The organism is Pseudonocardia sp. 73-21, from assembly GCF_001899645.1.
Taxonomy (GTDB): Bacteria; Actinomycetota; Actinomycetes; order Mycobacteriales; family Pseudonocardiaceae; genus Pseudonocardia.
Genome location: NZ_MKVV01000111.1, coordinates 115,535 through 172,384 on the forward strand (window position 1 = coordinate 115,535; position 56,850 = coordinate 172,384).

Annotated in this window: 56 protein-coding genes (1 of these 56 running past the window's edge); 39 read left to right on the forward strand and 17 right to left on the reverse strand. The window is 73.0% G+C overall.

All coding sequences use genetic code 11. The annotated features are described in order from the left end of the window. From BGP03_RS35355 to BGP03_RS35380, 6 genes are all read left to right on the forward strand, one after another. Positions 1-553: the 3' portion of a thioesterase family protein gene (locus BGP03_RS35355; RefSeq protein ID WP_296373142.1), read on the forward strand. It extends 266 nt beyond the left edge of the window; the window shows 553 of its 819 coding nt (coding positions 267-819); its start codon lies beyond the left edge, outside the window; it ends in the stop codon at positions 551-553. 10 nt (positions 554-563) lie between these two features. Beyond that, positions 564-1,376, forward strand: a complete 813-nt coding sequence (proC, locus tag BGP03_RS35360) for a pyrroline-5-carboxylate reductase (RefSeq protein ID WP_296373143.1) — start codon at positions 564-566, stop codon at positions 1,374-1,376. Between the two features lie 160 nt (positions 1,377-1,536). Then, entirely contained in the window at positions 1,537-1,755 is a 219-nt protein-coding gene (locus BGP03_RS35365) for a helix-turn-helix domain-containing protein (protein ID WP_296373145.1), read from the forward strand. A 135-nt stretch (positions 1,756-1,890) separates the two neighbouring features. Beyond that, positions 1,891-1,992 (forward strand): AURKAIP1/COX24 domain-containing protein, encoded by a 102-nt coding sequence (locus BGP03_RS35370; RefSeq protein ID WP_010241351.1) that lies wholly within the window; start codon positions 1,891-1,893, stop codon positions 1,990-1,992. 151 nt (positions 1,993-2,143) lie between these two features. Continuing rightward, positions 2,144-3,181 (forward strand): NAD-dependent epimerase/dehydratase family protein, encoded by a 1,038-nt coding sequence (locus BGP03_RS35375; RefSeq protein ID WP_296373147.1) that lies wholly within the window; start codon positions 2,144-2,146, stop codon positions 3,179-3,181. A gap of 35 nt (positions 3,182-3,216) precedes the next feature. Beyond that, positions 3,217-4,203 carry a lysophospholipid acyltransferase family protein gene (locus BGP03_RS35380; RefSeq protein WP_298801010.1) on the forward strand — a complete coding sequence of 329 codons (987 nt, stop codon included), beginning with the start codon at positions 3,217-3,219 and terminating at the stop codon, positions 4,201-4,203. A gap of 10 nt (positions 4,204-4,213) precedes the next feature. Here the strand turns inward: BGP03_RS35380 and BGP03_RS35385 are convergent, their stop codons facing one another. The 3 genes from BGP03_RS35385 to BGP03_RS35395 all read right to left on the reverse strand — a co-directional run bounded on the left by BGP03_RS35385 (position 4,214) and on the right by BGP03_RS35395 (position 7,438). Then, complete coding sequence (locus tag BGP03_RS35385) at positions 4,214-5,119, reverse strand: HAD-IB family hydrolase (RefSeq protein WP_298801009.1); 906 nt, start codon at positions 5,117-5,119, stop codon at positions 4,214-4,216. A gap of 101 nt (positions 5,120-5,220) precedes the next feature. Then, positions 5,221-6,552: a DUF5667 domain-containing protein gene (locus tag BGP03_RS35390; protein WP_296373152.1), complete on the reverse strand. Its 1,332-nt coding sequence runs from the start codon at positions 6,550-6,552 to the stop codon at positions 5,221-5,223. Between the two features lie 187 nt (positions 6,553-6,739). After that, positions 6,740-7,438, reverse strand: a complete 699-nt coding sequence (locus tag BGP03_RS35395; RefSeq protein WP_296373154.1) for a sigma-70 family RNA polymerase sigma factor — start codon at positions 7,436-7,438, stop codon at positions 6,740-6,742. Between the two features lie 449 nt (positions 7,439-7,887). Here BGP03_RS35395 and BGP03_RS35400 point away from each other — a divergent pair, with 449 nt between their 5' ends. From BGP03_RS35400 to BGP03_RS35485, 18 genes are all read left to right on the forward strand, one after another. Continuing rightward, positions 7,888-9,462: an AMP-binding protein gene (locus tag BGP03_RS35400; protein ID WP_298801008.1), complete on the forward strand. Its 1,575-nt coding sequence runs from the start codon at positions 7,888-7,890 to the stop codon at positions 9,460-9,462. Next, positions 9,459-9,695, forward strand: a complete 237-nt coding sequence (locus tag BGP03_RS35405; RefSeq protein ID WP_298801007.1) for a glutaredoxin family protein — start codon at positions 9,459-9,461, stop codon at positions 9,693-9,695. The genes BGP03_RS35400 and BGP03_RS35405 overlap by 4 nt, the downstream gene beginning before the upstream one ends. Positions 9,696-9,753: 58 nt before the next feature. After that, positions 9,754-11,337 carry a molybdopterin-dependent oxidoreductase gene (locus BGP03_RS35410; protein WP_296373160.1) on the forward strand — a complete coding sequence of 528 codons (1,584 nt, stop codon included), beginning with the start codon at positions 9,754-9,756 and terminating at the stop codon, positions 11,335-11,337. A gap of 193 nt (positions 11,338-11,530) precedes the next feature. Beyond that, on the forward strand, positions 11,531-12,208 hold the full coding sequence (locus BGP03_RS35415; RefSeq protein WP_296373161.1) for a fasciclin domain-containing protein: 678 nt from the start codon (positions 11,531-11,533) through the stop codon (positions 12,206-12,208). Positions 12,209-12,492: 284 nt separating this feature from the next. Beyond that, positions 12,493-13,269, forward strand: coding sequence for a redox-sensing transcriptional repressor Rex (locus BGP03_RS35420; RefSeq protein WP_296373163.1), 777 nt, complete (start codon positions 12,493-12,495; stop codon positions 13,267-13,269). Then, on the forward strand, positions 13,266-14,627 hold the full coding sequence (locus BGP03_RS35425; protein ID WP_296373165.1) for a glutamyl-tRNA reductase: 1,362 nt from the start codon (positions 13,266-13,268) through the stop codon (positions 14,625-14,627). The genes BGP03_RS35420 and BGP03_RS35425 overlap by 4 nt, the downstream gene beginning before the upstream one ends. Further along, positions 14,624-15,589: a hydroxymethylbilane synthase gene (gene hemC, locus BGP03_RS35430; protein ID WP_296373167.1), complete on the forward strand. Its 966-nt coding sequence runs from the start codon at positions 14,624-14,626 to the stop codon at positions 15,587-15,589. Before BGP03_RS35425 ends, hemC begins: the two co-directional genes overlap by 4 nt. Beyond that, positions 15,586-17,127: a bifunctional uroporphyrinogen-III C-methyltransferase/uroporphyrinogen-III synthase gene (locus BGP03_RS35435; protein ID WP_296373169.1), complete on the forward strand. Its 1,542-nt coding sequence runs from the start codon at positions 15,586-15,588 to the stop codon at positions 17,125-17,127. Before hemC ends, BGP03_RS35435 begins: the two co-directional genes overlap by 4 nt. 108 nt (positions 17,128-17,235) lie before the next feature. Continuing rightward, a complete protein-coding gene (gene hemB / locus BGP03_RS35440; protein ID WP_296373171.1) occupies positions 17,236-18,210 on the forward strand; it encodes a porphobilinogen synthase in 975 nt (324 codons plus the stop codon). Between the two features lie 69 nt (positions 18,211-18,279). After that, the gene (locus BGP03_RS35445; protein WP_296373173.1) at positions 18,280-19,092 is read left to right on the forward strand and encodes an RDD family protein; all 813 of its coding nucleotides are present in this window, start codon (positions 18,280-18,282) and stop codon (positions 19,090-19,092) included. 13 nt (positions 19,093-19,105) lie between these two features. Next, a complete protein-coding gene (locus BGP03_RS35450; RefSeq protein WP_298801006.1) occupies positions 19,106-19,783 on the forward strand; it encodes a hypothetical protein in 678 nt (225 codons plus the stop codon). 44 nt (positions 19,784-19,827) lie between these two features. Next, positions 19,828-21,144 (forward strand): glutamate-1-semialdehyde 2,1-aminomutase, encoded by a 1,317-nt coding sequence (hemL, locus tag BGP03_RS35455; protein ID WP_298801005.1) that lies wholly within the window; start codon positions 19,828-19,830, stop codon positions 21,142-21,144. Then, complete coding sequence (locus BGP03_RS35460; RefSeq protein WP_296373179.1) at positions 21,141-21,773, forward strand: histidine phosphatase family protein; 633 nt, start codon at positions 21,141-21,143, stop codon at positions 21,771-21,773. Before hemL ends, BGP03_RS35460 begins: the two co-directional genes overlap by 4 nt. Beyond that, positions 21,770-22,360, forward strand: a complete 591-nt coding sequence (locus BGP03_RS35465) for a TlpA disulfide reductase family protein (protein ID WP_298801004.1) — start codon at positions 21,770-21,772, stop codon at positions 22,358-22,360. The genes BGP03_RS35460 and BGP03_RS35465 overlap by 4 nt, the downstream gene beginning before the upstream one ends. 66 nt (positions 22,361-22,426) lie before the next feature. After that, complete coding sequence (locus BGP03_RS35470; RefSeq protein WP_296373183.1) at positions 22,427-23,203, forward strand: cytochrome c biogenesis CcdA family protein; 777 nt, start codon at positions 22,427-22,429, stop codon at positions 23,201-23,203. A gap of 107 nt (positions 23,204-23,310) precedes the next feature. Then, entirely contained in the window at positions 23,311-24,798 is a 1,488-nt protein-coding gene (locus BGP03_RS35475; protein WP_298801063.1) for a cytochrome c biogenesis protein ResB, read from the forward strand. A 1-nt stretch (position 24,799) separates the two neighbouring features. After that, the gene (gene ccsB / locus BGP03_RS35480) at positions 24,800-25,720 is read left to right on the forward strand and encodes a c-type cytochrome biogenesis protein CcsB (protein WP_296373238.1); all 921 of its coding nucleotides are present in this window, start codon (positions 24,800-24,802) and stop codon (positions 25,718-25,720) included. 106 nt (positions 25,721-25,826) lie between these two features. Beyond that, complete coding sequence (locus BGP03_RS35485) at positions 25,827-27,281, forward strand: MinD/ParA family protein (RefSeq protein ID WP_298801003.1); 1,455 nt, start codon at positions 25,827-25,829, stop codon at positions 27,279-27,281. A 15-nt stretch (positions 27,282-27,296) separates the two neighbouring features. Here the strand turns inward: BGP03_RS35485 and BGP03_RS35490 are convergent, their stop codons facing one another. Further along, positions 27,297-27,512 carry a hypothetical protein gene (locus tag BGP03_RS35490; protein WP_296373187.1) on the reverse strand — a complete coding sequence of 72 codons (216 nt, stop codon included), beginning with the start codon at positions 27,510-27,512 and terminating at the stop codon, positions 27,297-27,299. Between the two features lie 92 nt (positions 27,513-27,604). Further along, entirely contained in the window at positions 27,605-27,829 is a 225-nt protein-coding gene (locus tag BGP03_RS35495; RefSeq protein ID WP_296373189.1) for a BldC family transcriptional regulator, read from the reverse strand. 197 nt (positions 27,830-28,026) lie between these two features. Between BGP03_RS35495 and BGP03_RS35500 the strand changes: the two genes are divergently transcribed. Then, entirely contained in the window at positions 28,027-28,365 is a 339-nt protein-coding gene (locus tag BGP03_RS35500; protein ID WP_298801002.1) for a DUF4229 domain-containing protein, read from the forward strand. On the opposite strand, the gene BGP03_RS35505 is transcribed toward BGP03_RS35500, so the two are convergent. The 5 genes from BGP03_RS35505 to BGP03_RS35525 form a co-directional block, all read right to left on the reverse strand. After that, the gene (locus tag BGP03_RS35505; RefSeq protein ID WP_296373192.1) at positions 28,321-29,202 is read right to left on the reverse strand and encodes a 1,4-dihydroxy-2-naphthoate polyprenyltransferase; all 882 of its coding nucleotides are present in this window, start codon (positions 29,200-29,202) and stop codon (positions 28,321-28,323) included. The two genes, BGP03_RS35500 and BGP03_RS35505, sit on opposite strands and share 45 nt — an antisense overlap. A gap of 10 nt (positions 29,203-29,212) precedes the next feature. Then, on the reverse strand, positions 29,213-30,583 hold the full coding sequence (locus BGP03_RS35510; RefSeq protein ID WP_298801001.1) for a hypothetical protein: 1,371 nt from the start codon (positions 30,581-30,583) through the stop codon (positions 29,213-29,215). Positions 30,584-30,710: 127 nt separating this feature from the next. Further along, positions 30,711-31,862 carry an o-succinylbenzoate--CoA ligase gene (menE, locus tag BGP03_RS35515; protein WP_298801000.1) on the reverse strand — a complete coding sequence of 384 codons (1,152 nt, stop codon included), beginning with the start codon at positions 31,860-31,862 and terminating at the stop codon, positions 30,711-30,713. 110 nt (positions 31,863-31,972) lie between these two features. Next, the gene (locus BGP03_RS35520; protein ID WP_296373198.1) at positions 31,973-32,881 is read right to left on the reverse strand and encodes a 1,4-dihydroxy-2-naphthoyl-CoA synthase; all 909 of its coding nucleotides are present in this window, start codon (positions 32,879-32,881) and stop codon (positions 31,973-31,975) included. Positions 32,882-32,890: 9 nt separating this feature from the next. Further along, a complete protein-coding gene (locus BGP03_RS35525) occupies positions 32,891-33,097 on the reverse strand; it encodes a DUF4177 domain-containing protein (RefSeq protein WP_298800998.1) in 207 nt (68 codons plus the stop codon). Positions 33,098-33,123: 26 nt separating this feature from the next. Between BGP03_RS35525 and BGP03_RS35530 the strand changes: the two genes are divergently transcribed. The 9 genes from BGP03_RS35530 to BGP03_RS35570 all read left to right on the forward strand — a co-directional run bounded on the left by BGP03_RS35530 (position 33,124) and on the right by BGP03_RS35570 (position 42,857). Beyond that, a complete protein-coding gene (locus BGP03_RS35530) occupies positions 33,124-33,726 on the forward strand; it encodes a hypothetical protein (RefSeq protein WP_296373201.1) in 603 nt (200 codons plus the stop codon). Positions 33,727-33,746: 20 nt separating this feature from the next. Beyond that, positions 33,747-34,859 (forward strand): TerD family protein, encoded by a 1,113-nt coding sequence (locus BGP03_RS35535; RefSeq protein WP_298800997.1) that lies wholly within the window; start codon positions 33,747-33,749, stop codon positions 34,857-34,859. Between the two features lie 86 nt (positions 34,860-34,945). Then, complete coding sequence (locus BGP03_RS35540) at positions 34,946-35,758, forward strand: N-acyl homoserine lactonase family protein (protein WP_296373204.1); 813 nt, start codon at positions 34,946-34,948, stop codon at positions 35,756-35,758. Beyond that, a complete protein-coding gene (locus tag BGP03_RS35545) occupies positions 35,755-37,038 on the forward strand; it encodes a hydroxyacid-oxoacid transhydrogenase (RefSeq protein ID WP_296373206.1) in 1,284 nt (427 codons plus the stop codon). Before BGP03_RS35540 ends, BGP03_RS35545 begins: the two co-directional genes overlap by 4 nt. A gap of 62 nt (positions 37,039-37,100) precedes the next feature. Next, positions 37,101-37,562, forward strand: a complete 462-nt coding sequence (locus BGP03_RS35550; protein WP_298800996.1) for a zinc ribbon domain-containing protein — start codon at positions 37,101-37,103, stop codon at positions 37,560-37,562. 4 nt (positions 37,563-37,566) lie between these two features. Further along, complete coding sequence (locus BGP03_RS35555; RefSeq protein WP_298800994.1) at positions 37,567-40,410, forward strand: FAD-binding and (Fe-S)-binding domain-containing protein; 2,844 nt, start codon at positions 37,567-37,569, stop codon at positions 40,408-40,410. A 132-nt stretch (positions 40,411-40,542) separates the two neighbouring features. Next, positions 40,543-41,658, forward strand: coding sequence for a patatin-like phospholipase family protein (locus tag BGP03_RS35560; protein WP_298800993.1), 1,116 nt, complete (start codon positions 40,543-40,545; stop codon positions 41,656-41,658). Positions 41,659-41,677: 19 nt separating this feature from the next. Continuing rightward, on the forward strand, positions 41,678-42,508 hold the full coding sequence (locus tag BGP03_RS35565; RefSeq protein WP_298800992.1) for an aldo/keto reductase: 831 nt from the start codon (positions 41,678-41,680) through the stop codon (positions 42,506-42,508). A 52-nt stretch (positions 42,509-42,560) separates the two neighbouring features. After that, entirely contained in the window at positions 42,561-42,857 is a 297-nt protein-coding gene (locus BGP03_RS35570; RefSeq protein WP_296373215.1) for an adhesin, read from the forward strand. A gap of 29 nt (positions 42,858-42,886) precedes the next feature. Here the strand turns inward: BGP03_RS35570 and BGP03_RS35575 are convergent, their stop codons facing one another. From BGP03_RS35575 to BGP03_RS35590, 4 genes are all read right to left on the reverse strand, one after another. Next, a complete protein-coding gene (locus tag BGP03_RS35575) occupies positions 42,887-44,536 on the reverse strand; it encodes an ABC-F family ATP-binding cassette domain-containing protein (RefSeq protein WP_298800991.1) in 1,650 nt (549 codons plus the stop codon). A gap of 55 nt (positions 44,537-44,591) precedes the next feature. After that, entirely contained in the window at positions 44,592-45,389 is a 798-nt protein-coding gene (locus tag BGP03_RS35580) for a hypothetical protein (protein ID WP_296373218.1), read from the reverse strand. Positions 45,390-45,484: 95 nt separating this feature from the next. After that, positions 45,485-46,588, reverse strand: a complete 1,104-nt coding sequence (locus tag BGP03_RS35585; protein WP_296373220.1) for an acyl-CoA desaturase — start codon at positions 46,586-46,588, stop codon at positions 45,485-45,487. 12 nt (positions 46,589-46,600) lie between these two features. Then, positions 46,601-47,608, reverse strand: a complete 1,008-nt coding sequence (locus BGP03_RS35590) for a ferredoxin reductase (RefSeq protein WP_298800990.1) — start codon at positions 47,606-47,608, stop codon at positions 46,601-46,603. A gap of 63 nt (positions 47,609-47,671) precedes the next feature. Between BGP03_RS35590 and BGP03_RS35595 the strand changes: the two genes are divergently transcribed. Continuing rightward, positions 47,672-48,436 (forward strand): MerR family transcriptional regulator, encoded by a 765-nt coding sequence (locus BGP03_RS35595; protein ID WP_298800989.1) that lies wholly within the window; start codon positions 47,672-47,674, stop codon positions 48,434-48,436. Between the two features lie 109 nt (positions 48,437-48,545). Here the strand turns inward: BGP03_RS35595 and BGP03_RS35600 are convergent, their stop codons facing one another. Then, positions 48,546-49,631, reverse strand: a complete 1,086-nt coding sequence (locus BGP03_RS35600; protein ID WP_296373226.1) for an alkene reductase — start codon at positions 49,629-49,631, stop codon at positions 48,546-48,548. A 77-nt stretch (positions 49,632-49,708) separates the two neighbouring features. On the opposite strand from BGP03_RS35600, the gene menD reads away from it, so the two are divergent. After that, positions 49,709-51,286, forward strand: a complete 1,578-nt coding sequence (gene menD, locus BGP03_RS35605) for a 2-succinyl-5-enolpyruvyl-6-hydroxy-3-cyclohexene-1-carboxylic-acid synthase (RefSeq protein ID WP_296373228.1) — start codon at positions 49,709-49,711, stop codon at positions 51,284-51,286. Between the two features lie 66 nt (positions 51,287-51,352). On the opposite strand, the gene BGP03_RS35610 is transcribed toward menD, so the two are convergent. Further along, positions 51,353-52,591, reverse strand: a complete 1,239-nt coding sequence (locus BGP03_RS35610) for an isochorismate synthase (RefSeq protein WP_298800988.1) — start codon at positions 52,589-52,591, stop codon at positions 51,353-51,355. 81 nt (positions 52,592-52,672) lie between these two features. On the opposite strand from BGP03_RS35610, the gene BGP03_RS35615 reads away from it, so the two are divergent. Next, a complete protein-coding gene (locus tag BGP03_RS35615; protein WP_296373231.1) occupies positions 52,673-53,149 on the forward strand; it encodes a DUF3592 domain-containing protein in 477 nt (158 codons plus the stop codon). Positions 53,150-53,357: 208 nt separating this feature from the next. Here BGP03_RS35615 and BGP03_RS35620 read toward each other — a convergent pair whose 3' ends face one another. Then, positions 53,358-54,170, reverse strand: a complete 813-nt coding sequence (locus tag BGP03_RS35620; RefSeq protein WP_298800987.1) for an inositol monophosphatase family protein — start codon at positions 54,168-54,170, stop codon at positions 53,358-53,360. 166 nt (positions 54,171-54,336) lie between these two features. Between BGP03_RS35620 and BGP03_RS35625 the strand changes: the two genes are divergently transcribed. Both BGP03_RS35625 and BGP03_RS35630 read left to right on the forward strand, forming a co-directional pair. Beyond that, positions 54,337-55,491, forward strand: a complete 1,155-nt coding sequence (locus BGP03_RS35625; protein ID WP_296366888.1) for a glycosyltransferase family 1 protein — start codon at positions 54,337-54,339, stop codon at positions 55,489-55,491. After that, positions 55,491-56,594, forward strand: coding sequence for a glycosyltransferase (locus BGP03_RS35630; protein ID WP_296366886.1), 1,104 nt, complete (start codon positions 55,491-55,493; stop codon positions 56,592-56,594). Before BGP03_RS35625 ends, BGP03_RS35630 begins: the two co-directional genes overlap by 1 nt. The last annotated feature ends 256 nt before the right edge of the window (positions 56,595-56,850 follow it).

Below are 56,850 nucleotides of genomic sequence, written 5' to 3' on the forward strand. Positions count from 1 at the left end.
CGGACGCACGGCGTCGGTCGTGTCCGTGCGCATGACGCAGGGCGGGAAGCCGATGCTCACGGCGTCACTGACGGCCGGCCGGCTGCCCGACGACGAGCCCCGCTGGGCCGACCTGCCCGACATGCCCGCCGACCCGCCCGCCGACACCTTCGACCCGGGCACCCGGCGCGACCCGACCGGGCTGTCGTCGGCATGCGACATGCGGTTCGACACGTCCACCGTGCCGTTCATGCGGGGCGAGCAGGGCCCGCCGCTGATGCGCGGCTGGGCCCGTCCGCGCGACGAGCCGACCGACGTGCTGTTCGCCCTGCTCGCGGGCGACCTGCTGCCGCCCGCGGTGTTCAACGTCGGCGGCCGGTTCGGGTGGGCCCCCACCGTGCAGCTCACGGCGCTGCTGCGGGCGCGTCCGGCACCGGGGTGGCTGCGGCTGGAGTCGCGTGCGGCCACCGTGGCGGGCACGTGGTTCGACGAGGACGTCACGGTGGTGGACTCGGCCGGCCGGCTCGTGTGCCAGGCGAGGCAGCTGGCGCTCAGCCCCCTGGAGCGCAAGTAGGGTTCCGACCATGACACGGATCGCGGTGCTCGGAGCGGGGAAGATCGGGGAGGCGCTGCTGGCGGGCCTGCTGGCCGCCGGGACGGCCCCCGACGAGCTGGCGTTCACCGAGCGCCACCCGCAGCGCGCCGCGGAGCTGGCGGCCCGGCTGAAGGTGGCGGCGCTCGGCGTGGCGGAGGCCGCGGAGCGGTCCGACGTCGTGGTGGTGGCCGTCAAGCCGCAGGACATCGCCCCGGTGCTCGCCGAGCTCGCTCCGGCGCTGCGCCCGGGCACGCTGGTCGTCTCCCTGTGCGCGGGACTCCCGACGGCCCTGTTCGAGGGCGGGCTGCCCGAGGGCACCGCGGTGGTGCGGGTCATGCCCAACACCCCGATGCTGGTCGGCGAGGCCATGAGCGCTGTGTCGGCGGGTACCCACGCCACGGAGGACCATCTGGCCACCGTCGAGACGATGCTGGGCTCGGTCGGCCGCGTGGTGCGGGTGCCGGAGTCGCAGCAGGACGCCGTGACGGCGCTGTCGGGGTCGGGGCCCGCCTACTTCTTCTACCTGGTCGAGGCCATGATCGACGCCGGCATCCTGCTCGGCCTCCCGCGCGCCGTCGCGGCCGACCTCATCGTCCAGTCGGCGTTCGGGGCGGCGCAGATGATGCGCGACTCCGCCGACCACCCGGTGCTTCTCCGCGAGGCCGTCACGTCGCCGGCCGGCACCACCATCGCCGCGATCCGGGAGCTGGAGCGGCACGGCGTGCGGGCGGCGTTGATCGACGCGATCGAGGCGGCACGCGACCGATCGGTGGAGCTGGGTCGCGCGGCGCAGCAGTCATGACCCGATCGGACTACCACACATCACCCTGACGCGGAGCTGTACGACACACGTGTGTGGAGTGCGTGTCGGAGTCGTCACACCCGCACCGCTATCCTCAGCAGGAACACGGAGTCGGCGCGGAGCCGACACCGGTGCCGAGTACCCAGAAAGCGGTGATCGGATGGCGATCGAGCCCCGGGATTCGGATCTCGGCCACATCGGCCAGGTTCAGTTCCTGACCGTGGCCGAGGTCGCGGCGATGATGCGCGTGTCGAAGATGACGGTCTACCGGCTCGTGCACGGCGGTGACCTGCCCGCCGCCCGCGTCGGCCGGTCCTTCAGGGTGCCCAAGGGCGCGGTCGAGGAATACCTCCGCAGCGCCTACTTCGACGCGGGCTGAGCACCTCACACCGTCGCAGGTAGGATGGGCCACCGGTCATCGCCCGGCCCGTGTGCGCCCTGCGCCGCGTCCGGTCGGGCCTCTCCGTAGCACCCGCGATCGCACCGGTCGCGTCACGATCAGGAAGGTCCACGTATGGGCTCCGTCATCAAGAAGCGCCGCAAGCGGATGTCGAAGAAGAAGCACCGCAAGCTGCTTCGCAAGACCCGCGTGCAGCGTCGCAAGCTCGGCAAGTGACGGCAGCGGCCGGCCGGGGTCCTCCGAGAGGATCCCGGCCGGCCGCTTCTGTTTCCGGTGCGTCCGCTCACGACCCGACCCGCTGACCTCGTCCGGGGTCTAGCATCGGTCACCCGCCGCATCCACCCGCACACTCCGCAGGGGCCCCGCCGTGACGCCGTCCGTCGTTCTCGTCACCGGTGTCAGCCGTTTCCTGGGCGGTCACCTCGCCGCCCGGCTCGCGGCCAACCCGGACATCGACCGCGTGCTCGGGGTCGACACCGTCCCCCCACCCCGTGACCTGCTGCGCCGCATGGGCCGCGCCGAGTTCGTGCGCGCCGACATCCGCAACCCGCTCATCGCCAAGGTCATCTCCCACGCATCGGTCGACACCGTGGTGCACGCGTCGCTGTCGGCCAACCCGGGCTCCTCGGGCGGGCGCACGGCGATGAAGGAGATGAACGTCATCGGCACGATGCAGCTGCTCGCGGCGTGCCAGAAGGCCGACACGGTGAAGCGCGTGGTGCTCAAGTCCACCAGCGCCGTCTACGGGTCGAGCCCGCGTGACCCCGCCCTGTTCGACGAGACGATGGTGCCCAAGGACCTGCCGTCGGGCGGCTACGCCAAGGACGCCGTGGAGATCGAGGGCTACCTGCGCGGGTTCGCGCGCCGCCGGCCCGACGTCGCCGTCACGGTGCTGCGCTTCGCCAACTTCATCGGCCCGCGCATCGACACGGTGTTCACCCGGTACTTCGCGCTGCCCGTGGTCCCCACCGTGCTCGGCTACGACGCCCGCGTGCAGCTGCTGCACGAGGAGGACGCGCTCGCGGTGCTGGAGCGCGCCGCCAGCCACGAGATCCCGGGCACGTTCAACGTGGCCGCCGACGGCGTGCTCCTGCTCTCGCAGGCGATCCGGCGGGCCGGACGCGTCGCCGTCCCGCTGCCGAGCGCCGCCGTGGGCCCGGTCAGCCGGATCTTCCGCAGCGCCCGGCTGGTGGACTTCTCGCCGGAGCAGATGCGCCTGCTCAACTTCGGCCGTGTCGTCGACAACACGCGGCTGCGCACCCAGTTCGGGTTCACCCCGCGCTGGACCACCATGCAGGCGTTCGACGACTACGTCCGTGGCCGGGCCCTGCGGCCGGTGGTCTCGGCCGAGCAGATCGAGTCCGTGGAGCGCGGCGTGCTCTCGCTCGCCCGGACCCTGCGATGACCGCCCGCAACACCCAGGCCAGAAGGGGGGCACCCGTGTCCGAAGCCCGCGTCATCCCGTTGCACCCCGATGCGTCGGGCGGCCGCACCCGCTGGCGTCTCGGGAAGCCCGGCGTCGCGCCGGTCCAGCCTCCGGCCCCGGAACCGGAGCCCGAGCCCGTGGCCGCCGAGCCCGACCCGGCCGCCTGGGAGGGGGCGCTCGAGGCCGCGCTGACCTTCGCGCGCCGCCGTTTCGAGGGCGACTACGCCGTGGACGAGTTCGGCTTCGACGCCGACCTCACCGACAACCTGCTGCTCCCGGCCCTGCGCCCGCTCTACCAGAAGTGGTTCCGCGTGGAGACGATCGGCATGCACCACGTGCCCGACGTCGGCGGTGCGCTGGTGGTGGCCAACCACTCCGGCACCCTGCCGCTCGACGGGCTGATGACGGCCGTGGCGCTGCACGACGACCACCCCGCCCAGCGCCACCTGCGCACGCTCGGCGCCGACCTGCTGTTCAAGCTCCCCGGCTTCGGCGCACTGGCCCGCAAGCAGGGCAGCACGCTGGCCTGCAACCCCGACGCCGAACGGCTGATGCGCTCCGGCGAGCTGGTCGGCGTGTGGCCGGAGGGCTTCAAGGGCATCGGCAAGCCGTTCCGCGACCGCTACAAGCTGCAGCGCTTCGGCCGGGGCGGCTTCGTCTCCGCCGCGCTGCGCACCGGGGTGCCGATCATCCCGTGCTCCATCGTGGGGGCCGAGGAGATCTACCCCAAGATCGGCGAGATCAAGGCGCTGGCCCGGCTGTTCGGCGCCCCGTACTTCCCGATCACCCCGCTGTTCCCGCACCTCGGCCCGCTCGGGCTCGTCCCGCTGCCGAGCAAGTGGTACATCGAGTTCGGCGAGCCGATCCGCACCGACGCCCTCGACCCCGCCGACGCCGAGGACCCGATGACGGTCTTCAACCTCACCGACCAGGTCCGGGAGACCATCCAGCACACCCTGTACCGGCTGCTGAGCCAGCGCCGCAACGCGTTCCTGGGCTGACCCCTGGGAATCATCGCCGCCGGGCCGCCAGGCCCGCCGCCACCGCGCCGGCCAGGGCTCCCGCGCCCAGGACCGAGGGGACGCCGATGCGAGCCGCCCTGCGGCCCGTGCGGAAGTCACGGATCTGCCAGCCGCGGTCCTTGGCGACGTCGCGCAGTTCGGAGTCGGGGTTGACCGCCACCGCCGTGCCGACGGCCGAGAGCATCGGCACGTCGTTGACGGAGTCGGAGTAGGCGGTGCAGCGGCGCAGGTCGAGGCCCTCGGCCACGGCCAGGGCGCGCACGGCGTGGGCCTTCGCCGGGCCGTGCAGGATCTCTCCCACCAGACGCCCCGTGTAGTGCCCGTCGACGTTCTCCGCGACGGTGCCCAGTGCGCCGGTGAGCCCGAGGCGCCGCGCGATGATCAGGGCCAGCTCGACGGGGGTGGCGGTGACCAGCCAGACGCGCTGGCCGGCGTCGAGGTGCATCTGGGCCAGCGCGCGGGTGCCCGCCCAGATGCGGTCGGCCATCAGCTCGTCGTAGATCTCCTCGCCGAGCTCGGTGATCTCGGCGACCGGACGCCCGGCGACGAACGACAGCGCGGTGTCGCGCCCGGTGGTGGTGGAGTAGGTGGTCTCGCGGCCACCGATCCGGAACTTCAGCTGCTGCCAGGCGAACCCGGCGAGGTCGGCGGTGGTGAAGAACTTGCGGGCGGCGAGCCCGCGGGCGAAGTGGAAGATCGATGCGCCGATCATCATCGTGTTGTCGACGTCGAAGAACGCCGCGGCCGTGAGATCGGTCTGGGGGACGTCGGCCGGGCCGCTGTCACCCGCGGCCACGGCCGCGGCCGCTGAGGCCTCGCCCGCCACCACCGCAGGGTCCCGTTCCCGGACATCGGCCTCGGCGCCGTCGCCCGAACGCGTGTCTGCATCAACCACGCGCCCAGCCTACTGGCGTGACGACCCCGGAGAACCAACGAGGCCGCCGCGGAATCCTCCGCGGCGGCCTCGTCGTGAACCGTGAACGTCGAGCGTCGAGATCAGCCGATCGTGACGCCGGGCATGCCGGGCAGCAGCGGCGGCAGGTTGATCGGCGGGAGCAGCGGTAGCGGCACCGGGACCGAGATGTTGCCGCCCGACGGAGCCGTGGTGGGGGCGCTGGACGGCGCGTCGGTGGACGTGCCGGGAGCGTCGGCGCCGTCGGTGGACGGGACGAGGCCCTGGGCCGGGGCCCCGGTCCGGGGCGCGGTGCTCGGCGCGCCCGGGCCGGTGCCGGCGCCGGGGGCCGACGGGTCGTCGGTGGTCGACTCCCCGGATCCCGTGGTCCCCCCGGTCCCCTCCGAGCCGGCCGTCCGCGGCGAGCAGGTGCCCGTGGCCGGCAGCGGACCGAGGTCGTCGACCGTGCCGGAGGTGACCCGGGCGCAGTTCGAGCGGTCGCTCAGCGCCTGGGTGCGGCCCAGGAGCCGGTCCAGGAGGCTGATGGAGTCGTCCGCACCGGGAACCGTGCTGGTGGGCAGCGCCGAGCGCAGGACCGACAGCTTGGCGGCCTGCTCCCCGGCCCACGCCCGCAGGTCGCCGAGGGCGGCGGACCCGCCGGCGTCCTCGGAGTCCATGAGGGCGCGGGACCCGTCTCCGGTGGAGGAGTCGAAGTCCTGGATCGCCGACTGCACGAGCTGGGGATCGGCCGCGATCCCGGCCGGGTTGGTCGTGACGAGCTTCTCGACCTCGTCGAGGCGCGTCGTGGCGAGCTCGAGCTGGCGGTGGGCCTTGGCGGACTTGTCGAACGTCATCGCGAGCCCGGCCGACTCGGCCACCCGCTTGACGGGGTAGAGGGCGTCGCCGGGCAGCGCGTCACGGCTGGCGAAGATGCTGCCGCCGGCCGCGGCGACCACCGCGACCAGAGCCGCCGCACCGAGCACGAGGGCACGCCGGCTCAGACCGCGGGCCGTCGAGCGCGCCCTGCCGCGGGGGCGGCCCTCCGGGCGGCTCGACATGCTCCGGGGCAGCGTGTGACGACCGGGGCGGCGACCGGCCCGGACCAGCGGCACCAGGTCCTCGTCGGGCTCGTCGGCGACGGAGGGCTCGACGGCGGGTGCGACCGCGGTGACGGCAGGCATGACCGTGGTCACCGCGTCGTCCGGCGCGGCGGCCTCGGGCTGCGCCAGCATCGCCATGAGGCGGGCGCGGGCGCGCGCCTTCTCGTCGGGGCGGGGCGCGTACGCCCCGCCCGCGGACCGCAGCATGGCCGCGATCTCCAGATCACGCGCCAGTCCGGGGTCGGCGACGGAACCGGGGGTTCGCCCCTGCTCGATCGCCGCTGCGAACTGCTCTGCTTCCCAACCGGGATCAACAGGGCCCTGTTCGGCGGGCATGTTGGCCGTCCTCACTGCACACCTGCGCTGTACGAGCTGCGGTGCTGGCGCACCACAGGCTCCCGACGTTCACCCACACAACGATCGGCAGCGGAGCAGGTTACGGGTGTGCGACCGTTCACCGCATCGAGTCGTTCATTCGCCGCACCCGTAACGTTCCGGGGGTGGGCTCCGATAAGGCGGAAACTCATCGCAGCCCCTCCGGTAACAGCTGGGCGAGCCGACGGACCGCACGGTGCTGCAGGGCCTTGACGGCCCCCTCGTTGCGATCCATGATGACCGCCGTTTCGGCCACCGACAGCCCCTGCAGGAACCGCAGCTTGATGCATTCCTGCTGGTCGGGGTTCAGTTTGCCGATGCACTTGAGGAGCTCGTTGTTGGTGGCCCCGTCGAGCACCTGCTGCTCCGGGCCGCTGGTGCTCGGTGAGAGTTCGACGATCTCGGCAGTGGTCTGCTCGAGCCGGTAGCGGCTCGACTTCACGTGGTCGAAGATCAGGTTGCGCGCGATGGTGACGAACCACGCACCGATGTCACGGCCCTGGTAGCTCACCGAGGTGATGCGGCGCAGCGCGCGGACGAACGTCTCCTGGGTGATGTCCTCGGCGAGGGTGCGGTCACCCATCCGGAACAGCACGAACCGGAACACGACGTCGTAGTAGCGGTCGAACAGCTCGCCGAAGGCGGCCATGTCGCCGGCCTGTGCGGCCTTGACGAGCGCCCAGGCGCCGTTGGCGTCCTCGGGCTCGGCGGGCGGGGCGGCGTCCGGGTCCGGGGCGGCCTCGTCGGCGCCGTGCGGTCGCTGCCGGGGGAGCGGCGGGCCCGTCACCGGGGCGTTCCGGGTGGGACCCGGGGGCGCCCCGACCGGGGGAGCGGTCGTCGGGGACATCGATACCTCCCCACCCGTGGGGAGACGGGTGGCTTCGGTGTGGAGTAGCCGGGGCGGTCGCATTCGGGGGTCAGACCTCGCACCCGTGTCGGACAGGACGCCGCGGACGGATCCGCGATGTGCTGATCACAACAGGCTGCATGCCACTCCCTTGGGTGAGTCTCGCGACGAACCGGTGCGTCGGGGCGTTGAGTAAGCCGTAAGCAGTTGTCTCTGTCGCGGCGGAGCATACGACCGACACGGTGTGGTGAAAGACGCAGTGCCGCTCGCCGTACTCCTGTTCCGGTGAGCGGACGACTACGCGCGGTCAACGTAGCGGGCATCCGCGTGTCGCCTTCCGCCCGGGGGCGTGACCCCGCGCCGAACGCCGCGACGGGCGCGCCGCACGGCCCGTGCCAGACTCGCGTCAGGCCCGTTCCCGAAGCCCTCGAGCAGACCCCTGGAGTGCCGTGGACAGCACGTCCCCACCCGCGTCCGACGGGCACTCGCCCACCCACGTCGCGGAGCTCGTGGCGCGCGCGGCGGCCCGAGTCCCCGATCAGCCCGCGATCGTCGATGTGAGCAGGAAAAACACACTGACGTGGTTCGACCTGGACTCGGCGGTGTCCGCGGAGGCCACGCGCCTGCTCGCGGCGGGCGTCTCGAGGGGTGACCGGGTCGTGGTCCGGCTGGCCAACGGGGCGCCGTTCTGCGTGGCCGTCCTGGGGGCGATGAGGGCGGGTGCGGTGGCCGTTCCGCACGGTCCGATCGCGGTGCCGCGGGAGCTCCGGATCGTGTTCGACGACTGCCGTCCCGCGGTCGTGGTGGCTGCGGAGGGTGACGAAGCCGCGACGGCTGCCGCGGCCGCCGTCGGGGCCGCGGTGATCGCTCCGCCCGACGTCACGACCCGCTCGCAGGCCCCCTCGGCCGAGGCTCCCCCGAGCCACTCCGGAGGTGGGGAGGACATCGCGCTCCTCGTCTACACCTCGGGCACCACGGGGGTGCCCCGCGGCGTCCGGTTGTCGCACCGCGCCGTGCTGGCCAACCGGGAGCAGGCCGGGCAGCTGCGCCCGCCGCTCGTGGCGCCCGTCGACCGGGTGCTGCTCTCCCTGCCGCTGTTCCACGTCTTCGGGCTCGCCGCGGGCTTCCTGCAGGTCTGCTGGGCCGGCGCCACCGTGGTGCTCACCGACCGCTTCGAGCCGGCCCACATCGCGGAGGTCCTCGTCGCGGAGCGGGTGAGCGGCGTCGCCGGGGTGCCGTCGATGTACCGGGCGCTGCTCGACCTCCCGCCCGACGAGCTGCGTGCGGCCATGGCGGGGGTCCGGCTCTGCACCTCCGGCGGGGCTCCGCTGCCGGCGAAGTGGCTGGCCCGGTTCCGGGAGGCGACCGGTCTGTCGATCTTCGAGGGCTACGGCCTGACCGAAGGCGGTCCGGTGATCACCACCAACCCGCTCGACGCCGCCCCGAAGGCCGGCTCCGTGGGCCGGGCGCTGCCGGGTGTGGAGCTGCGGCTGGTGGACACCGAGGGCCGGCCGATCGACACGCCCTCCGAGCCCGACCCCGACGACATCGACGAGGAGGTCTCCGACCCGAGCCAGGACACCGGCCTGGTCGCGTTGCGCGGGCCCAACCTGTTCTCCGGCTACTGGCCCGACGGTGAGGGCGGCCCCGACGCCGACGGCTGGTTCCGCACGGCCGACGTCGGCTTCCTGGACACGGACGGCGACCTGCACCTCGTCGACCGCTCGTCGGACCTCGTGATCGTCAACGGCTTCAACGTCTACCCGCGTGAGGTCGAGCAGGTGCTGCTGGAGATCGACGGCGTCACGGAGGCCGCGGTGGTCGGCGTCGCGGACGACCGCACCGGTGAGGCGGTCAAGGCCGTGCTCGTCGGTTCGCCGGAGCTGACCGAGGACACGGTGCGGGCGCACTGCGCGGTGCGGCTGGCCCGGTTCAAGGTGCCCGCGGTGATCCAGTTCGTGGACGAGCTGCCCCGCACCCCCACGGGCAAGGTCGCCCGCCGGCAGCTGGCGGCGGGCGCATGAGCCACCGGGTCACCATCTACACCCGCGCCGACTGCTCCCTGTGCGTCACGGCCGAGGCCGACGTCGAGCGGATCTGCGACGAGCTGGGCATCGAGTGGACAGCCGTGGACGTCGACGCCGACGGCGAGCTGCGCGCCGAGTACGGCGACCGGGTGCCCGTCATCATGGTGGACGGCCGCGAACACGGATTCTGGCGGGTGGAGGAGCCGCGGCTGCGGAAGGCGCTGGCCTGATCGGCGTCGCTCGGACCGCCGATCGAACCGCAAGCCGCCTCCCGGGCGAACCTTGGCCGTGAGCACGACAGCGGCACCCCCGGAGCCCCCCACCCCGACACCAACGGCGATCCCCCGTGGGTTCGCGGCGCTGATCGGGCTGCTGGCGGTGGGTGCCGCTCTCGCGTTCGGCCACCTCGTCGCGGCCCTGATCTCGCCCGCCTCGTCGCCCTACCTCGCGGTGGGCGACACCGTCATCCGCTTCTCGCCCGAACCTCTCACCGAGTTCGCGAAGGTCACGTTCGGCACCAACGACAAGCCGATCCTGCTCAGCGGCATCGCGGTGGTCATCGCGATCGTCGCGCTGCTGGCGGGGTTGGCGTCGCGGCGCAGCCCGCGGCCGGGCCTGGTCGTGATCGTCGTGCTGGGCGTGCTGGGGTTCGCCGCGGTGGCCATCGCCCCGGTGTTCTCGCCGCTCGACCTCGTCGCCCCGCTGGTGTCCGTCGCGGCCGGCGTGCTGTCGTTCCGCTGGCTGCACTCGCTGGCCCGCCGGGCCTACGCCACCGGGACCGACACCGCCGGCGGCGTCTCGCGCCGCAACGTCCTCATCGGCGGCTCGGTCGCCGTCGGCGTCGGTGCGCTCGCCGCGGGCGGGGGCGGGCTGCTGCTCGGCAACGGCGTCGGCGGCTCGCGCGAGACCGTCACCAAGCAGCTGCAGGCCGCCCGGCTGGTGGAGCGGGCCCCGGCGATCCCGGCGGGCGCCGCGTTCCCCGAGGCGGGCACGCCCACGTTCCTGACGGCCAACCCCGACTTCTACCGGATCGACGTCGCGCTGCGGATCCCGAGCCAGACGGCGTCGGCCTGGTCGATGAAGATCCACGGCATGGTCGACAAGGAGATCACCCTCACCTTCGACGACCTGCTCGCCCGCCCGCTCGTGGAGCGCACGATCACGATGACGTGCGTCTCCAACCCCATCGGCGGCAACCTCATCTCCACCACCAACTTCATCGGCGTGGAGCTGCGCGACATCCTCATGGAGGCGGGCGTCCAGCCCGGGGCCGACCAGCTGTTCAGCACGAGCGTCGACGGCTGGTACACCGGCACCCCCACCGACGTCGTGATGGAGCCGGGCCGAGGTGCGCTGCTGGCCATCGGGATGAACGGCGAGGCGCTGCCCCCGGAACACGGCTTCCCGGTGCGGATGGTGGTGCCCGGCCTGTACGGCTACGTCTCGGCCACCAAGTGGGTCGTCGACCTGGAGGCCACGACGTTCGCGGCGAAGCAGGGGTACTGGCGCGAGCGCTCGTGGGCGGTGAAGGCGCCGATCAAGACGATGTCGCGGATCGACTCGCCGCAGGGCTTCGCACAGGTGCCGGCGGGCAAGGTCACGGTGTCGGGCATCGCGTGGGCGCAGCACACGGGCATCGAGAAGGTCGAGGTCCGCGTGGACGGCGGCGCGTGGCAGGTCGCCGACCTCTCCACCGAGGTCAACATCAACACCTGGCGCATGTGGCGCTCCGACTTCCAGCTGGGCGCGGGCAGTCACACGGTCCAGGTCCGGGCCACGGACAAGACCGGCTACACCCAGACCGAGACGCGGGCCGACCCGATCCCGGACGGTGCGTCCGGATGGCAGGCCACGATCTTCACCGTCAACTAGCCCAACAGACTCACAGCCCACCCGATCGGCTCTCTCGACTGGCCTGACCGGTGGATCTGTGCTGCACGACCGGACGTATAGGCAAGGCTCGTTGCCGAACCGTTACATCCGAAGACTGAACCACTTTCGGCTCAACGTCGAAAGCTCACTGACAGGTCCGGAGCAACCGGGCCTCGCTCTAGGAGGAACACCCGTGCGAAAGATCCAGCGACTGGCCGCCGTCGGTGCCATGGCCGCCCTCACCGTGGCGCTGGCCGCCTGTGGCAGCTCCGAGACCGCGTCCACCGGGACCGCCACCTCGGCGCCCGCCGCCGCCGCCCCCACCTCGGCCGCCGCCGCGAGTGACGGCGTGACCACCAACGCCGACGTCTTCGGCCCGGCCTGCAGCAAGCTCCCGCAGGGCGACGCCCCGGGCTCGCTGAACAACATGGGCCCGAACCCGGTGGCCACCGCCGCGTCGAGCAACCCGCTGCTGACCACGCTGGTCACCGCCGTCGGCAAGGTTCCCGGCCTGGCCGACACGCTCAACTCGCAGAAGGCCATCACCGTCTACGCGCCGTACAACGACGCGTTCGCGGCGGTCCAGAAGTCCATCGGCGACGCGGCGTTCAACGCCCTGCTGGCCAACCCGACCAAGCTCGGCGCCCTGCTCAGCTACCACGTGGTCCCGCAGCGCTACGACGCCGCCGGCCTCGTCGCCGCCGGCAAGACCACCGAGCTCGCGGGTGGTGACGTCACCATCGGTGGCACCGCCACGGCGCCGACGCTGACCGACGGCTCGGGCAACACCGCCTCGGTGCTGTGCGGCAACATCCCCACCTCGAACGCCACCGTGTTCGTGATCGACAAGGTTCTGATGCCGAAGTCCTGATCCAGGGCTGAGTGCGACGTCCGCAGGGGCGGTTCCGGTTCTCCCGGAACCGCCCCTGCGGCGTTCCCGGGCGACGAGCGGGCGTCCGGTCGCGGTCACCGGTACGCCGCTCCGCGAACACGATCCCGTTCAAGATCGCAACTTTGTGCGTGCGTTCACAAGCGGCTACCGTGGAACCCAGTCGCCGTCAAGACCCGGACCCGGGGTATCCGTCCCGGTGTCACGTCCCTCCACGGGGTGTGTGGGCCTTCGGCAAGCATCGAGGACGTCAGCGAGGAGAGACCGTGACCGTGCCGCCGGAGGCGGAACGCGAAGGTGTGGGCGACGTCGCCAGGCTGCGGTCCATCCCCGAGGCCAGCGTCGCCCGGCTCGCGCTCTACCTGCGCACGCTGGGTGAGCTGAGCGAGCAGGGCGCCGAGACGGTGTCCAGCGACGAGCTCGCCGCGGTCACGGGGGTCAACCCGGCCAAGCTGCGCAAGGATCTGTCGTTCATCGGGTCCTACGGCATCCGCGGGGTCGGTTACGAGGTGCGTCCGCTGGTGCACCAGCTGGAGCAGTCGCTGGGGCTCAACCACCGCCAGGCCGTCGCACTCGTCGGGGTCGGCAACCTCGGCCACGCCCTGGCCGGCTACGGCGGCTTCGACGGCCGCGGCTTCCCGGTCACCGCGCTGTTCGACGTGGACCCCGACCTCGTGGGCATCCACATCAACGGCATCCTCGTCGAGCACGTCCGCGAGATCCCGCGCATCGCCGCCGAGCGGGGCGTCACGATCGGCATGATCGCCACGCCCGGTCCGGCCGCGCAGGCCGTCTGCGACCTGCTGGTCTCCGCGGGCGTCCAGTGCATCCTCACGTTCGCGCCGGTGGTGCTGCAGGTGCCCGCCGACGTCGAGGTGCGCAAGGTCGACCTGGCCGTCGAGCTGCAGATCCTCGCGTTCCACGTCGCCCGCCGGAACCTCGACCATCCCGGCGTGACAACGGGCACGACGAACGGGCATGCACTCGTGAACGGGGCGGCCGACAATCGGACCGTCAACGGTTCGGGAGGAATCCACTCATGAGTGTGCTGGTCGTGGGGCTGTCGCACCGCAGCGCTCCCGTCGAGGTGCTCGAGCGGGCGGCCGTCGGTGTCGACGACGTGCCCAAGCTGCTCGACGAGATGCTGCACGGCGTCCACGTGTCCGAGGTCGTGCTGCTCTCCACGTGCAACCGCATCGAGGTCATCGCGGTCGTCGACGCGTTCCACGGCGGGCTCGCCGACGTCTCCGCCGTGCTCTCCCGCCACGCCGGCATGCCGCTCACCGAGCTCACCGAGCACGTCTACGTCCACTACGCGGGCTCGGCCGTGCAGCACCTGTTCGCCGTCGCCTCCGGGCTCGACTCGATGGTCGTCGGCGAGGCCCAGATCCTCGGCCAGCTGCGCACCGCCTACGCCACCGCCGACGAGGCCGGCACGGTCGGCCGCTCCCTGCACGAGCTCGCCCAGCAGGCGCTGCGGGTGGGCAAGAAGGTCCACGCGAGCACCGGCATCGACGGTGCGGGCGCGTCCGTGGTCTCCGAGGCCCTCAATGACGCCGCCCGTTCCCTGGGCGGTGCCCTCGCCGGACGCCGCGCCGTGCTGGTCGGCGCCGGGGCGATGGGAGCGCTCGCGGCCGCGCACCTGCGCCGGGCCGGGGCCGCCGAGATCGTCGTGCTCAACCGCTCGCCCGAGCGGGCCGAGCGCCTCGCCGAGACCACGCTGGGCCACGGCACCCCCGCCCGCGCCGGCACGCTCGACGCCCTGCACGACGCGCTCACCGACGCCGACCTCATGATCGCGTGTACCGGGGCGGTCGGCACCGTCGTGGAGCGTGCGACGGTGGCCGCCGCCGTCGCCCTGCGCGGAGGCCGTCCGCTCGCGGTGTGCGACCTGGGCCTGCCGCGGGACGTCGACCCCGGCGTCGCGACCCTGCCCGGCGTCACCGTCGTCGATCTCGTCGCTCTGCAGCGCCGGCTCGCGGGCGGGGAGCGCGGCGCGGCCGTGGCCACCGCCCAGGAGCTCGTGGCCGAGGAGGCCCAGGCCTACATCGCGGCCCAGCGCTCCGCCGAGGTCACGCCCACCGTCACGGCACTGCGGCGGCGCGCCTCCGACGTGATCGACGCCGAGCTGCTGCGGCTCGGCTCGAGGCTCCCCGACCTGGACGGGCACGTGCGCGACGAGTTCACGCGCAGCATCCGCCGGGTCGTCGACAAGCTGCTCCACACGCCCACCGTGCAGGTCAAGCGCCTCGCCGAGGGCCCGGACGGCGACAGCTACGCCGCTGCCCTGCGAACGCTCTTCGAACTCGACCCGACGGCGCCCGCCGCCGTCGCCCTGCAGCGCAGCGGTGACGTGCTGGCCGCGCTCGAAGCCCGTCCGGAACAGGAGGGGAAGGGATGACGCTCCGCATCGGTACCCGCCCCAGCAAGCTCGCCGTGGCCCAGTCCGGCCTCGTCTCCGAGCGGCTGCGCGCCGCCGGCCACGACGCCGTGCTCGTGGAGGTCGCCACCCCCGGTGACCGCTCCTCGGCGCCCGTCGCCGAGCTCGGCGTGGGCGTGTTCGTCTCGGCCCTGCGCGACGCGCTCGCCGCCGGCGACGTCGACGTGGCCGTGCACTCCTACAAGGACCTGCCCTCCGCGCCCGACCCGCGGTTGGTCATCGCCGCCGTGCCGTCCCGGGAGGATCCGCGCGACGCCCTGGTGGCCCGCGACGGCAAGGTGCTCGGCGAGCTCCCGGTGGGCGCCCGCGTCGGCACCGGCTCGCCGCGTCGCCGTGCCCAGCTCGACGCGCTCGGCCTCGGCCTCGACGTCGTCGCCATCCGCGGCAACGTCGACACCCGCATCGGCAAGGTCACCTCCGGCGAGCTCGACGCCGTCGTCGTGGCGGCGGCCGGCCTGCGCAGGCTCGGCCGCGTCGACGAGGCCACCGAACTGCTCGACCCCGTGCAGATGCTCCCCGCCCCTGCACAGGGCGCGCTCGCCATCGAGTGCCGGATCGCCGACCTCGACCTGGCCCGAACCCTCACCGAGGTGCTCGACGACGAGTACACCCGGGCCGCCGTCGGCGCCGAGCGCGCGCTGCTGGCCGGCCTGGAAGCAGACTGCAGTGCTCCGATCGGGGCGCTGGCCGACGTTGTGTCGGATCTAGACGACGACGGGCGCGTGGTGGATCGCATCTCGCTGCGCGCCGTGGTCGGCACCACCGACGGAGCGCTCCTGCGCGCGTCGGCGACCGGAGACCTGGACGACGCCGAGAAGCTCGGAGCGGCACTCGCCGCCGAGCTGCTCGACATGGGGGGCGACTCGCTTGCGGGCGGGTGGGCCACCGTAGAGAACCGCTGGATCGGGAGTTCCAACCAATGACACGAGCACCATCAACCTCCGGCCGGGTGGCCTTCGTGGGCAGCGGCCCCGGCGACCCCGGCCTCCTCACCGTCCGCGCGCGTGACGCGCTGGCGAACGCCCCTCTGATCATCACCGACGCCGACGTACCCGAGTCGATCCTCGCGCTCGTCGCGGAGGGGGCCGAGGTGCGTCCCGCCGTCGGCCAGCCCGCCGACGTCGCGCGCGACCTGGTCGCCGAGGCCCGCACCGGCCGCACCGTCGTCCGGCTGGTGAGCGGCGACCCGCTCACCGTCGACCCCGTGGTGCAGGAGGCCCTCGCGGTGGCCGGCGCCGAGGTGGCGTTCGACATCGTCCCGGGAGTCCCGGCCGGCACCGCCGTCCCCGCCTACGCGGGGGTGCCGCTGGGCTCGGCGCACGTCGAGGCCGACGTCCGCGCCGGCGTCGACTGGGCGCTGCTCGCCGCGGCCCCCGGCACCCTGGTGCTGCACGCCACGGTGGCGCACCTGACCGAGGTGGTCTCCGGGCTCACCGAGCACGGTGTGCCCGCGCAGACCCCCGTCGCCATCACCTCCAGCGGCACCACCACCTCGCAGAAGACCGTGCAGGCCACGCTGGCCACGCTGGCGTCCGAGGGCTCCGACCTGGACGGGCCGCTGATCCTCACGATCGGCGCCGAGGTCGGGCTGCGCGACGAGCTGTCGTGGTGGGAGTCGCGTGCGCTGTACGGCTGGCGCGTGCTGGTGCCCCGCACCAAGGACCAGGCCGGGGCCATGAGCGAGCGCCTCGCCGTGCACGGCGCGTCCGCCGAGGAGGTGCCCACCATCGCCGTCGAGCCGCCGCGCTCGCCCACGCAGATGGAGCGCGCCGTCAAGGGCCTCGTCGACGGCCGCTACCAGTGGGTCGTGTTCACCTCCACCAACGCCGTGCGTGCGGTGTGGGAGAAGTTCGCCGAGTTCGGCCTCGACGCCCGCGCGTTCTCCGGCGTCAAGATCGCGTGCGTCGGCGCGGCCACGGCCGAGAAGGTGCGCGAGTTCGGCATCAACCCCGAGCTCGTCCCCAACGAGACCGAGCCCGCCGAGACCTCGTCCGAGGGCCTGCTCTCGATCTTCCCGCCCTACGACGACGTGCTCGACCCGGTGGACCGCGTCCTGCTCCCGCGGGCCGACATCGCCACCGAGACCCTCGCCGCCGGCCTGCGTGACCGCGGCTGGGAGATCGACGACGTCACCGCCTACCGCACCGTCCGGGCGGCCCCGCCGCCCGCGCCGATCCGCGAGGCGATCAAGACCGGCGGGTTCGACGCGGTGTGCTTCACCAGCTCCAGCACCGTGCGCAACCTCGTCGGCATCGCGGGCAAGCCGCACGCCCGCACGATCGTCGCGTGCATCGGCCCGCAGACGGCCGAGACGGCGCGCGAGTTCGGCCTGCGGGTGGACGTGCAGCCGGAGGAGGCGAGGGTCCCCGCACTGGTGGACGCCCTGGCCGCCCACGCGGCGCGCCTGCGCGCGGAGGGCGCCCTCCCGCCCCCGCGCAAGGCGAAGGCCCGCCGCCGCTAGATCCCCCACGGCCAGGTTCAGGAAAGCCACTTTGCTGTCGCCACGTGCCAGCAAAGTGGCTTTGCTGTCACTCGGGAGACGCTTGCCGGACGGGGCTACCCTCGGCCTATGGCGTTTCCCACCCACCGGCCCCGTCGGCTGCGGTCCACCCCGGCCCTGCGACGGCTCGTCGCCGAGACCACCCTGCGGCCCCGGCAGCTGATCCTGCCGATGTTCGTCAAGGAGAACGCCACCGAGCCGGCGCCGATCGCGTCGATGCCGGGCGTCGTGCAGCACACCCGCGACTCGCTGCGGAAGGCCGCGGCCGAGGCCGTGGCGGCGGGGGTCGGGGGGCTGATGCTCTTCGGCGTGCCCGAGACCCGTGACGCCACCGGATCGGCCGGCGTCGACCCCGACGGTGTGCTCAACGTCGGGCTGCGCGACCTGCGTTCCGAGGTCGGCGACGCCACGGTGATCATGGCCGACACCTGCCTCGACGAGTTCACCGACCACGGTCACTGCGGCGTGCTGGCCGCGGACGGCTCCGTCGACAACGACGCCACGCTGACCGTGTACGCGCAGATGGCCGTGGCCCAGGCCGACGCCGGCGCCCACCTGCTCGGCCCCAGCGGCATGATGGACGGCCAGGTCGGCGTCATCCGCGACGCCCTCGACGCCGCCGGCCACCTCGACACCGGCATCCTCGCCTACACCGCGAAGTACGCCTCGGCGTTCTTCGGCCCGTTCCGGGAGGCCGTCGACTCGCAGCTCACGGGCGACCGCAAGACCTACCAGCAGGACCCGTCGAACATCCGGGAGTCGCTGCGCGAGCTGGCCCTGGACCTCGACGAGGGCGCCGACATGGTGATGGTCAAGCCGGCCATGAGCTACCTCGACGTGCTGCGCGCCGTGGCCGAGGTGGCCGACGTGCCCGTGGCCGCGTACCAGGTGTCGGGGGAGTACGCGATGGTCGAGGCCGCCGCCGCCAACGGCTGGATCGACCGCGACCGCACGATCCTGGAGACGCTCACCGGGATCCGCCGCGCCGGGGCCGACGTCGTGCTCACCTACTGGGCCACCGAGGTCGCCGCCCGGCTCGACTGATCCAACAGCAGTGTCACGGTTGGACCCTCACTCTGGACACGATCCGTGGTCGGCCATACCTTTCGGCCCATGACGTCGCCTTCGGACCCGCAGTACCCGGGTCAGCCTGGTCAGCAGCCTCCGCCGGGTTACGGCCCACCCCCCGGGTACGGTCCGCCGCCGCAGCAGGGGGGCTACCCCCAGCAGGGTGGCTACCCGCCTCCCGGTTACGGCCAGCAGCCTCCTCCCGGTTACGGGCAGCAGGCTCCTCCCGGGTACGGCCAGGCGCCGCCGCAGGGCTACGGCCAGCCGCCGCAGGAGTACGGCCAGCAGCAGCCCGGCGCCTACCCGCCGCCCGGTTACGGACAGCAGGCCGGCTACGGCGGCCCGGCGCCGATCCCGCCCGGCGCGCCCGGGGTCATCCCGGAGTGGTGGGAGCGCCTGGTCGCCCGCATCATCGACGGCGCCATCCTCGGCATCATCGGCGGCGTCATCGGCTCGATCCTCTCGGGCATCATCATCTCGACCGCCACCTCCGCGACCGGCATCTTCGCCGGCGTCTCCGTCATCTACGTCGTTCTCGGTCTGCTGTACGGTGGCTACGACTTCTTCATGCACTCGCGCAACGGCCAGACCGTCGGCAAGATCGTGATGAAGACCCGGCTCGTGATGGCCGACGGCAGCAAGCCCGACCCGGCCACGCTGGCCAAGCGGGCGCTGCTCTACCCGGGCTGGATCCTGGTCGCGGGCATCGTGCTGTTCATCCCGGTCCTCGGCAGCATCGTGCTGTTCGCGCTGGCGATCTTCTCGCTCGTCGACGCGATCTTCGTCCTGACCGACCAGCCGCTGCGCCGCGCCCTCCACGACAAGTGGACGAACACGATCGTGATCAAGGCCCAGTAGCTAGGTTGGATCCGTGAGTACACCGCAGGACCCCCGGGGTGAGGGTCACCCCGCCTACAACCCCTACGGCCAGACGGGGGGTTACCGGGCGGGCCAGCAGCCGGGGCAGTACGCGTCGAGCCCGTTGCCGGGGCAGGGCTACCAGCATCCCTACCCGGCGCCGGGCCAGACGCCCTACGGCGCCGGCTACGACCCGTACGGCGGGTCGGCCCAGCCGGGGTGGGGGAAGGCCGGGCCGGAGCCCGTGAAACGACCCGGGCTGATGGTGCTGGCCCTGGTGCTGATGGTGCTGGCCGCGCTGCCCTTCCTGGTGGGCGGGGTGGCCGGGCTCGCCACCATCACCGCCGCCGACATCCCGGCCGAGGTGCTGAACGACGCCCGCGTCGTGCAGGCCGGCGGTACGCCCGAACTCATCCTGCAGGCCGTCCAGCTGCTGCTCGGGATCATGATCGTCGTGGCCCTCGTCTACCTGCTGCTGGCCGTCCTGGCGTTCCGTGGGCGCAACTGGGCCCGGATCGTGATCGCCGTGCTGACGGTCGGGTTCGTCCTGCTGCTGGCTGCGGGGCTGGTCAGCGGGGGGACGGCGGGCGGTGTGGTCGGGTTCGTGGCGTTCCTCCTGGTGGCCACCATCGGGGGAGCGGTCATCCTGTTCCTGCCCGATTCGAACCGCTTCTTCTCCCGCCCCCGGTAGCCCCGCCGCAGGCCGGACCGCGGCCCGGCTGTAAGACTGGCCGTGTGCTCGGTACCGAGACCTCTGCTGCCTTCTTCGCCCGCGCGTCGGCCGTCATCCCCGGCGGCGTCAACTCGCCGGTGCGTGCGTTCACCTCGGTGGGGGGCACGCCACGGTTCATGGTGTCGGCCGCCGGTCCCTGGCTGACCGACGCCGACGGGAACCGCTACGTCGACCTCATCAGCTCGTGGGGCCCGATGATCCTGGGCCACGCGCACCCCGCCGTCGTCGACGCCGTGCGCGCCGCCGCGGGGCAGGGGCTGTCCTTCGGCGCGCCGACGCCCGCGGAGATCGAGCTGGCCGAGGAGATCATCGGCCGCGTGGCGCCCGTGGAGCAGGTGCGGCTGGTCAACTCCGGCACCGAGGCCACGATGAGCGCCATCCGGCTGGCCCGCGGCGTCACCGGCCGCACGGGCATCATCAAGTTCGCCGGCTGCTACCACGGCCACGTCGACGCGCTCCTGGCCCAGGCCGGCTCCGGCGTCGCCACGCTGGGCCTGCCCACCAGCCCGGGCGTCACGGGCGCGCAGGCCGCCGACACGATCGTCGTGCCCTACAACGACCTCGACGCCGTACGCGCCGTCTTCGCCGAGCGCGGCAGCGAGATCGCCTGCGTGATCACCGAGGCGGCCGCGGGCAACATGGGCGCCATCGCCCCTGTGGCGGGCTTCAACGCCGGGCTGCGCGACCTCTGCCACTCCCACGGCGCGCTGCTCGTCGTCGACGAGGTGATGACCGGTTTCCGCGTCTCGCCCGCCGGTTGGTTCGGCATCGACGGCGTGGCCGGCGACCTCTACACGTTCGGCAAGGTCATGTCCGGCGGGCTGCCGGCGGCGGCGTTCGGCGGCTCGGTCGAGCTGATGTCCCACCTCGCGCCGGCCGGGCCCGTCTACCAGGCCGGGACGCTGTCGGGGAACCCCGTGGCCGTCGCCGCCGGGCTCGCGACGCTGCGCACCGCGGACGCCGCGGTCTACGCCGCGCTCGACGCCAACTCCGAGCGGCTCGGCCGGATGATCGGCGACGCCCTGAGCGCCGAGGGCGTGCCGCACCGCGTCCAGTACGCCGCCAACATGCTCTCGGTGTTCTTCGCCGAGGAGCAGGTGCGCGACTACGCCGGCGCGCAGGCCGCCGCCACCTGGCGCTTCCCGGCCTTCTTCCACGCGCTCCTGGAACGCGGGGTGTACCCGCCGCCCAGCGCGTTCGAGGCGTGGTTCGTCTCGGCCGCGCTCGACGACGACACGTTCGGCGTGATCGAGGCGGCGCTGCCGTTCGCGGCGAAGGCGGCGGCCACGGCCACGTCTCCGGCGGAGGCGGGCCAGTGAGCACCACCACCGTCGTCCACCTCCTGCGCCACGGCGAGGTCTTCAACCCCGACAAGATCCTCTACGGCCGGCTGCCCGGGTTCCACCTGTCCGACACCGGCCGCGACCAGGCCGAGGTCGTGGCCAAGCACCTCGCCGACGCCGACATCACCGCGGTGGTCGCCTCGCCGCTGCAGCGGGCGCAGGAGACGGCCGCGCCGTCGGCCGCCGCACACGGGCTGGAGATCGTCACCGAGGACCGGCTGATCGAGGCGGGCAACCGGTTCGAGGGCAAGAAGGTGGCCGTCGGCGACGGAGCCCTGCGCAGCCCGGCCAACTGGCCGCTGCTGCGCGACCCGTTCACACCCTCGTGGGGCGAGCCCTACCTGCAGATCGCGCACCGCATGTTCGGCGCCGTGCACCGTGCCCGCATCCTCGCCGAGGGCCACGAGGCGCTGTGCGTGTCGCACCAGCTCCCGATCTGGACGCTGCGCCGGTTCGTCGAGGGCAAGCGGCTGTGGCACGACCCCCGCAAGCGGGAGTGCGCGCTGGCGTCGATCACGTCGCTGGTGTTCACCGACACGGAGCTGACGGGCCTGCGCTACGCCGAGCCCGCCGGGGCGAGCGACCCGACCACCACCGGCGCATGAGACGCCTCGCGCTGCTGCTGGCCGCCCTCGCCCTGCTCGCCGGCTGCTCCACCAGCAAGGACGCGGTCGCCATCGGCGGCACGTTCCAGTTCGTGGCGCCCAACGGCCGGACCGAGATCACCTACGACGACCCGGCCTCCCGCGGCACGGTGGGGGCCCTCTCCGGGCCGAGCCTGCTCAAGACGGGCCAGGACGTGGGCCTCGCCGACTACACCGGCCGCATCGTCGTGATCAACATCTGGGGATCGTGGTGCGGGCCGTGCCGCACCGAGGCCCCCGACCTGGAGTTCGTGCAGCAGCGAACGGCGTCGATCGGCGGCACGGTGCTGGGCATCGACGTCAAGGACGACCGGCAGGCCGCCTCCGACTTCGTCAAGGACCGCGGCCTCACCTACGACTCGATCTTCGACGCGTCGGGCCGCAGCCTGGCCGCCCTGGGTGGCCTGCCCCGCAACGTCGTGCCCCAGACGGTGGTGCTGGACAAGCAGCACCGGGTGGCCGCGGTGTACCTGCAGCCGATCCGCGTGCCGGTGCTGATCCCGCTCATCCAGAAGCTGGCCGCCGAGCCCGCGCCGGCGTCCGGCTGACGATCCACTACAACGTGTAGAACCCGATGCGCGGGGACCACCCGCGCAGGCTTACCCTCATGGGCGATGGATCCCTCGACCACGCTGGCGGTCTCCGGCCCACTGCTGCTCGCCGCGGCCGTGGCCGTGCTGGCGGGCGCGGTCAGCTTCGCGTCGCCGTGCGTGGTGCCGCTGGTCCCGGGCTACCTCGCCTACCTCGCCGGGCTGGTCGGTGCCGACTCGCCGCCCGTCACGGTCTCCGAGGCCGAGCAGGAGCGCAGCGGGAAGTGGCGGGTCGCGGGCGCGGCCGGGCTGTTCGTCGCCGGGTTCACGGTGGTCTTCGGCACGATCCTCGTCGGCGTCGTGTGGCTCTCGGACGCGCTGGTGGACAACGAGGCCGTGCTGCAACGCGTCGGCGGCGTCGTCATGATCGCGATGGGGCTGGCGTTCGTCGGGCTCATCCCGGTGCTGCAGAACGAGCGCCGCGTGCACTGGGTGCCGCGCGCCGGGCTGTGGGGCGCGCCGCTGCTCGGCGCGGTCTTCGGGTTGGGCTGGGTGCCGTGCATCGGCCCGACGCTGGCCGGGGTCGTGGCCGTCGCCGCCGGGACGGGTGGGGGTTCGCTGCGGGGCGTGGTGCTCACCATCGCCTACTGCGCGGGCCTCGGGGTGCCGTTCGTGCTCATCGCCCTCGGCGCCTCGCGAGCCGTGCGGGCGCTGGGCTGGCTGCGCCGCCACACGCGGACGATCCAGATCGGTGGCGGGGTGCTGATGGTCGCGGTCGGGGTACTGCTGCTCACGGGGCTGTGGGGCGGGCTGCTGGCCCAGCTGCAGACCTCGGTGGCGAACTACGTGCCGGTGATCTGATGGCCACCCAGACCCCGACCCGCCCGCACGGAAGCCCCGACTCGCGCGCGCCCAGGGCCCGACTCGCGTGGGTGGTGCTGCGCAACGCGTGGCGCTCGCTCACCTCCATGCGCACCGCGCTGATCCTGCTGTTCCTGCTCGCCGTCGCCGCGCTGCCCGGCGCGCTGCTGCCGCAGCGGTCGCTCAACCAGACGCTGGTGGACTCCTACTTCACCCAGTACCCGTGGCTCGCGCCCACGCTGGACCGGCTCGGGTTCTTCGACGTCTTCGCGTCGCCGTGGTTCGCCGCCATCTACCTGCTGCTGATGATCTCGCTGGTCGGGTGCGTGCTGCCGCGGGCGTGGGAGCACCTGAAGGGTCTCCGGCAGCGGCCGGTCGCGGTGCCCACCAACCTCGCCCGCCTGCCCCACCACGACGAGTTCACCCTCGACATGGACGCCGACGAGGCCGCGACGCGGATCCGCACCCGGCTCAAGGGCTGGCGGCGCACGGAGACCGCCACGACGTTCTCCGCGGAGAAGGGGTACCTGCGCGAGGCCGGCAACCTCGTGTTCCACCTGAGCCTCATCGGGCTGCTGCTCGGGTTCGCCGCGGGCAAGCTCTACGGCTACGAGGGGCAGGTCATCGTCCAGGCCGGCGGCGGGCAGTTCTGCAACACCGGCATCCTGGGCTACGACTCGTTCCGCGCCGGGCTGCGCGTGGACGGCACGAACCTCGACCCGTTCTGCGTCAAGGTCGACTCGTTCACCGCCGACTACCTCGCCAACGGCCAGGCCCAGAGCTTCGACGCGGCCATCGGCTACCAGACCCGGGCCGATCTCGACGCCGGCGTCACCACCTGGCGGCCGTTCCCGCTGGCGGTCAACAACCCGCTGCGCCTCGACGGCAGCCGCGTCTACCTGCAGGGCAACGGCTACGCGCCGCGCTTCACCGTCACGTTCCCGGACGGGCAGAAGCGCACCGGCCAGACCCAGTGGAACACCGTGGACCCCACCACGATGCTGGCCCAGGGCACGCAGAAGTTCGCCCGCCCCGGCGTCACCGACGAGGCCCAGCGCAAGCTCACCGGCCTCGCCATCACCGGCATCTTCGCGCCCACCAGTTCCGGTGGGAAGGTCATCACGTCGGTCTTCCCGGACCTGCGCGATCCCGAGGTGGCCGTCGACGTGCTGCGTGGCGACCTCGGCCTCGACGACGGGCGCGGCCAGTCGATCTTCCAGGTGGACCAGAGCAAGATCGACTCGGGTGCGCTGAAGCGGGTGGCCCGGGTCAACCTGGTGCCCGGCCAGTCCACCACGCTCGACGACGGCACCGTCGTGACGTTCGACGGCGTGCAGCGGTGGGTCAACCTCCAGGTCAGCCACGACCCGGGCCAGGACTACGTGCTGGCGTTCGCGATCCTGCTGCTCCTGGGCCTGTTCTCGTCGCTGACGATCCGGCGTCGGCGGTTCTGGGCGCGGCTCACCCCGATCACCGGGGACGACGGCGTGAAACGTACGGTCGTGGAGATCGGTGGCCTGGCGCGCACCGACCGCGCGGGGTACGGCGAGGAGTTCGACCGCCTCCGGGCGGACCTAGCGAAGAAGGATGACTGACATGGTCCTCACCGACCTCGCCCTCTACAGCGACCGCCTCTACATGGCCGCCGTCGCCGTGTACGTGCTGGCGATGGTGCTGCACGGCGTCGAGTACGCCGCCGAGCGGGCCTCCAAGCAGGTGCTGGTCGGGGCCGGCGGCCCCGACGTCGAGGTGGAGGAGGCTCCGGCCCGGCCCCGCTCCGAGCGCTACGGCCGCATGGCCGTCTCGCTGACGGTGCTCGGCGTCGGCCTGCACCTCGTGTCGATCGTCCTGCGCGGGCTCGCCGCCGAGCGCTGGCCGCTGGGCAACATGTACGAGTTCACCTCGGCCATCACGCTCGCCGCGATGGTCACGTGGATCGTGATGCTGCGCCGCACGCCGTCGATGCGCCCGGTCGGCATGTTCGTGCTGTTCCCGGTGGTCGTGCTGCTGTTCCTGGGCGGCACGGTGCTCTACGCGCCCGCGCAGCCGGTGATGCCCGCGCTGCAGTCGTACTGGCTCGTCATCCACGTCACCACGATCAGCATCGCGTCGGGCCTGCTGCTGGTGCCGGGCGTCGCCAGCCTGCTGTTCCTGCTGCGCCGCTCGGGGAAGCTGCCGGAGTTCGCCGCCAAGCTGCCCTCGGCCGACGTGCTCGACCGGCTCGCCTACCGCGTCACGATCATCGGCTTCCCGCTCTACACGTTCGCCGTCATCGCGGGCGCCATCTGGGCCGAGGCCGCGTGGGGCCGGTTCTGGGGCTGGGACCCCAAGGAGACCGTCGCGTTCGTCGCCTGGGTCGTCTACGCCGCGTACCTGCACGCCCGGGCCACCGCCGGCTGGCGGGCCGAACGGGCCGCCTGGATCAACGTGCTGGGCTTCGCGGTGATGATCTTCAACCTGTTCTTCATCAACATGGTGGTCGCGGGCCTGCACTCCTACGCCGGGCTCCCCGGCTGACGTGACGCCACCCGTCCGCGCCTCGACCCGGCGGGGTCGCGCGACTACCGTCGGCCAAGATGAGCAAGGTGAACGGTCGGCACAACGGGTTCGGCGGGATGTGTAGATGACGGAGCGTGAGTCCGAGGGCGACCGGGAGGACTACCCGGACGGCTCGGTGGGCCGCTACGTGCGCGAGCAGTGGGGGGCCTCGCCCCGGCGGCAGTCGCGGGGCACGCGGCCCTACGTCGGGCCCGTGCAGCCCGCCCCCGAGGCGCCGGAGGAGGACGTGGTCCCCGAGCCCCGCTCGGAGTCCACCGACGCCGGTGCGACGGCCGTGGAGGCCACGGGTCCCGCCCCGGCCGCGGTGCCGCAGGCCTCCCCCACGCGCGGGTTCCCGAGCGTGCCCCCACCCCCGCTGCGGGTCACGCAGCGGCCGGGCGGAACCGGCCCGGTCCCGCCGTTCGCGTCGGTGCCGCCGGCGTCGGCGCCCCCGCCCACCCCACCTGCGCCCTCCCCGTCGTTGCCCGCCCCGCGGTCCCAGGCGGCCCCGCCGCTGCCCGCCGCACCGGTCGACACCCCGCCCCGGGGCACCGCCCGCTGGACCGATCCGGGGGCCGTGGCGGCCCAGGAGGCGCAGCAGGCGCGCAACCCCGGCACGTCCGACCTGTCGTCGGTGCGCCTGCTCAAGCCGGCGAAGCGCCCGCCGCAGTCGGGCTGGCGACGGATGGTCTACGTCCTGTCCGGCCGGATGATCAACCCGGGCGAGAGCCAGGCCGACGTCCACCGCCGCGAGCTCACCGTGCGGGTCAACCAGCCGCTCCTGGGCTGCTACAAGATCGCGATGCTGAGCCTCAAGGGCGGCGTGGGCAAGACCACGGTCACGGCCACGCTGGGCGCCACGTTCTCGTCGCTGCGCGGTGACCGCGTGGTGGCCGTGGACGCCAACCCCGACCGCGGCACGCTGAGCCAGAAGATCCCGCTGGAGACCAGCGCCACCGTGCGCAACCTGCTGCGCGACGCCCAGCGCGTGCGCCGCTACACCGACGTGCGGGCCTACACCTCGCAGGGGCCGTCCCGGCTGGAGGTGCTGGCCAGCGAGCAGGACCCGGCGGTGTCGGAGGCGTTCAGCGAGGACGACTACCGGCGCACGGTCAACCTGCTCGAGCACTTCTACAACATCGTGCTCACCGACTGCGGCACCGGCCTGATGCACTCGGCGATGTACGGCGTGCTCGGGGTGGCCGACCAGTTGATCGTGGTGTCGTCCGGTTCCATCGACGGGGCGCGCAGCGCGTCGGCCACGATGGACTGGCTGGAGGCGCACGGCCACGGTGACCTGGTGTCGAACGCCGTGGCGGTGATCAACTGCGTGCACCGCTCCGCAGGAGGTGTGGACCTCGACCGGGTGGCGGAGCACTTCGAGGCCCGCTGCCGTCAGGTGGTGCGCATCCCCTTCGACGCACACCTCGAGGAGGGCGCGGAGGTGGACCTGGAGCGGCTGGAGCCGGCCACGCGGCTCGCGCTGCTGGAGCTCGCGGCCGCCGTGGCCGACGCCTTCGAAGGGGCGCCGACCGGCTGACGGCCCGCGGGTCGGTCAGGCGAGCGGGGGATCGTCGCGCCGCTTGACCTTCTCGTCGAGCTGACGCAGGAAGTCGGGATCGTCGTCCGGCCCGCTGACCCGCATGCGCGGGGGTGGGGCCTGCGGGCGCCCGACCTGCTGCTGCGGGGTATCCGCGCCGGCGGTGTTCATCGCCCTCCACAGCACCAGGGCGATGACCGCGGCGCCGACGAACGCGATGAGGAACAACATCGGTACCACCTCCACCGTCGAGGCTAGCTGTTCACCGGTGACAAGGAGGTGACGTGTCGGTCATCGCGTCGGTCGGCGTCGCCGAATGGACGTCAGGCGTGCGCGGGAGGAAGCGTGGCCTCGCTGGTGAGGTCGGCCAGCATGCTGCGCACCTCGGACTCGCGGAACCGGCGGTGGCCGCCCGGGGTGCGGATCGAGCCGATCCGGCCGGCGGACGCCCAGCGGGTGACGGTCTTGGGGTCGACGCGGAAGAGCGTGGCCACCTCGCCCGGGGTGAGCAGGCGCTCGGTGCCGCTGTTCTGCGTGGTGACGGTCATGACGACCTCCAGGATGTTGCCGACTGAGTGGCCCCAGCGGGTACCTCAGCTATCCGGGCCATCGTGACACCTCGGACCCCACGTACTCGAACGGTTGTCCGGAGGTAAAGGGCTCCTAAAGGACGAACCGGACAGTCTTCACGGCGGCAACACACGGGTTTCGGGCGGCTCCACCGGGGCGGTCGTAAGGTGGGGACATGACCTCTGACGGGACGCGCGAGCCCGGCCTCGTCGCCACCGTAGCGCTCTACGCGTTCGCACGCCTCGTCCTCGTGGCGATCGTCGCCGGGCTGCTCGCCCTGGCCGGTGTTCCGGTCATCCTCGCGATCCTGATCGGGCTGATCGTGGCGCTGCCGCTGTCGATGGTGCTGTTCAGAGGCTTGCGGACCCGTCTGGACACCGCCATCGCGGTGGCCGGGGAGCGGCGCGGCGCCGAGCGGGAGGCCCTGCGGGCGCGGTTGCGCGGCGACGCGGAGCCCGGTGCGGACGGCTCAGACGACGCTGCCGAGCGCCAGCCCCACAGCGGTCAGGGCTGACCACGCCAGCAGCAGCAGTCCGGTCTGGCCCAGCACGCGGATCAGCGACCGGCCGTCGGCCCCACCCAGCACCCGGCGGGCCTGCACCACGGCCAGGGGTGCCGCGAGTAAAGCGATGAGCAAGGGCCAGCTGCGCAGGCCGCCCAGGGCTGACAGAACGAACGGAACCGTGACCAACGCCACATACAGGCGCCGGGTGTCGGTGGCGCCGAGCACCACGGCGAGGGTGCGCTTGCCGACCACCTCGTCACCCGCGATGTCCCGCAGGTTGTTGGCCACCAGCACGGCGCAGGTGAGCATGCCGACCGCCACCGACGCGGCGATCACCGGCGCGCCGGGTGCGCCGCTCTGCGTCACGGCGGTGCCCAGCACGGCCACCGGGCCGAAGAAGACGAAGACCGCCACCTCGCCGAGCCCCGCGTAGCCGTACGGGCGCTTGCCCCCGGTGTAGAACCAGGCCCCGGCCACGCAGACCACTCCGACCGCGATCCACCACCACTGCCGGCTCAGCGACACGAGCGTGAGGCCGGCGAGGCCGGCGATCGAGAAGCTGACCAGCGCCGCGGTGCGCACGGCCGCGGGCGAGGCCACCTTCGACCCGACGAGCCGCAGCGGGCCGACACGGTCGTCGTCGGTGCCCCGGATGCCGTCGGAGTAGTCGTTGGCGAAGTTGACGCCGATCACCAGCGCCACCGCCACGAGCAGGGCCAGCAGCGCCAGGCCCGGGGCCACCGTCCCGGCCCCGATCGCCGCGCCCGTGCCGACCAGCACGGGGGAGACGGCCGTCGGGAGGGTACGCGGGCGGGCGCCCTCGATCCACTGCGCAGGAGTTGCCACGGTCGAGACGTTATCCGGCGCTGGGGGTGGGGGCCTTCGCGGTCGGCTTCGTGGTGGAGGGTGCGGTGGTGGAGGGTGCGGTGGTGGAGGGTGCGGTGGCCGCGGTCGGTGCCGCGCTGGTGGCCGTCGCCTGCGGCGTGGCTGCGGTCGTCGGGGTGGCGGCGCAGGTCTGGACCTGGCCGGCCTGGGGCACCGCCGCGGCCAGGACGAACTGGCCGAAGCCGATCTGCAGCCACGAGCTGCCGCCCGCGGTCAGCGTGCACTCGACGGGCACCGCAGCGCCCTCGGCGGCGACGCCGACCACCGCGGCGGCGGTGTCGGGGGCGGCGAGCACGTCCACCGGGTCGTTCCCGACGATCTTCGAGAGCCGGACGTCGCCGGTCCACAGGTAGGAGACGGTGACGTAGGAGTTGTCCTTGAGCCCCAGGTCGTCCCAGAACACGCCGTCACCGAGGTCGATGCCGGCCGGGTTCGCCACCTTCCGGTCGTACTGGTCCTTGCCGCCGTTGTAGTTGTCCTTGTAGGCGGCCTGGGCCTGCGGCGTGCCCTGGGGGAGGTCGTTCCAGGACTGGCGCTGCGCGCTGGGGTTCCAGTAGTCGTCCTTGGTGTTCCACGGGCCCACGTCCCACACGGGCGCGAAGGCGCACTTCCCGTTGCCGGCGCAGACCTTCACCGAGTAGTCGCTCTTCCCGTTGGGCGACAGTGCGCGTCGGGAGGGCAGGGCGACGAAGTGGTCGCGGTCGGCGATCACGTGACCGTTCGCGGTGGTGCCGCCGGCGAGGCCCTCCCGCGTGGCGAACACGCGGTAGTTCAGCGCAGCACCGTCGGTGTCCGCGGTGCTCTCGGTCAGGGTCGAGGCGGGCCGGGCGGTGAGGCTCACGGTGCGTACGGAGGGCACGGCCGTGCCCCCACCGGTCAGCACGAGCCGGGCCTGGACCTGCGAGGTCGCCTCGGGGAGCGTCGTCGTGGCCGTTCCGGCCCCGGGGGAGGAGGGGATCCACTCGGTCCAGTTGCCGTTCGCGCGCAGGCCGCGGACGTCGACCGAGGCGGTGCTGCCGGCGGGGACGTCGCCGACCACCGTGCTGTCCACCCGGTCGGTGCGCGCGGGGAGCATCTGCGCCGGCAGCGTGAGCAGGCCGGTGGGCACGCCCTGCCCGCCCTCGGCGAGGCCACCCTGGTCCAGCGGGGCCACGAACGCGCTGGCCTGGTCGAGCCGGGCCGACCCGTCGGTCACCTCCACGCCGCTCGCCTCCCCGGCGCCGAGGTCGACGTCCCAGGTGGCGACGGCGGCCGGTGCTCCGGTGGCGGCGGCGGCCGGTGTGACCGCCGCGGCTGTGAGTGCGGCCGCGACCGTGAACAGTGCCGCGCTGCGCAGCCTCATCCGCATGCTGTGGTTCTCCCCGTGTGACTGTTGGGACAGGAGTGCTGTCCCGGGGCGCAGCACACCCGATGAGGCTGTAGCGGTCAATCAACGCAGAGTGATCACACCCAACGTGTACGGCCCCGCGTCACCCGGAAGAATGCAGATCGTCGCCACCTCTGGTCACGAGCTGTGTGACGGCGGAGCGATCGGGTTTGCCGATCCCGCGCACCGGGATCTCGGCGACCTCCAGCATCCGCCGCGGCACGGCCGCGCGGCCGAGCTCGGCGCGGACAGCGGCACGGAGCGGTTCCGCCCAGCCGCCGTCGGTCCCGTCGCGGACGACCACCGCGGCCACGGCCTGTCCCCACTCGGGATCGGGCACCCCGACGACGCACGTCGCCCGCACGCCCGGCTGGGCCGCCAGCACCCGCTCCACGGCGGCCGGGGCGATCTTCTCGCCGCCCGTGATGATCACGTCGTCGGCGCGGCCGAGGATCTCCAGCCGCCCGTCGGCCCACCGGCCGAGGTCGCCCGTCCGGAACCGCCCGTCGGCGAAGGCCGCGGCGGTCTCGTCCGGGCGGCCGAGGTAGCCCCCGGCGAGCGTCGGGCCGCCGAGCAGGACGCGACCGTCGGGATCGAGGTCGACCACCACCCCGTCGAGCGGCACCCCGTCGTAGACGCAGCCACCGCACGTCTCGCTCATCCCGTAGGTCGTGACGATCCGCGCCCCGGCCTCGACGGCCCGCGCCCGCAGCCCGGCCTCCAGCGCGGCCCCGCCGACCAGCACCGCGTCGAAGCCGCGCAGGGCGTCGAGCGCGGGGCCGTCGCCGTCGAGGACGCGGAGCAGCTGGGTGGGCACGAGGCTGGTGTACCGGCGACCGTCCCCGAGCTCGGCGCACGCGGCGGCGAAGTCGTCGGGGCGGAAGCCGGCGTGCAGGTCCTGCACCACGGGTGGGGCGCCGGCCAGCAGGGCGCGGGCGATCACGTTGATGCCGGCCACGTGCTCGGCCGGCAGGGCCAGCAGCCACCGGGCGGGGCCGCCGAGCCGGGCGGCGGTGGCGGCGGCGGACGCCCTGATCGCCGCCGCGGAGAGTCCCACCAGCTTGGGCTCGCCCGTGGAGCCGGAGGTGGCGATCACCACCGCCGTCCCGGGCCCGGCGGCGACGTCCGGCTCCGGCGCGTCCGGGCCGAGCGGGAGGACGGCCGGCCCGCCGTCGAGGGCATCGGCGAGCGCGGAGCCGAGTGCCGCGACCCGCTCGGGTGATCCGTCGACGCGGACGGCGACTGTTGGTGTCACGGCGTCATTCAACCCCCCGACGCCGTGACCCACCCGCTCGTCGAACCCGTCCGCGCCTGCGTTTCGCGGCCGCCCGCAGTTCACCGACTCCGACGAAGCACCGGTGACGGTCAGTAGTGCCAGGGGTAGGCGTCCCAGTCGGGGGTGCGCTTCTGCAGGAACGCGTCCCGGCCCTCGACGGCCTCGTCGGTCATGTAGGCCAGCCGCGTGGCCTCGCCGGCGAACAACTGCTGGCCGACCAGCCCGTCGTCGGTGAGGTTGAAGGCGTACTTCAGCATCCGCTGGGCCGTCGGGGACTTGCCGTTGATCTCCTTCGCCCACTGCAGGGCGACCTTCTCCAGCTCGGCGTGCGGCACCACCTCGTTCACCGCGCCCATGTGGTGCATCTGCTCGGCGGTGTAGGTGCGGCCGAGGAAGAAGATCTCGCGGGCGAACTTCTGGCCCACCTGTTTGGCCAGGTAGGCGGAGCCGTAGCCGCCGTCGAAGGAGCCCACGTCGGCGTCGGTCTGCTTGAACCGGGCGTGCTCGGCGCTGGCCAGGGTCAGGTCCGACACGGCGTGCAGCGAGTGGCCGCCGCCCGCAGCCCACCCGGGGACGACGCAGATGACGACCTTCGGCATGAACCGGATCAGGCGCTGGCACTCGAGGATGTGCAGCCGGCCCGAGCGCGCGGGGTCGACGGTCTCGGCGGTGTCGCCCGACGCGTACTGGTAGCCGGTGCGGCCGCGGATGCGCTGGTCGCCGCCCGAGCAGAACGCCCAGCCGCCGTCCCGCGGGGACGGGCCGTTGCCGGTGAGCAGCACGCAGCCGACGTCGGAGGTCTGGCGGGCGTGGTCGAGCGCGCGGTAGAGCTCGTCGACCGTGCCCGGACGGAACGCGTTGCGCACCTCCGGCCGGTCGAACGCGATGCGCACGGCGCCGGTCTCGACGGCGCGGTGGTAGGTGATGTCTGCGAAGTCGAACCCCGGCACCTCCCGCCACGCCGCAGGATCGAACAGTTCCGAAACGGTCTCAGCCACCGTCGGAGGCTAGTTGGTGGGGCGTTCCGGCGTGACGAGCAGGCCGTCGACGCCACCCGGGCCGACGCGCCCCTTGACCTCGGTGCTGGTGATGGCCTTGAGCCGCCACCCGTCGGCGGCCTCGTCGCCCCGGAGCTTCTCCGGTTCGTCGGCCGAGAGCTTCCCGCCGATCATGGATTCACGCAGCTGGAGGACCCGGTACTCGTATCGCGCCATGCCACCCACCCTGCCAGTCTGACCGCATGAAGGTGTGGATCACGGCGGTCGTGGCGGCGGTACCCGGGTCGGTCCTGGCCGGGTTCGGCCTGATCCATCCCGCGTTCCTCGACGAGACCACGGCGATGATGTGGTGGCAGCTGCACATCCCGCTCATCCCGCTCTTCCCGTTGCTCGCCGGCGCCATGTGGCTGGTGCTGCGGGGCGTGCGCGGCGGTCTCCCGGGCGCGCTCGCATGGGTCGCCCGGATCGGCGCCTACCTGTTCGCGTGCCTCTACACCGCGCTCGACACGATCTCGGGGATCAGCGCGGGCATCGTCACGGAGCGGCTCGGCGGCAGCCAGGCCGTGCTCGACCTGTTCGCGGTGGGCGACGAGCTCGGCCACATCGGCGTGTGGTGTCTCGCGACCTCCACCGTGCTGGCCGCGGCGGCCCTGTTCCCCCGCGACGGGCTGCGGGTCCTGCCGGGCACAGTGGTGCTGCTGGTCTCGGCGTGGGCGTTCTACCGCTTCCACATCTTCCATCCCTACGGCGCGCTGGCGATGCTCGGCTACGCCGTCGGCTTCGCGCTGCTCGCCGCGGCTCGCCGCCCGGTGCCCGCCGAGCGGGAGCCGGTCCCCGCGGGCTGATCCCTGGCAGGATCGGGAGCGTGCAGAACCTCCCGAAAGGCGCGAACGCCTCACTCCCGGCCGGTCCCGTCACGGTGCGCGTGACGGCGGCCGCCCCCGTCGACATCTCGGCGTTGCTGGTGGCCGAGGGCGGCAAGGTCCGCGGCGACGCCGACTTCGTGTTCTACAACCAGCCCACCGCGAACGGCGTGCGCTACGACCCGGCCGGCGTCGACGTCGACCCCGGTTCGGTGGACGCCGCCGTGCAGAAGGTCGTGGTCACCGCGAGCCTCGACGGCCGCGGGCCGGCCACGTTCGGCGCGCTGGGCGGGTTGCGGATGGACGTCGCGGTCGGCGGGCAGCCGTTCGCGGTCTTCGAACCCGACGGCCTCGGCCCCGAGACCGCGCTGCTGTGCGTGGAGATCTACCGCCGCAACGCCGAGTGGAAGGTGCGGGCGGTCGGGCAGGGTTACGCCAACGGGCTGGCCGGGATCGCCGCCGACTACGGGATCACGGTGGAGGAGGAGGCTCCCGCGGCCGCTGCGGAACCCGCCGCCCCGTCGTCGGGGAAGATCAACCTGGACAAGGGCCGGGTCTCGCTGCAGAAGCGGCAGACCGTCTCCCTGGTCAAGACCGGTGCGCCCGCCCTGCGGCGCGTCGCGATGGGGCTGGGCTGGGATCCCGCCGCGTCCGGCCGCGACATCGACCTCGACGCGTCCGCGATCGTCGTGGACGGCCGCGGCAAGAAGGTGGAGGCGGTCTGGTTCATGAGCAAGAGCGCCTACCGCGGCGCCATCGAGCACTCCGGCGACAACCTCACCGGCCACGGGGACGGCGACGACGAGACGATCGTCGTGGACCTCTCCCGTCTCCCGGCCGAGGCGGCGGCGCTGGTGTTCGTCGTCAACTCGTTCCAGGGGCAGAAGTTCACCGACGTCCGCAGCGCCTACTGCCGGCTGATCGACCTCGACACGAACGCCGAGCTGGTGCGCTTCGACCTCACCGACTCGGAGGCCCGAACCGGCGTGATCATGAGCGTGCTGCACCGGAGCGGTGACGCGTGGGACATGACCGCCGTCGGCGAGTTCCAGGACGGCAAGACCGCCCGCGCGATGTACGGCCCGGCGGAGAACGTGGTGCGCGGATTGCGGTGATCGCCAGAGATTGACGAGGCGCAGGCCACATGCAAACGTGCGCAGAGGCGCGTCCGTGCCATCCCTCGATGCCGAGAGGACCTTTCATGGCCACTGCGAACAAGGTCACCGTCATCCCCTGCGGGGCGATGACGGCCGACCTCACCTGGCTGCTGATCAAGCCCGGTCTGTCCATCACCGACCGGCACCACAAGGACGCCCCACCGCCGTGGGTGGACGTGCCCACGCACTGCGTCCTCGTCGAGACCGACGAGGGCAAGGTCCTGTGGGACACCAGCTGTCCGAGCGACTGGGAGGACCGCTGGGCCCCCACCGGTCTGCAGGACTTCTTCCCCTACGACAAGGTCTCCGACGACGAGTACCTCGACGCGCGGCTGAACGCGATGGGCGTGGGGCTCGACGAGATCGACTACGTGATCCTGTCGCACCTGCACTTCGACCACGCCGGCAACGCGCAGATGTTCAAGAACACCAACGCCAAGCTCGTCTGCCACGAGCGGGAGAAGGACTTCGCGTTCAACTTCGAGGGCCCGTTCAACGGCGCGCACCTCAAGGCCGACTACGAGGGCCTGGAGTTCCAGACCGTCTCCGGTGACACCGACTTCCTGCCCGGCATCCGGCTGATCGAGACGCCCGGCCACACCGTCGGCACGATGTCGATGCAGGTGGACCTGCCCGACACCGGCACGATGATCTTCACCTCGGACGCGGTGTACATGGGCGACAGCTACGGCCCGCCCGCCACGCCGGCCGCCATCGTCAACAACCTCGAGGACTTCTACGCCTCGGTGGAGAAGCTGCGTGGCATCCAGGAGCAGACCGGAGCGCAGATGATCTTCGGGCACGACGCCCAGCAGATCCATCAGCTGCGCGTGGGCCCGAAGGACTCGTACACGTGACCTCCATCGAGCTGAGAGAAGAGACGATCTTCACCTGGGGTGCCCCGCCCCTGAAGTTCGGCGCCGGCGCGGCCGACGAGATCGGCTTCGAGATGTCGCAGTACGGCGTGCGCCGCGTGCTGATCGTCACCGACCCCGGGATCAACGCGATCGGTGCGCCCCAGCGCATCGCCGACAACCTCAAGCGCTACGACATCGACTCGGAGATCTTCGACGGCGTGCACGTCGAGCCCACCGACGACTCGATGAACAAGGCCGTCGAGTACGCCCGGGTGCAGGGCGAGTGGGACGGCTTCGTGGCGGTCGGCGGCGGGTCGGCGATCGACACGGCCAAGGCGATCAACCTGCTCACGTCGCACCCCGGCGAGCTGATGGACTACATCAACAAGCCGATCGGGGCGGCGAAGGCCCCGCCCGGGCAGCTCAAGCCGCTCATCGCGGTGCCCACCACGGCGGGCACCGGCTCGGAGTCCACCGCGATGTGCGTGCTGGACATCCTGTCGATGAAGGTCAAGACGGGCATCAGCCACTGGCGGCTGCGCCCCACCCTGGCCGTGATCGACCCGCTGCTCACGATGTCGCTGCCCGCCGAGGTCTCCGCGGCGTCGGGCATGGACATCGTCTGCCACGCCGTCGAGAGCTACACGGCGCGCTACTACACGAGCTTCGATCGCAAGAAGCCCGAGGAGCGCGTCACCTACTGCGGCTCGAACCCGGTGTCGGACCTGTGGTGCGAGAAGGCCATGGGCCTCATCGCCACGTCCTTCCGGGCCTCGGTGCACGAGGGTGCGCTCGAGGACCGCTCCAACATGATGATGGCCGCGACGTTCGCGGGCATGGGCTTCGGCAACTCCGGCGTGCACATCCCGCACGCCAACGCCTACCCCATCGCGGGCATGGTCAAGGACTACCGCCCGGCCGGCTACCCGCAGGACGAGCCGATGGTGCCGCACGGCCAGTCGGTGTCGCTGACGGCGCCGGAGGCGTTCCGGTTCTCCTTCGAGAGCGCGCCGGAACGGCACCTGGCGGCCGCACGGATGATGGACCCCGACGCGGAGAAGCACAGCGACCCGAGCGAGCAGCTCCCGTCGGTGCTGATCCGGCTGATGCGCGACATCGGCATCCCGAACGGGATCGGCGGGGTCGGCTACACCGAGGCCGACGTCCCCGACCTCGTCCCTGGCACGATGAAGCAGGCCCGCCTGCTCGCCACGTGCCCGAAGACGCCGACCGAGGACGACATCGCCGACATCCTGACGAAGTCCGTCGAAAATTGGTGACTGTGCGCGGAAATCAGTACCAGGGCACTGATTTCCGCGCACGACCCCCCGGAGGGTGCGCTGTGCCGATCTACGTCTTCAAGTGCGGGGAGTGCGGGCTGCGGTTCGAGGAGCTGACCAGCTTCGACGCCGACGCGCCCGGCTGCCCGTCGTGTGCGGGGGGCACCCGCAAGATCCCCGCCGGGTTCAGCCTCGGCGGCCAGGCGAACGCGGGGCTCGCGAAGGAGCAGATGCCCCAGACGTGGCGCGGCACCTTCAACGGCAGCCGCGAGTACGTCACGGGCCTGCGCAGGCAGTGGGACCGGCGGCAGAGCGTCGAGGCCAAGCACCCGGAGCTCGCGGGCGACCAGCGGCCGATCATCGCGCACGAGGGCCGCTACCACGACGTGCCGCTGCGGGCGGGGGACACGCCGCTCGGTGGGGCCGCCGGTCACGGGCACGGCCATGGCCACGGGCATGCGACCCCTGCGCCCAAGACCACAGGGGGTACGGGAGGTACGACCGCCGCCGGTGGCACAGACTGATCCTGTGCTGACTTCCGACGTCACCGACCTGAACGCCGCGCTCGACAAGGCGGTGCGCGGCCGGGTCCGCTTCGACACCGCCTCCCGCGCGATGTACTCCGCCGACGCGTCGAACTACCGGCGTGTGCCGATCGGCGTCGTCGAGCCGGTGGACACCGACGACGTCGAGGCGGCGGTGTCGGTCTGCTCCACCTACGACGTGCCGCTGCTGCCGCGCGGCGCGGGCACGTCGATCGCGGGGCAGGCCGTCAACACCGCCGTGGTGCTGGACTTCACCAAGCACCTGAACGGGATCACCGCGCTCGACCCGGAGGCCCGGACCGCCGACGTCCAGCCCGGGCTCGTCCTCGACAAGCTCCGTGACGCCGGGCGTCCGCACGGCCTGACGTTCGGCCCCGACCCGTCCACCCACAACCGCTGCACGCTCGGCGGCATGATCGGCAACAACGCCTGCGGATCGCACTCGGTGGCGTGGGGCAAGACGGTCGACAACGTGCACGCGCTCGACGTGCTCACCTACGGCGGGGAGCGCCTGACGCTCGGTCCGGGCACGCCGCAGACCGGCCGGATCCCCACCGCGCTGCGCGACCTCGGCAACCGGTACGCGGAGCTGGTGCGCACCGGGTTCCCCGATCTCACCCGCCGGGTCTCGGGCTACAACCTCGACCAGCTCCTGCCGGAGAACGGCTTCGACCTCGCCCGCGCGCTGGTCGGCACCGAGGGCACCTGCGCCACGATCCTGGGCGCCACGGTGCGGCTCGTCGAGGCTCCGGCCGTGCGCGCGCTCGCTGTACTCGGCTTCCCCGACGCCTACCTCGCCGCCGACAACGTCACCGTCGTGCGCGCGCTCGGCCCGTTGACGATCGAGGGGATGGACGCAGGGCTGATCGCGGCGCTGCGCGCATCCAATCCGGTCGAGACGGCGTCGGGCATGCTGCCCGAGGGCGGCGGCTGGCTCTACGTCGAGACGGGCGGTGACACCCGCGCCGAGGCCGAGGCCGCGGCGCAGGCCGTGGTCACCGCGATGAAGCCGTACACGCAGAGCGCGCTCGTCGTCAGCGAGCCGAAGCAGATGAAGGCACTGTGGCGCATCCGCGAGGACGGCGCCGGCATCGTCACGCGCTCCCCGGACGGCGGCGAGGCCTGGCCCGGCTGGGAGGACGCCGCGGTGCCGCCGGAGAAGTTCGGCGCCTACCTGCGCGAGTTCGACGCGCTCATGAGCCGCCACAGGCGCCGGGGCGTCTACTACGGCCACTTCGGCGACGGCTGCCTGCACGTGCGCGTCGACTTCGACTTCACGTCCAAGGCCGGGATCGCCGACTTCCGCAGCTTCATGGAGGAGGGAGCCGATCTCGTCGTCGCGCACGGCGGGTCGCTCTCGGGCGAGCACGGCGACGGCGTCGCGCGCGCCGAGCTGCTCCCCCGGATGTACCCGCCGGAGATCATCCGGGCGTTCGAGGAGTTCAAGGGGATCTGGGACCCCGCGGACCGGATGAACCCCGACCGCGTCGTGCGGCCGGCGAAGATGGACGAGGACCTGCGCGTCTTCGTCGGCCTGCCCACGATGAAGGACCAGCCGATGCTCGCCTTCGGCCACGACCGCGGCTCGTTCACCCGCGCCACCCGTCGCTGCCTGGGCGTGGGCAAGTGCGTCACCGAGAGCGGTGGCGTGATGTGCCCGAGCTTCCGCGCCACCGGCGAGGAGATGCACTCCACCCGCGGTCGTGCCCGGCTGCTGTTCGAGATGGCCAACGGTCAGGTGATCAAGGACGGCTGGCGGTCGCCCGAGGTGGCCGAGGCGCTGGACCTCTGCCTGTCCTGCAAGGGATGCAAGCGTGACTGCCCCGTCGGCGTGGACATGGCCTCGTACAAGACGGAGTTCCTGGCCCAGCGCTACAAGGGCAAGGTGCGCCCCGCGTCGCACTACGCGATGGGCGCGCTCCCGCGCTGGATGGGCCTGGTCGGCAAGCTCCCCGCGCGGGCGGTGGACGCGCTCAACGCGGTGGCTCGTTCGCCGTTGGCGGCGGTCGCGAAGAAGCTGGGCGGGATCACCCCGGAGCGCTCGATCCCCCCGATCGCGCGCCTCCCCTTCACCGCGTCGCGCCGCACCTCCCCACTCGGTTCGCGCGGGCGCGTCCTGCTGTGGCCCGACACCTTCACCAACCACTTCGACCCCTCCATCGCCGTCGACGCCGTCGCCGTGCTGGAGAAGCTCGGCTACAGCGTCGAGCTCCCGCCCCGTGCCGTGTGCTGCGGGTTGACCTGGACGTCCACCGGGCAGGTCGAGACCGCGCAGAAGGTGCTGCGGCGCAGCCTGCGCACGATCGCGCCGTGGCTGTCCGAGGGGATCCCGGTCATCGGGCTGGAGCCGTCGTGCACCGCGGCGCTGAAGGCGGACGGCCCCGAGCTGCTTCCCGACGAGCCGCTCGCCGCGTCGCTGTCGACGGGGGTGCGCACGTTCGCCGAGGTGCTCGCCGAGCACGCCGACGAGCTGCGCGACGCCGTCGTCACGCCCGGCGGCCGGGCGCTGGTGCAGGTGCACTGCCACCAGCACGCCGAGATCGGCACGGACGCCGACGCGACGGTCATGACGGCGCTGGGCATCGACGCCGAGGTCCTCGACTCGGGCTGCTGCGGCCTCGCCGGCAACTTCGGGTTCGAGAAGGGCCACTACGAGGTGTCGATGGCGTGCGCGGAGCGGGTGCTGCTGCCGGCCGTGCGCGCCGCGGACGCCGACGTGGCGGTGCTGGCCGACGGCTTCAGCTGCCGTACCCAGCTCCGCCAGGCCGGCACCCGCGAGCCGGTGCACCTGGCGCAGATGGCGGCCACGGCCCTCGGTCTCCGATAGCGGGTCCTCGCAGACCGGCTGTCCTCCGCGCAGAGGTCGTGGACCCTGCGCGGAGCACACGGGGTCTGCGAGGACCGGCGGATCTCCCCGTTCCGCCACGAAGTCGGCTACGGCCCGGCCATCCTGGGCGCCATGGATCTCCGGAGGCCGGGGGTGAACCTGCGCGCGTCGCTGCTCGCGTCCGGCACCACCGACCGGGAGCGGCGCCGCCTGCGCCGCACCGGCGACATCGTTCCGGTCCGGCCGGGTGCCTACGTCGCCGCCGAGGAGCTCGACGGAGCGATCGCGGCGCATCCGCACGCGGCCCGCGCCGCCGTGGCGCAACTGGTGCCCGGCTCGGTGCTCAACCACGTCACGGCCGCCACTCGGCCCGGGGCGCCCCGCGGGGGGTGCCATGATCGACGCATGACCTCACGGGCGCTGGTGCTGGGCGGCGGCGGCATCACCGGGATCGCCTGGGAGCTGGGCCTGCTGGCCGGGCTCCGCGAGCTCGGGGTGGACCTCACCGACGCGGAGACCGTGACCGGTACCTCGGCCGGATCGGTGGTGGGCGCCCAGGTAGCCACCGGCGTCGACGTCGACGAGCGCTACGCGGCCCAGCTCGTGCCGCCCGACGGTGAGATCGCGGCGACGATGGGCCGGAAACTGCTGTTCCGGTTCGCGCTGGCGGTGATCGCCGGTCCGCGCTCGCCGGAGAAGGTCCGCGCCCGCCTCGGTGCGCTGGCTCTGCGCACGACGTCGGTGCCCGAGCAGGAGCGCATCGACGTCATCGGGCGGCGCCTGCCCGTCCAGGAGTGGCCGGAGCGGCCGCTGCGGATCACCGCCGTGGACGCGCACACCGGCGCGTTCCGCGTGTTCGACCGCGACTCCGGTGTGCCGCTGGTGCACGCCGTCGCCGCGAGCTGTGCCGTGCCCGGCGTCTGGCCGCCCGTGACGATCGGGGACACCCGCTACATCGACGGCGGCATGCGCTCGCCCGTCAACGCCGACCTCGCCGCCGGGGCCGAGCGCGTCGTCGTCCTCGCGCCCGGCACCCGCGGCATCGGGCCGCTGGAGGGTCTCGACCCGCAGGTCGAACGGCTGCGTGCGGGCGGGTCGACCGTCGCCGTCGTGAGCCCGGACGCCGCCGCGCTGGCCGCGATCGGCCGCAACGTCCTCGACCCGGCCCAGCGGGCGGCGTCCGCGCGGGCGGGACGGGCCCAGGCGGCGTCGGCCGTCTCACAGGTCCGGGACGTCTGGACGGTCTGAGAGCGGGTACCCCATCCTCATGGCACAGGTACCGAACATCCGCTTGAACAACGGCGTCGAGATCCCGCAGTTCGGGTTCGGCGTCTTCCAGGTGAAGCCCGAGAACACCGCGACGACCGTGCGGGCCGCGTTCGACGCCGGCTACCGGCACATCGACACCGCGCAGATGTACCAGAACGAGGAGCAGGTCGGGCAGGCCATCGCCGCGTCGGGCATCGCCCGCGACGAGCTGTTCATCACCACCAAGCTCAACAACGACAGCCACGGCGCCGACAAGGCCGCCGCGGCGTTCGACGAGAGCCTTCGCAAGCTCGGCCTCGACCACGTCGACCTGTTCCTCATCCACTGGCCGCGGCCGGGCGAGAACAAGTACGTCGAGACCTGGGGTGCGTTCGAGAAGATCGCCTCGGACGGGAAGGCGCGCGCGATCGGCGTCTCGAACTTCCAGGTGCCGCACCTCGAGCGGCTCGCCGCCGAGACGGGCACCGTGCCGGCGGTCAACCAGATCGAGCTGCACCCGTACCTCCCGCAGGCGGAGCTGCGCGCGTACCACCAGGAGCACGGCATCGCCACGGAGGCGTGGAGCCCGATCGGCGGCCAGGGCGGCGACCTCCTGCACGAGCGGAGCATCGGCGCGCTGGCGGAGAAGTACGGCAAGTCGCCCGCGCAGATCGTGCTGCGCTGGCACATCCAGCTGGGCAACATCGTGTTCCCGAAGTCGACCACCCCGTCGCGCATCGTGGAGAACATCGACGTCTTCGACTTCGAGCTCTCCGCCGACGACGTGGCCACGATCGGCGAGCTGGACAACGGCACCCGCACGGGCCCGAACCCCGACGAGTTCGGCTGATCGGTCCGCCCCGCACTGCGGGCCGGGCGGGTCACCCCTAGCGTGGCGCGACATGTTGGCAATCACCGATCATGCGGCCGAAGCCATCAAGTCGCTCACCACCGAGGCGGAACTCCCCGAGGGCGGGGGCCTGCGCATCGCCGCGCCGGACCCGGACCAGGGCCTGGAGCTCTCGCTCGCGGGCAAGCCGGATGCGGACGACGTCGTCCTGTCCGGTGACGGGGTGGCCGTGTTCCTGGAGCCCACCGCGGCCCAGGTGCTCGACGACAAGATCCTCGACGTCCAGCCCGTGCAGGGTGCGGACGGCGAGCAGGAACTGCGGTTCGCGATCGGACCGCAGGAGCAGTAGCCGGGGGTAGGGCGGGGCCGGGGCCCGCCCTACTTCTCTGTCAGCTTCCCGTCCGCCACCGACCAGTGCCGGGTGGTGCGCACGCTCTCCAGCATGCGGCGGTCGTGGGTGACGAGCAGGACCGTGCCGCCGAAGCCGTCGAGGGCCTGCTCCAGCTGCTCGATGGCGGGCAGGTCGAGGTGGTTGGTGGGTTCGTCGAGCACCAGCAGGTTCACCTCGCGGGCCTGCAGCAGCGCCAGTGCCGCGCGGGTGCGCTCGCCGGGGCTCAGGGACTCCGCGGGCCGCGGCGCGTGCTCGCCGGTGAGCCCGAACTTGGCCAGCAGCGTGCGGACGTCCGACTCTGCCCAGTCGGGAACGGCGTCGCCGAACGCCCGAGCCAGCGACTCCGGCCCGAGGAACAGCCCGCGGGCCTGGTCGATCTCCCCGACCCGCACGCCCGAGCCGAGCCCGGCCGTGCCGGCGTCGACGGGAATACGGCCCAGCAACGCGCCGAGCAGCGTGGTCTTGCCCGAGCCGTTGGCGCCGGTGATCACGATGCGGTCCGCCCAGTCCACCCGGGCGTCGACGGGCCCGAGCGTGAACGACCCGCGGTGCACCACCGCCCCCGACATCGACGCCACGACGGTGCCCGAGCGCGGTGCCGCGGCGATGGTCATCCGCAGCTCCCACTCCTTGCGGGGCTCCTCGACCACGTCGAGGCGTTCGATCATCTTCGCCGTCTGGCGGGCCTTCGCGGCCTGTTTCTCGCTGGTCTCGGCGCGCTTGTTGCGGCCGATCTTGTCGTTGTCCGGTGACTTGCGACGCGCGTTGCGCACGCCCTGGGCCATCCAGTTGTGCTGCATCTGGGCACGGTCCTTGAGGCCGCCGAGCTTGCTGTCGTACTCCTCGTAGGCCTCGCGCGCGTGCCGGCGGGCGACCTCGCGCTCGGCGAGGTAGGCCTCGTAGCCACCGTCGTAGACACCCACCTGCTGCTGGGCGAGATCCAGCTCGACGATGCGGGTGACGGTGCGGGCGAGGAACTCCCGGTCGTGGCTGACGATCACTGTGCCAGCTCCCCGCCCACCCCGAAGCCCCTGCACGAACCGCTCCAGCCGCTCCAGCCCGTCGAGGTCGAGGTCGTTGGTGGGCTCGTCGAGGAGCAGCACGTCGTAGCGGGACAGCAGCAGGGCGGCGAGTCCGGCACGGGCGGCCTGGCCGCCGGACAGGGCCGTCATCGCGACGTCGAGGTCGACGGCCAGCCCGATGTCGGCCGCCACCTCGGCGGCGCGCTCGTCGAGATCGGCGCCGCCCAGGGCGAGCCAGCGGTCGAGCGCGGTGGCGTAGGCGTCGTCGGCTCCCGGGGCGCCCTCGCCCAGCGCCTCCGCGGCGGCGTCCATCGTGGACTGGGCCTCGGTGACGCCGGTGCGCCGCGCGAGGAACGCCGCGACCGTCTCGCCGGGGCGGCGGTCGGGCTCCTGCGGGAGGTGCCCGATCGTCGCCTCCGGCGGGCTGACCGAGATCGACCCGTCCTCGGGATCGAGCTCGCCCGCGAGCATCCGCAGCAGCGTGGACTTGCCCGCGCCGTTCGCTCCGACGAGACCGATGACGTCGCCGGGGGCGATCACGAGGTCGAGCCCGGCGAACAGGACGCGGGCGCCGTGGCCGGCGGCGAGATCGGTGGCCTGGAGAGTGGCGCTCATAGCCGGTCCAGGCTACTGCTCCGCTGCTGCGGGCCCGACCGGCGCGGTGCGAGTGCTACCTCGTGGTGGCGAACGAGCTCACGCAGTCGCCCTGGTTCTTGTACTTCCCGGCCGGGAAGTTCGTCTGCCAGCCACCCGCCTTGCAGTCGTCCTTGGTGTAGACCCGCGGGTCGAAGTCGATCGTCAGGCCGCCGGCCACGAGGGCGTCGGCCGCGGCGATGAGTCCCGCGTTGCCGGAACCCTGGTTGATCCCGACGGAGATGATGACCGCGTCGGGGTTGGCGGCGAGCACGTCGGACCACAGCCGGGTGTCCGCGCCGAAGGTCGCGGTGAACGGTGCCGCCGGTCGCGTCGTCCACCAGCGCCCCTGCGCGGCGTCCCACGTCTGCCACGTGTCCAGCTTCAGCGCGGCCGACCCGACCGTGTAGTAGGGCTCGTAGACCAGCGTGGTGTAACCGCCGGCGGCGGCGCCGTTGAGATCGACCTCGACGTTGAGCGCCGGGTACTGGAGCGGGGAGGCGGTGCTGGCCGACGAGCGGTAGGTGGCGTAACCGATCCTCGTGGCGAACGTGCTGAGCAGGGTTCCGGCGGCCTGGGTGGAGACGGCCTGGGCCTTGTCGTTGCTCGCCGGTGTGGAGAGCTCGAGCGAACCGGTGCCGAAGCCGGCCGGTGCCCCGAAGGTGGTACCGATCGCCACCGTACCGGTGTCGCGGGTGGCCCCCGGGGTGAAGGTCGACGTCGGGCTGATCTCGGTGACGACCGTGGTGGCGGCGCTGGCGGGGGCGGCTGCCACCGTGACGCCGACCGCGGTCGCGATCACCGCCACGATCGTTGCGATCCTGGTTCGTGCCATGGGGAGACTCCTGAGGGTCCGGCCCGCGATGGTGCGGGTACCGGCCCCCTTGTCGCTCCCGGCGGCCCGACCGTTTCAGGGACCGGGGGCCGGCCTCAGGGCAGCGCCAGGCGGTTGATCTTCCGCAGTACCTGCAGGTACTGCTTCCACAGCGGCCCGGTCGTGTACTCCAGCCCGTACTCCGCGCACAGTTCGCGCACCTCGGGTGCGATCTCGGCGTAGCGGTTGCTGGGCAGGTCGGGGAACAGGTGGTGCTCGATCTGGAAGCTCAGGTTGCCGCTCATCAGGTGGAACAGCGGGCCGCCGTCGAGGTTGGCCGAGCCGAGCATCTGACGCACGTACCACTGGCCGCGGGTCTCGCCCTCGAGCTGCTCCTCGTCGAACTGGACGGCGCCGTCGGGGAAGTGGCCGCAGAAGATGATCGCGTGCGACCAGAGGTTGCGCACCAGGTTGGCCGTGACGTTGCCGGCGAGGACCGGCAGGAAGAACGGCCCCGCCAGCGCCGGGAACACGACGTAGTCCTTCGTGAACTGCCTGACGACCTTCTTGCCGATCCCCTTGAGCTGTGTCCAGACCGTCTTCCGGTCCTTCTCGCCTGCGATGATCTTCTCGACCTCGAGGTCGTGCAGCGCCACGCCCCACTGGAAGAACGTGGCCAGCAGGACGTTGACCAGCGGGTTGAGCAGGTAGTAGGGGTTCCACTTCTGCTCGTCGGACATGCGCAGGATCCCGTAGCCCACGTCGCGGTCCTTGCCGACGACGTTGGTGTAGGTGTGGTGCATGTAGTTGTGCGAGTGCTTCCAGTGCTCGGCGGGGCTGGTGTTGTCCCAGTCCCAGGTGCTGGAGTGGATCTTGGGGTCACGCATCCAGTCCCACTGGCCGTGCATGACGTTGTGGCCGAGCTCCATGTTCTCCAGGATCTTCGACGCCGAGAGCATCGCGGTGCCGAGGATCCAGGCGGGCGGCAGGACGCCGGCGAACAACAGCGCGCGGCCACCGATCTCCAGGTAGCGCTGCTTGCGGATCACGGAGTGGATGTAGGCGGCGTCGGTGGCGCCGCGCTCGGCGACGATCCGCTCGCGGATCGCGTCGAGGCGGCGGCCCAGCTCCTCCACCTGCCCGGGCGTGAGGCTGGTGGCCTCGGGGGCGGGGGTGGAGGGGACCGGCTTCAGCGAGGGGCCGACGAGTGCGAGAGACATTCCTTCTTCTCCCTAGATGTCGAGGGTGGCGGGGCCGCTGGCCCCGGAGATGCAGGTCTGGACGAGGTCGCCGGGCTCGCCGTGGATCTCACCGGTGCGCAGGTTGCGGACCTGGCCGTCGCGCAGCGGCAGCACGCAGCCGAAGCAGATGCCCATGCGGCACCCGCTCGGCATGAGCACGCCCGCGTCCTCGCCGGCCTCCAGCAGGCTCGCGCCGCCGTCGACGTCGACCGTGGTGGCGCCGTAGGCGACGGTGCCGCCGCTGCCGCCCTCGCTGCGGACGGGCGGGGTGAAGCGTTCGAGGCGCACCTTCTCGCCCCAGCGCTGCTGCGCGGCGGTGAGCAGGGCGTCGGGGCCGCAGACGAACACCTCGCGGTCGGCGACCAGGCCGTCGAGCTCGGCCAGGTCGAGCCGGCCCTCGTCGGCGGTGTGCCGCACGACGAGCCGCAGGCCCGGGTGCAGCGCCGCGAGCAGCGTCAGCTCGTCGCGGAAGATCACGTCGTCGCTGGTGGGCGCACTGTGCACGAGCACGACGTCGGTCAGCGGGCCACGGGCGGCGAGCGTGCGCAGCATCCCCATGACGGGCGTGATGCCGCTGCCCGCGGTGAGCATGAGGAGCTTCGCGGGGGCGGGCGTCGGCAGCACGAAGTCGCCGGCGGCGTCCTCCAGGTGCAGCACGGTGCCGACCGGCGTGCCGTGCGCGAGCTGGGGCGAGACGACGCCGCCGGGCAGCGCCTGGACGGTGACGGTGAGCAGGCGCGAGTCCTCGTTGCCGTTGAGCGAGTAGGTGCGCCAGTGCCGCACGCCGTCGACGTCGACGCCGATGCGCACGAACTGGCCGGCCCGGTGGCCCTTCCAGCGGCGCCCGGGCTTGATGGTGAGCGTGGTGGCGCGCGCGGTCTCGCGGCGCACGGCGACGACCCGGCCGCGCAGAACGGTCTGCGACCAGAGCGGATCGACCAGCCCGAGGTAGTCCTCGGGCAGCAGGGGCGTGGTGAGCGCGGTGAAGGCTCGCAACATGACATCAGAACACCACAAAGTGATGTCACATGGCAAGTGGCATCAGCTGTTAAGATGTGTCACATGTCCACGGATACCCATGATGTCGAATGGCGGACCATCGACGAGCTGGCCCGCGTCAGCGGCGTCACCGTGCGCAACATCCGCGCCTACCAGGCCCGCGGTCTGCTCCCTCCGCCCGAGGTCAAGGCGCGTACGGGCTACTACGGCCCCGGCCACGAGGCGCGCCTGGAGCTGATCAAGGACCTCCAGGGGGAGGGCGTCAAGCTCGACACGATCAAGAAGCTGCTCGACACCACCGGTGGCTCCACCGAGCAGGTCGTGCACTTCATCCGCCGGATCCGGCAGCTGTTCGCGGCCGAGGACCGGCAGATCGTCAGCGTCGCGGAGCTGGCCGAGCGCTTCGAGGAGACCGACCTCTCCCACCTGCGGCGGGCCCAGAAGATGGGGCTGCTGCGCGAGATCACCGAGGACCAGTACGAGGAGATCAGCCCGCGGCTGATGGACTCCGCCCACGAGCTGTTCGGGCTCGGCATCCCGCTCGGGCGCTCCCTCGACGTGGTGGAGCAGCTGCGCCGGCACGCCGACGGCATCGCCAAGATCTACGTCGACCTGTTCCTCGGCGAGGTCTGGCAGCCCTTCGACGCGTCCGGCCGGCCGGCCGAGCAGTGGCCGCGCGTCTACGAGGTGATCGAGCAGCTGCGGCGCATCTCCGGCGACGCGATGCTCGCGGTGCTGGAGCTGGCGGTGTCCGAGCGGCTGGACACGACGTTCGGCCGCGACATCGCCCGCAACGTCCGCACCAGCACCCCGCCACCGTCGGACTGACCCGACGCGGGGCCCGGACCTGGAGAAGAGCCGGGGCGGGCGCCGGGGGATACCCCTGCGCCCGCCCCGTCACCGGTCACCGGGCTGGTCGAGCCCGGCTTCGGTGGTCTCAGCCCGCGAGTCGCGGGTAGTCGGTGTAGCCCTCGGCGCCGCCGCCGTAGAAGGTGTCGGGGTTGGGCTCGTTGAGCTCGGCGCCCTTCGTCCAGCGCTCGACGAGGTCGGGGTTGGCCAGGAACGGCCGGCCCACGGTCACGGCGTCGGCGATGCCGTCGGCGACGATGCGCTCGAGCACGTCGCGGTCGGAGTCGGAGCCGAAGCCGGTGTTGAGCACGAACGTGTTCGGCCAGATCGCCTTCAGCTTCGCGACGATCGGGTCGTCGGCCTCGGCCAGCACGTGCAGGTAGGCCAGGTTCAGCTCGGCGAGCTGGGCGACGAGGGTCTCGTAGACCGACAGGTCATCCTCGGAGACGTCGTTGAAGGGGTGTCCGGGCGAGATCCGGATGCCCACGCGGTCGGCGCCGATCGCGGCGACCGTGGCCTTCGCGACGTCGACGACGAAGCGCGCCCGGTTCTCGGGGCCGCCGCCGAACTCGTCGGTGCGGTCGTTCACGCCGTCGGCGAGGAACTGGTGCAGCAGGTAGCCGTTGGCGGCGTGCAGCTCGACGCCGTCGACCCCGGCCCGGACGGCGCGCGTGGCGGCGTCGGCGAACTCCGCGGCGACACCGGGGAGCTCGGCGGTCTCCAGCGCGCGGGGCGCGGGGAACGGCTTCATGCCGCCGGCGGTGAACATCTCGCCCCCGGGCGCCTTCGCGGTGGACGAGACGGACTGCAGACCGCCGTTGTTGTCGGGGTGCGCGATGCGGCCGACGTGCATGAACTGCACGACGAGCTGGCCACCGTCGGCGTGGACGGCGTCGGCGACGCGCTTCCAGCCGGCCTCGTTGGCGTCGTCGACGACGCCCGCGGTGTTGATGTAGCCCTTGCCGACCGCGGACGGCTGGCTGCCCTCGGTGATGAGGACGCCGGAGCCGGCGCGCTGGCGGTAGTACTCGACGGACAGGTCGTTCGGGGTGCCGTCCTCGTCGGCCCGGTTGCGGGTCAGCGGAGCCATCCAGATGCGGTTGGCGGCCTTCAGCGCCCCGGCGGTGATGGGCTGGAGCAGCGGGCTGTCGGGGCGAAGCGGTGTCGAAGTCACGTGAGAGTTCAACGAGGTGACCCGCGGGGCCCTTCCGGTCGGGCGCCGTGCCGATCATCACGGTTTAGGCTTCCCCGGTGAACCCGTCGACGATGCAGGCCCAGGTGGTGGTCGACGAGCTCGCCCGGTGCGGGGTCACCGACGCCGTGCTGTGCCCGGGCTCACGCAATGCGCCGCTCGCGTTCGCCCTGCAGGCCGCCGACGCCGCGGGCGTGCTGCGGCTGCACGTCCGCATCGACGAGCGGACGGCCGGGTTCCTCGCGCTCGGCCTGTCGCTGCGCTCGGGGCGTCCGGTGCCGGTGTGCACCACCTCCGGCACGGCCGTGGCGAACCTGCATCCCGCGGTGCTGGAGGCGTCGCACGCCGGGGTGGCGCTGATCGCGCTGACGGCCGACCGGCCGCCCGAGCTGATCGGCACCGGCGCCAGCCAGACCATCGTCCAGACCGGGATCTTCGGCGGCGCCGTGCGGGCGGCGTTCACCGGCGCGGGGACGGCGGCGCAGTACCGGTCCACGGTGGCCAGGGCCGTGGCGGCGGCCACCGGCGGCCGGCCCGGGCCCGTGCACCTCAACATGCCCTTCGCCGAGCCGCTGGTGCCCGACGGTCACGCGCCCGCGGGGAGGAGCGGTCCGTGGACCTCCGTCGCACCGGTGACGCAGGTGGCCCCGCCTCTGCCGCTCGATCCCACCGCCCCGACGCTGGTGGTCGCCGGTCACGGCGCCCCCGTCCTCGACGTGCCGGTGCCGGTGGTGGCCGAACCGTCGTCGGCGGGGTGGCCGGGCGCCGTCCGGACCGGGCCGTGGCTGCTCGACCGGCCCGAACTCCGGCCGACCCAGGTGGTGGTGGCCGGACGTCCGACGCTGCACCGTCCCGTCCAGCGGTTGCTCGCCGATCCCGCGGTGGCCGTGTACGCCGTGGCCGACGGCTCCCCGTGGACCGACGTCGCCGGCACCGTCCGCGCCGTCGGAGGCCTGCCCGCGCTCGACCCCGACCCCGCGTGGCTGCGCCGCTGGCGCGACGCCGACGACGCCGCGGCGCAGGCGCTGGACAAGGCGCTCGACCACCCCGGAGCCGTCATCGGGCTGCGCCTGGCCCGCGCGCTGGTGGCCGCCCTGCCCGACGGTGCTCAGCTGGTGGTCGGCTCGTCCAACCCGGTGCGCGACGTCTCGCTCGCCGCGGCTCCGCGCCCGGGGCTGACGGTGCTGTCCAACCGGGGCGTCGCGGGAATCGACGGTACGGTGTCCACCGCGGTCGGGGCGGCGCTCGCCCACGACGGGCCGGCGTACGCGCTGCTCGGCGACCTCACCCTGCTGCACGACACGACGGGCCTGGTCATCGGCCCGGACGAGCCCCGCCCCGACCTCGCCATCGTCGTCCTCAACGACTCCGGCGGCGGCATCTTCGGCCTGCTGGAGCAGGGCGCGCCGGAGCACTCAGGCGCGTTCGAGCGCGTCTTCGGCACCCCGCACACGGTGGATCTGGCCGCGCTCTGCGCCGCGATGAAGGTCGGCCATCAGGTGGCGGAGGTGGCGGACCTGCCCGCCGCCCTGGCGCCCGCGCCGGGCCTGCGGCTGGTGGAGGTGCGGGGCGACCGCAGCGCGCTGCGCGACGGCCACGCGGCCCTCCGCGCGGCGGTGGCAGCGGCGCTCGCCTGACGTCGCAGCGCGGCGGTCACCTCGCAGCCCGCCGGCGCGCTGCGACGTGACCGGGGCGCTGCGAGGTCAGCCCTCCAGCGCGTCCCGGACGGCCACCATCTTGGCCGCGGCCTCGCGCACCTCCACGTCGGGATCCGAGTCGGCCACCACGCCGCACCCGGCGATCAGGCGCGCGACCCGGCCGTCGAGCTGGGCGCAGCGCAGCGCGATGCCCAGCTCGCCGTCGCCGTCACCGTCGACCCAGCCGACGGGGCCGGCGTAGCGGCCACGGTCCATGCCCTCCAGCTCGGCGATCAGGTCGACCGCGGCCTTGCGCGGGGTGCCGCCCACCGCGGCCGTGGGGTGCACGGCCTCGGCGATCCGCAGCAGCGACGCCGGGTTGTCGGTGGGGAGCTTGCCGTACACGTCGCTGGCCAGGTGCGAGACGTTGTGCAGCGCGATCACCGACGGGGTGCCCGGCACCTCCAGCTCCGCGCACAGCGGCCGCAGGGTGTCGGCCAGCGACTCGACGGCGAACTCGTGCTCCTGGCGGTCCTTCGCCGACCCGAGCAGGCGCTCGGCCATGTCGGCGTCGGAGCCGCCCGGGCCGGGCCAGATCGTGCCGGCCAGCACCCGCGACGACACGGTGCCCGCGGTGCGGCGGATCAGCAGTTCGGGGGTGGCGCCGACCAGCCCGTCGACGGCGTAGGACCAGCACGTGGGGTAGCTGCGGGCCAGGCCGGCGAGCAGGAACCGGGCGTCGAGGGGCTCCTCGGCCACGGCGAGCAGGTCGTGGGCGAGGGCCACCTTGTCGAGCTCCCCGGCCCGCATCCGCCGGACGGCCTCGGCCACCGCGTGCCGGTAGCGGTCGGCGGGGAGGTGGCCGTCGGCGTAGCGCAGGGTGCCGCTGGGGCGTACGGGCGTGACCGACCGCATCGCGGTGGCGCTGTCGCCGTCGGCGAACTCGGTGACCCACGCCCGCCCGTCGCGACGCCCGACGAGCACGCGCGGGACCACGAGGACCGACCCCGGCGAGGAGTCGGCGAACGTGAAGCTGGCGAACGCGACCGGCCCCGTGCCCGGCACACCGACCTCGTCGTGGACGTCGACGCGGCCGGAGAACGACCGCCACCAGCGGTCGGCCTCGGCGAAGCGGTCGGGGCCGACGGCCGAGAACCGCGCCACCTCACCCCAGCCCACGAGACCGTCGGACCCCCGCACCCACGACAGGCCGTTCTCGTCGGGAAGCAGGTCGATCAGGTGGCCCGGGTCGTCGACGAGCCTGGTTCGCACGCCCAACCCGGTCGGTAGCGGGGCGATCGTCACTGTTCCGAGAGTAGGAGGCCGGGAGCCGCAATGCGCGTCCGGCCCGGGAGGCGAGGACCACACGTCGTAGGATCGGCGGCCGTGACACCTACGGGGAACACGCGCACCCGGGCCGTCGACGAGCTGGCCGACCTGGTGCGACCGGCGATCCGGGCGGTGTCCCGGAGCGCCCCCCGGATCGTGCAGGGTGTCGCGCTGGTGCTCACGTTCATGGCGCTGTTCGCGCTGATCGGGGCCGGTCTGGACGATCGCACGATCTCCGCGAACCAGGCCGTCGCCCAGGCGCAGGTGCTCGACGGCTCCACGTTCTTCCGCACGCTGGTGCAGTTCACGGCGGCCGACGGTCAGGCCCACACCCCCGAGCTCGGGGTGTTCTACCCGCGCGGCCTGGAGCCGGGCACCACGGTCGCCGTCGAGTACGACGTGACGAATCCCGATCTGGTGCGGGTGGCCGGTCGCACCTTCCTGTCCGGCGTGCTGCCGCTCGGCGTCGGCATCGTCGTGGTGTGGGCGATCGCGGTCCCGTACTCGATGTGGTTGCGCCGCCGTCGGCTCTAGTCCCTCGAAGCACCGACGTCCTCGGTCTCGACCGGTTCGCCGTCGCCGACCGCCCGTCACGGTCCCGCGCGCGGAGCCGCCGCTGCCCCCGAGGTCCGACGAGGCGCTGGGCGCGCGCAGCGTCGGCCCGTGGCACCAGCTGGCGCCGGGGCGGAAGACGGCAGAGACCCCCTACGACGCGAGGGGCGCCACGCCTGGCTGACCTCCGTCAGCGGGTCTGCCACCAGGTCAGGACCCCGTCCAGTGCTCCCGGGGCCGCGACGATCATCATCCCGGTCGGGAGGGGGTCGGGGTGGCCGGCGCCGTCCACCACCAGCGCACCGGCCTCCGTCGCCAGGCACACCGCACCCGCGACGTCCCACTCCTGGAAGTGGTCGAGCACCGCGGCGACGGCGTGGCCCAGCGCCACCTGGGTGATCGCGAGCGCGGCCGAACCCAGCACCCGGACGCCCGCGTGCGCGGCGGCGGCCCGGCGGGTGAACCCCGGGGCGGTGTCGAGGGTGAGCTCGGCGCACACCAGCCCGCCGACCGGGCTGCGCGGCGCGACCCGCACGGGCACGCCGTTGGCGCGCACCCCGCGGCCCCGGGCGGCGGCGTAGATCTGGGCGCGGCTGGGGTCGGCGATCACCCCGACCACGGGGCCGAGCGCGTCCACCAGCGCGAGGCTGTAGGCGCACCACGGGAAGCCGGAGACGTAGTTGGCCGTGCCGTCCACCGGGTCGACCACCCACCGGTAGGGGGCCGTGGCCGCACCCGCGTCGGAGCCGTACTCCTCCCCGACGACCGGGACGCCCGGGAAGTCGGCGGCCAGCACCCGGCGGGTGTGGCGTTCCAGGGTGCGGTCGGTGTCGGTGACCCAGTCGAACGGGTTGGCCTTGTGCCCCGCCCCCGCCTGGATCTCCCGGCCTGCGGTGGCCGTGATGACCTCGGCGGCGTCGTTGGCCAACCTCCCCGCCACCTCGAGCGCGCGGGACAGCAGCCCCGGGTCGACCTGGGGCGGGTTCTGCTGCTGGAGGGTCATACCCGCCGAGCGTCGGGGGCGCCGGTGTCCCGGACACGACCCGAAGATGACGTGTTGTCGATCACCGGGCCAACTGTGCGGCCCGGCACGTGCTGTTGGTGCGGTGTTCGGCGACCCGTCAACCCGACGACGGCCCCGCGGCCGGCGGCTGGGGCACGTTCCACCCGTGAGAGTCGCGATCGTCTCGGAGTGCTTCCTGCCCGTCGTCAACGGAGTCACCAACTCGGTGTTACGGGTCGTGGAACACCTGAGGCGCGCGGGCCACGAGGTGCTGGTGATCGCCCCGGGGCTGGACGGCCCCACCGAGTACGAGGGTGCGCGCGTGGTGCGGATCCCCGCGGTGGACCTGCCCGTCGTGTCGTCGATGCCGGTGGGGGTGCCGAGCCGGCGCGTGCTCACGGCCTTGCGGGAGTTCGCCCCCGACGTCGTGCACCTGGCGGCGCCGTTCGTCGTCGGTTTCCGGGGGCTCAACGCGGCCCGGCGCCTGGGGATCCCGACGGTGGCGGTCTACCAGACCGACGTGGCCGGTTTCGCGTCGTCGTACGGTCTCGGGCTCACGGCCCGGGCCGCGTGGCGCTGGACGTGCCGGCTGCACGGCCAGGCCGACCGCACCCTCGCCCCGTCGAGCTGGGCCACCGAGGCCTTGCGCGAGCGTGGGGTGCCGCGCGTGCACCAGTGGGCGCGCGGCGTCGACACCAGCCGGTTCACCCCGTCCAAACGGGACGCTCGCCTGCGCGCCGAGCTGGCGCCGGACGGCGAGCTGCTCGTCGGCTACGTCGGCCGGCTCGCGCCGGAGAAGCAGGTGGAACGGCTCACCGCGCTCGCCGACGTGCCCGGGACGCGGCTGGTGGTGGTCGGCGACGGCCCCGGCGAGGAGCGCCTGCGCGCCGCGCTGCCGTCGGCGGCGTTCCTCGGCTTCCGCGGCGGCGACGAGCTGGCCCGGATCTACGCCTCGCTCGACGTGTTCGTCCACACCGGACCGTCGGAGACGTTCTGCCAGGCGGTACAGGAGGCGCTCGCCTCGGGGGTGCCGGTGGTGGCGCCGAACGCGGGCGGCCCGCGCGACCTGGTGCTGCCCGGCCGCACCGGGTTCCTCGTGCCGCCGCGACCGGTGGGCACCGACGCCGACGACCCCGACGCGATCGCCGCCGACGCCGTGCTGCGCGCGGCCGTCGTCACCCTCACCGACGACGCCACCCGCGCCCGTTTCGGCTCGTCGGCGCGGCGGTCGGTGCTGCGCAAGACCTGGAGCACGGTCTGCGACGAGCTGCTGGCGCACTACGCCGAGGTCCTCGGCGCGGCGGCCGCCGCTGCCGCGTAGTGCGCATCGTCCAGCTCGCCAACTTCTACGGGCCCCGCTCCGGCGGCCTGCGCACCGCGCTGCACCACCTGGGCGCGGGCTACGCCGGGCGCGGCCACGAGGTGGTGCTCGTCGTGCCCGGCCACCGCGGGGCCGACGAGGTGCTCCCGTCCGGGATCCGGCGGATCACCGTCGCCGCGCCGCAGCTGCCCGGCACCGGGGGCTACCGGGCCGTCGACCCGTGGCGGGTGACGCGGTTGCTGGAGCGGCTGCGCCCGGACGCGATCGAGGTCTCCGACCGGCTGACCCTGCGCGGGCTCGGCCGCTGGGCGCAGCGCCACGACGTGCCCGGCATCGTGATCTCCCACGAGCGCCTCGACCGGCTGCTGACGCAGTTCCTGCTGCCCGAGCCCGCCGCCCGCCGCGTCGCGGACGTGGCCAACGAGCGGATGGCCGACGCCTACGACACGGTCGTCTGCACCACCTCGTTCGCCCGGGCCGAGTTCGACCGGATCGGGGCCCGCAACGTCGCGCAGGTGCCCCTCGGCGTGGACCTGGCGACCTTCTCTCCGCGCCACCACTGCTCCGACCTGCGCTCGTCGCTCGCCCGCGACGCCGAGGTGCTGCTGGTCCACTGCGGACGGCTGTCGGCGGAGAAGCACCCCGAGCGCAGCATCGACACGCTCGCCCTGATGCACGACGCCGGGCACCGCGTGCGGCTCGTGGTGGCGGGGGACGGGCCGCGGCGGCCCGCGCTGGAACGCCGGGCGGCGGGGCTGCCGGTGACGTTCCTCGGGTTCGTGCCCGACCGCTACCGGCTCGCGACGCTCCTGGCCACGGCCGACGTCTCGCTCGCCCCCGGCCCGCACGAGACGTTCGGTCTCTCCGCGCTCGAGGCGCTGGCCAGCGGGACGCCGGTGGTGGTGTCGGCGAGCTCGGCGCTGCCGGAGATCGTCGGGGAGTCGGGCGCTGCGGCCGTCGACTCCTCGGAGGCCTTCGCGGCGGGCGTCACCACCCTGCTCGCGGCCGAGGAGGGAACGCGCCGTGCTGCGGCCCGCACCCGGGCCGAACGGTTCGGCTGGCCGGACTCCGTCACGCGGATGCTGGCCGCGCTCGGAACGTGAAACGGGCACCGCCCCCGTGCGGGGGCGGCGCCCGTGAGCTCGGCCAACCGGCGACCAGGCGTGCACGGTGGGTCCTGTGGGTGGTCTCGGCGGCGGGGGGCGGGTGTCGCCCCTCGACGCAGACCCAGGACGCTTCGGCCTCGTCGCGGCATGCTCCGCGTGGGTACCTGTTGCCCGAGCAGGATCACCGACCGGGGGGACGCACCTTCTCCGCCGATACGCCCTTGGCCTGCCGTTTCTCCTGAGACATGTCTAC

Coding starts and splice junctions, on each gene's coding strand:
- proC (WP_296373143.1), top strand. CDS start 564: ATGACACGGATCGCGGTGCTCGGAGCGGGGAAGATCGGGGAGGCGCTG.
- BGP03_RS35365 (WP_296373145.1), top strand. CDS start 1,537: ATGGCGATCGAGCCCCGGGATTCGGATCTCGGCCACATCGGCCAGGTT.
- BGP03_RS35370 (WP_010241351.1), top strand. CDS start 1,891: ATGGGCTCCGTCATCAAGAAGCGCCGCAAGCGGATGTCGAAGAAGAAG.
- BGP03_RS35390 (WP_296373152.1), bottom strand. CDS start 6,552: ATGCCCGCCGAACAGGGCCCTGTTGATCCCGGTTGGGAAGCAGAGCAG.
- BGP03_RS35395 (WP_296373154.1), bottom strand. CDS start 7,438: ATGTCCCCGACGACCGCTCCCCCGGTCGGGGCGCCCCCGGGTCCCACC.
- BGP03_RS35405 (WP_298801007.1), top strand. CDS start 9,459: ATGAGCCACCGGGTCACCATCTACACCCGCGCCGACTGCTCCCTGTGC.
- BGP03_RS35425 (WP_296373165.1), top strand. CDS start 13,266: ATGAGTGTGCTGGTCGTGGGGCTGTCGCACCGCAGCGCTCCCGTCGAG.
- hemC (WP_296373167.1), top strand. CDS start 14,624: ATGACGCTCCGCATCGGTACCCGCCCCAGCAAGCTCGCCGTGGCCCAG.
- BGP03_RS35435 (WP_296373169.1), top strand. CDS start 15,586: ATGACACGAGCACCATCAACCTCCGGCCGGGTGGCCTTCGTGGGCAGC.
- hemB (WP_296373171.1), top strand. CDS start 17,236: ATGGCGTTTCCCACCCACCGGCCCCGTCGGCTGCGGTCCACCCCGGCC.
- BGP03_RS35445 (WP_296373173.1), top strand. CDS start 18,280: ATGACGTCGCCTTCGGACCCGCAGTACCCGGGTCAGCCTGGTCAGCAG.
- BGP03_RS35465 (WP_298801004.1), top strand. CDS start 21,770: ATGAGACGCCTCGCGCTGCTGCTGGCCGCCCTCGCCCTGCTCGCCGGC.
- BGP03_RS35470 (WP_296373183.1), top strand. CDS start 22,427: ATGGATCCCTCGACCACGCTGGCGGTCTCCGGCCCACTGCTGCTCGCC.
- BGP03_RS35475 (WP_298801063.1), top strand. CDS start 23,311: ATGCGCACCGCGCTGATCCTGCTGTTCCTGCTCGCCGTCGCCGCGCTG.
- ccsB (WP_296373238.1), top strand. CDS start 24,800: ATGGTCCTCACCGACCTCGCCCTCTACAGCGACCGCCTCTACATGGCC.
- BGP03_RS35485 (WP_298801003.1), top strand. CDS start 25,827: ATGACGGAGCGTGAGTCCGAGGGCGACCGGGAGGACTACCCGGACGGC.
- BGP03_RS35490 (WP_296373187.1), bottom strand. CDS start 27,512: ATGTTGTTCCTCATCGCGTTCGTCGGCGCCGCGGTCATCGCCCTGGTG.
- BGP03_RS35495 (WP_296373189.1), bottom strand. CDS start 27,829: ATGACCGTCACCACGCAGAACAGCGGCACCGAGCGCCTGCTCACCCCG.
- BGP03_RS35500 (WP_298801002.1), top strand. CDS start 28,027: ATGACCTCTGACGGGACGCGCGAGCCCGGCCTCGTCGCCACCGTAGCG.
- BGP03_RS35510 (WP_298801001.1), bottom strand. CDS start 30,583: ATGAGGCTGCGCAGCGCGGCACTGTTCACGGTCGCGGCCGCACTCACA.
- BGP03_RS35525 (WP_298800998.1), bottom strand. CDS start 33,097: ATGGCGCGATACGAGTACCGGGTCCTCCAGCTGCGTGAATCCATGATC.
- BGP03_RS35530 (WP_296373201.1), top strand. CDS start 33,124: ATGAAGGTGTGGATCACGGCGGTCGTGGCGGCGGTACCCGGGTCGGTC.
- BGP03_RS35540 (WP_296373204.1), top strand. CDS start 34,946: ATGGCCACTGCGAACAAGGTCACCGTCATCCCCTGCGGGGCGATGACG.
- BGP03_RS35560 (WP_298800993.1), top strand. CDS start 40,543: ATGGATCTCCGGAGGCCGGGGGTGAACCTGCGCGCGTCGCTGCTCGCG.
- BGP03_RS35565 (WP_298800992.1), top strand. CDS start 41,678: ATGGCACAGGTACCGAACATCCGCTTGAACAACGGCGTCGAGATCCCG.
- BGP03_RS35570 (WP_296373215.1), top strand. CDS start 42,561: ATGTTGGCAATCACCGATCATGCGGCCGAAGCCATCAAGTCGCTCACC.
- BGP03_RS35575 (WP_298800991.1), bottom strand. CDS start 44,536: ATGAGCGCCACTCTCCAGGCCACCGATCTCGCCGCCGGCCACGGCGCC.
- BGP03_RS35580 (WP_296373218.1), bottom strand. CDS start 45,389: ATGGCACGAACCAGGATCGCAACGATCGTGGCGGTGATCGCGACCGCG.
- BGP03_RS35585 (WP_296373220.1), bottom strand. CDS start 46,588: ATGTCTCTCGCACTCGTCGGCCCCTCGCTGAAGCCGGTCCCCTCCACC.
- BGP03_RS35590 (WP_298800990.1), bottom strand. CDS start 47,608: ATGTTGCGAGCCTTCACCGCGCTCACCACGCCCCTGCTGCCCGAGGAC.
- BGP03_RS35595 (WP_298800989.1), top strand. CDS start 47,672: ATGTCCACGGATACCCATGATGTCGAATGGCGGACCATCGACGAGCTG.
- BGP03_RS35620 (WP_298800987.1), bottom strand. CDS start 54,170: ATGACCCTCCAGCAGCAGAACCCGCCCCAGGTCGACCCGGGGCTGCTG.